Source organism: Shewanella sp. WXL01 (assembly GCF_012263345.1).
In the GTDB taxonomy this organism is placed as follows: Bacteria; Pseudomonadota; Gammaproteobacteria; order Enterobacterales; family Shewanellaceae; genus Shewanella; species Shewanella maritima.
Window position 1 is genome coordinate 541,623 of sequence record NZ_JAAIKQ010000002.1, and the last position, 49,684, is coordinate 591,306.

The following is a 49,684-nucleotide window of genomic DNA, read 5'->3' on the forward strand; positions in this document are numbered from 1 at the left end:
TTAAATGAAATGTTACGTTGCAGTGCTTAACATTTGAGCAAAAATAGTATCAAGTTGTGATTTGGTGGTTTTTTTATAATGAATTCAGTTGATTGGGTTACACCTATTTAACAGTATCGATCTCAAGCGGTTAACTATCGGTTAACAGCTAAAACAATAAAAAACATTGCGTTATTTGATTTAACGTATTGAGGGAGATAAAAATGAGTTCTGAATCATTAACGGCCAAAGCGATTCGTCGCAGCCTTCTAGCAGCTGCTGCTACATCAGTTGCATTTACAGGTTCTGCTTTTGCAGAAGAAGAAAAAGTTGAGCGTATTGAAGTAACAGGTTCACGTATCAAGCAAGTTGATATGGAAACTTCTTCGCCTGTTACGGTTTTAAGTGCAGCGGATATTGCTCTTACTGGTGAAAAAACAGTCGCAGACGTACTTAACAACTCATCTATCAACGCATTTGGTTCATGGCGTGGTATGTCTGGCTATGGTGCTGGCGCAAGTGCGACTAGCTCTATCAACATGCGTGGTTTAGGTTCTCAAGCAACCTTAGTTCTTTTAGATGGCCGTCGTATGCCTGGTACCAGCTCAAGCTCGGGTGCGACAGCTGATACATCACAAATTCCAGTTGCAATTGTAGAGCGTATCGAAATCTTACGTGATGGTGCTTCTGCTGTTTACGGTTCAGATGCGGTAGCTGGTGTAATTAACATTATCACCAAGAAAGAGTTTGACGGTTTCCAGTTAGACTACAGCACTGAAATGCCAGATGTTGAAGGTGGTGATGCAAATCGTTTTTCTGTTGCTACTGGTTTCAATACCGACAAAGGTAACATTACATTTACTTACGAGTACTATGATACTAAAGCGGTAATGGATCGCGATATTTGGCGCATGGATGATCCAACCTATGGTGATTACAGCTCATTCAGCTCAGTACCTAATGGTTACTATAACACAGGTAAAGTAGATGCAGACGGAGACCCAATTTATGCATTCTACTCAAACTCAGATATGTGTGAGCAAACTGAGAATGTAAGCGATGGTACTGATGGAAACAACAATGGCCGTTGTTTCTATAGCTATGGTGCAGTAACTAAGCTATTTGGTGACATGACTCGTAACTCATTCATGACCAACTTTACCTATGAGATCACTGATGACATCCAGTTCCGTGGTCGTGGTTCTGCATCTTTAAGTGAAACAGAGACTCGTTACGCTGGTACTCCTGTGTCAACCAACTATCCAGTTTTAGCTGCTGATAACCCGTATAACCCAACGGGTGCAGATATGACAGTATATATGCGCTCTGTACAAATTGGTGAGCGTGACACTTTAACTGAAACCAACAACTACGATTTCCTAGGTGGTTTTGTAGGTTACTCTGATGTTGGTAATGGTATCGATTGGGAAATTAATGCCCAATTCTCAGGGTCTACCACTAACTCGTTTAACTACAACCTAATTAACGACAACATCATCCAAAGTGAACTAGATACTGGTAAATACGATATCTTTAATACTTCAGGTATGTCTTATGATGAGTGGGATCAGCAAATGACTGCGCTTTATGGTGCAGCTGCTCATACTGGTGTTTACCAAGGTAAGTTCGATAGCACTCAAATTGATGGTTTGGCTTCTACTTTACTTGTTGAGAATGACACTCTGTCACTAGCTATGCTAGTCGGTGCTGAGTATGAAATGATCAACTTCAAGCAAACTTCTGACCCAGAATCAGCTGCTGGTATTATTTCAGGTGGTTCAGGTGGTGATGACGTAAACGCTGAGCGTGACCGTACTGCTGCTTATACTGAACTTCAGTTAGGTCTACCTGGTAACGTAGACGTATCTGCTGCTATTCGTTATGAGAAATATGAGCAGTCAGGTTCACTTACGGGTGCTACCGGTGAGATTGTTAACTCTTCTACATTTGATGCTGTTGTACCTAAGCTAGGTGTGAGCTGGCGTCCGATTGATGAGTTACTTATCCGCGCGAGTTATGGTGACTCATTCCGTGCACCAAACATGGGTGAGATGTTCTCTTCACAATCACTAAGTTTCGAAACTGCAACTGACGTTGTTTGGTGTACTCCTGAGAACGCAGCAAAAGATCCTGACTATTGTGATGCAAGTAATCAGCACAAAACTTGGTTTGGCGGTAACCCTAATCTAGAAGCTGAAGAAGGCAACTCGCTAACTTTAGGCGCTGTGTGGAATGTTACAGATGCGTGGAGCGTCGAGCTTTCGTACTATGACATCACATATGACAACAAGATTGAGTCGGTAAGTGCGACAGATGTTATCCGCGATGAAAAGCTTAATGGTGGCTCAGACTTAGTTACACGTCGTGCAGACGGTAAGATTGAATACATCGAAAGTGGTTATATCAACATGGCATCTGTTGAGACAAGTGGTTTCGACTTTGCTTCAGCATATAACTTTGAAACAAACTTTGGTGACTTCAACCTTAAGCTTGATATGACTTATGTTAAAGAGTTTGTTGAGCAAGCTGATTCTGAATCTGTAGCGATTGACAATGCCGGTATTCAAGATTATCCGCAATGGCGTGGTAACTTTGCAGCAGCTTGGTACTACAATGACTTCAGTGCGGCTTGGACAACTGTATACATTGGTAGCCAGTCTGGTCAGTACTGGCGTGATCTTGGCTACGATTACATCATCGACACGCCAAACTACTTCAAGCACAACTTACAAGTCGGTTACACCCATGACTGGAACGGTACTATTACTGTTGGTGTGAACAACTTGTTTGATGAAGAAGCGCCTACTTGGTACGACTACGCGGGTTACCGTGACGTGAATACAGGTCTTTATGACGTATTAGGTCGCACGTTCTACCTACGTATTAACCAAAAGTTCTAATTAGTTCATCTCTCCCTAGATGACCCAAAGCCTCCGTTCGCGGAGGCTTTTTTTGTTTTCAGCCCTAAACCACCTACTTCAGTAGGTGGTTATCATCGAGTAGGCTTTGCCTGTATTTCTGTTTACATGACATGTTAGGTTGAGCCTGCTATGTAATGATATTTAAAGCACGCAGCAAGCACATCCATGTGTGTTCAAAAACATCCATGTTTTCAGGGCTTTAAATATCATCACTTATAGATGCTGCTGAGAATACAAAACTACTGAAAGCCCCCTTCTTTAGAAGGTGGATATTTACTTTCAGTCCTAAATTACCGACTTAAGTAAGGGCTGCTAACTGGTGTTTATAAACCGTATTCGTAACATTTAGTCTAAGGCTTTGCTTACTAATATTAAGTGGGCTTGTGCAGACACAGTGAGTTAGGCCAGATGAACAGCTTGGTTAATGGATAAACAATCAACACTTGTGAACATTACTCAAGCTTTACCTATTAGGCAGGCTTTGATAATCTCTACTCGCGCATAAAATATAAATAAAGCAGGGTGTTAGAACAATTTGAAATGCTTTATTTTCCACCATTCGGTATGTAGCGCAGCCCGGTAGCGCACTGTCATGGGGTGTCAGGGGTCGGAGGTTCGAATCCTCTCATACCGACCAAATAAAAAATGCCCGTTAATTTAGCGATTAACGGGCATTTTGTCTTTTGTTCATCTGTAAGCTATTGCTTAACAACTTGCATTCCACGTAGGTTAATTCGCAGATATTTAGGTTCTTTACAGTAATTAGCGTGCGTGACAAAGTGAGGGGCCATAGCTCAACCAAGTAAGTGTGTAAGCTCACAAATGTCGGTCGGTTACTATTACACTGCTACTCGCTACTTGTTATTTTCCACAACTTTGTTTAGTCCCATCTGCCTTAATAAATTGATGGCAGAATCAAACCGCTCGTAAATAAAAAGCCCTTGGCTGATAAGCAAAGGGCTTTCTAAATCTGTTAAGTAGTTAAAATACAGCGACATTTAGTTGTTGTACAAACGCCTACCTTCGCGCATCACCTGAATAAGCTCAGGTGCACTCATTTTCTTTTCTAATTGTTTGGTAAAGTCGAGGTTATAGATTTGGTAGTTGCCATGCCTGTCTAACACAGTTGCTTCTTTAGCTTGGTATATAGCAAAGACCCGGCTGTTACCTATGTAGACCCATTCATCGTGACCAGGTTGGAATAGGGTGCGGCCACTGCTGTAATCTGTTACTGGGTTAGTGCAGTTAAACATGTGGCTCATTAGCGTAGGTGCTAGACCGTAGTGGCTGGTGCGATAATTGATCTCTTTTGCTGTTCTGCCAGCTTCATGCACGATTAATGGTACCTTCACATTAGCTGGTGAAAAGTCGCGGCGGATCTCACGGCTGTTACTGGTAAATACCTGCCCATGGGTGCCGGTGATGATTACGGTTGTTTGTGGGTCGACATTTTTTAATAGCTGCTCTAGCTGCTGATCAATAAAGAAAAGTGATTGACGGTATTGGTTAAACAATACCTTTTCAGCGCTTTTAAGTGGCATAGGCGGCGCGATAGTTTCAATGCCTAAAAAGCCTGCAGGTGTATCGTAGTCTCTTGGTGAGGAGTAGTTCACTAGCGCAAACCAAGGCTGAGCTTGACTCGCCTGCCATTGATTAAAATCTTCTGTGATTGAGGCGTCGACTTGAGCGCTGCCACGCTTATCTGAGTGCGATGATACGGCAAACTGGCTTGCAATCGCACTTTGACTCAATAGCTGCAGGTTTTCGTCAGAGGTAAATAATTGACGTTGATAATTCTGTTGAGCAAGCACTTGAGTGAGTACAGGTTCTGTTAGCCTAAATTCAATACGGTCTATATAACTTGTTTGGATGCCGTATAGCAGTGAGAACATACCCGTTAAGTACTGATTACCGCCCGTGTAGTGCTGGGTAAATAAGGTATTTTTCTGCTGATACTGAGTGAGGAATGGCATAGTTTTGTCAGTGATCATATCAGCGCGAAGGCTATCAACCACTACCATCAATACATTGTTCGCATCACTTGGTGCAGAGCATTGCATAGGGGTAATTGGATACGTTAATTGACTGTTGGCATGAAGCCTAGGCTGGCTATTATCGTCTTCGTTTTGAATACCACTTTTGGCCATAAATGATTTCGCTGTGGCTGGGTATGACAGCGGGTACACATCATCATAGCGGGTGATTTTATCGACTTGCGTCGCATCGGCCCAAATGTGGATAAGGTGGCTGGCAAAAAAGCAAACACCAACAAAGATAACAACTTTATTCCCCCACTGTTTTTTCTGGATTTTGTCGATGCGCTTCCATATATAGTTTGCCGCGGTGAGCTCTAACACTAAGATCGCTAAAGGGACGGAGATATAAGAAGTGCTATGAAGTAGTGAGCTTAAGTCTTGCCAAGCTAAATCGAATGCAAACGGGCTTAAATGAATACCGTAGTCGTCATAAATCAAGGTATCAAATAACAATGCATATAAACCAAGTGATGCCACAAACGCAGTAAACCCACGCAAAATCTTGGAATAGGGTAAAACAAGGGTAACCGGGAAAATAAATACCAAATACACTAAAAACGCTAAAAAGGTAAAGTGGCCTATGGTGCTAATTGTGAGGTATCCCCACTCAAGCGTGGAGTCAGGCCAACCGACACTGCGGATGTATCTGCTGCCAATCAGCATGGCTAAAAAACCGTTAAAGAAGGCAAACCAGTGCCCCCAATTCACTAAGCGTGAAATTTTGTCGCGGCTCATTTGTTTTTTGCGCTCAGCCATGCTTTGTTGTAACCCTATTTTTTAAACCGATCGTTGATAATTGGTTATGTGTAACTAATCAGTTTTGTAACTGTTCATTTGTAACTGGTCTTTTGAAACAGATCATTGGCTTACTGATTGTGACAACGCTTTAGCAAATTGTTCTGCCACGGCTTTACGCGACTCAGCAGGAACCTTGTTTTCAAGTAAATGAGTCACAGTGTTACCTAGTGCCATTAAGCGAAGATCTGTAGGGGCTTGATGCTTGTCTAGCACAGCTAAAATCTCAGCGATTAATGCTTCTACTTGAGTATTGGTGTATTTAGATTGAATTGCCATAATCAAAAAACTTCAAAATGAATGAATTAGCTGCATATGATAACGGATTTACCAGCCTGTCGCCTATGGATTTATTGCACAATCCCCATCTCAGCAGCGAACAAGTTACAAATATTGGTAAATTTGGTCAGGCTTGTATGATAACTAGCCGAATAACCAGTAAATAACGCTGCATTTCGATGACAAGTTCTCGTAGATGATTCGACTTAGGCAATCTGTTTGATATGATTGGCATCATTTGCGAAAACTGCTTAGGACGCTGCTTAATGACTATTTCTACTGAACACGCCATTATCCATGAAATCTCTCAAGATGCTCAGGGGCAAATGCGTTGTCGCCTTCGACCTCAACCCTTGCTTAATAGTCATGCCGTTGATGCAATACTCGATGAGCTCCACCACAGCTATAGTGGCAAAGGAGGTAAAGGGTTTGGTTTTTTCGGTACTCATGGTGAAGATGGCGAAGCTAACGAAGCCTTTGCAAAAGCGCTTACTGACTACCGAAATGGCGATTTAGGCTTCGTTGAGTTTACCTCTAGTGCGAGCCAATTGCTGCAAGAAGAGCTGTCTAAGTATGATTTTAGTCAGGGCGGTTTTTTGTTGATGTCTTGCTATAGCGTGATGGCCAGTGACTATTTGTTTGTTGCATTGCTAAATGCTAAGTCCTCGATGACCGTACTTGATGACATGGAGCTAAGCGAGAATAACCATTTAGACTTAAGCAATATTCAACTAGCAGCTCGTATCGACCTAACTGAATGGCAAGCTGACAAAGAGTCTCGCAAGTACATTTCGTTTATTCGTGGCCGTGCTGGGCGTAAAGTAGCCGATTTCTTTTTAGATTTCATGGGGTGCGTTGAGGGCGTAAATACTAAAGCACAGAACAAAACTTTGATGAATGCGGTTGAAGATTTTGTCGCCAGCAGCGAGCTTACTAAAGACGAGCGTCAAGAAGCACGCAACAAGGTGTTTGATTATTGCACTGAGCGTGCAGAGACAGGTAACGATATTGAAGTAAAAGATCTTGCCGATGAACTTGCTGACCAAGGTATGGATTCGTTCTATGATTTTGCTTGTGGCGGTAACTATGAGCTAGATGAAGAGTTTCCCGCTGACAAAGCAAGTTTGCGTCAACTTAAAAAGTTTTCTGGCACGGGCGGTGGGGTAACTTTGAGTTTTGATGGTGGGCATTTAGGAGAGCGAGTGATTTACGACCCTATTTCGGACACCATTTTGATCAAAGGTGTACCAGCCAACCTCAAGGATCAGCTAGACCGTCGCTTAAAAGGTGAATAAAGCAGCAAGCTTAAGTTAAAGCGCCAAATATGGCGCTTTTTTTATAACTTTAGTTGGTTATTTGCAGGTTTGGCAATCAATATGAAATAACATCGGCATTATTTCATTTTTTCATTTTATTTTTTATCAAATTTAGTACACTAGCGCCCAATTCAATCTACTGTTCAAGTTACCTAGCGTGACGCTATTAGGGGGACACATGATCACAGCCTATGTTTATCAAAATCGAAAGCTAACCGTTCACGAACTTACTATTCACGACAGCTTGCCCGATAGCACCTTGTGGTTGGACATGAAGAAACCCAATGAAGACGAACGATTGTGGTTGAGGCGATTTTCAGCTGAAGATGTGCCAGATGAAGAAGATATCAATGAGATTGAGGCATCTGCGCGTTTTTTCCAAAGTAAGGATGGCTTGCATATTAACTCGTTATTCCCACAGCGCTTTGGCACCGAAGTGCGCGGTATTAACGTGTCATTTAACTTACGGACTGACTTTTTACTGACCATTCGTGAAGATGATGTAGGCCTTATCCGCCTGCTGAGAAATTATCTGCGTTTGGGGCGCCTTGATATCACGACACCTCAAGGGCTAATGCTTGAACTGTTCAACCTCAAAGTAGACTATTTGTCAGATTTAATTGAAGACGTGTACTCGGTACTTGAAAGTGTTGGTGAAGACGTGTTTGAAAATGAAGAGCTTGATGATGTGTTTAAACTCATTACGCTACAAGAAGACTCAAACGGTAAAATTCGCCTAAGTTTGCTTGATACGCAGCGCTCGCTTCGTTATATGCAGCGCTACTATCGTGAGCATTTATCTGAAGAAAACGTCAAAGATTTACGAGAGATGTTATCAGATATTGAGTCTTTGATGCCTCATAGCCAGTTCATCTTCGATAAGCTTAACTTTTTACTTGATGCAGCTATGGGCTTTAGCGGCTTACAGCAAAACAAGATCATTAAGATCTTCTCAGTTGCCGCAGTGGTATTCCTGCCTCCTACAGTTATCGCCAGTAGTTATGGGATGAACTTTGCGAATATGCCTGAGCTTGATTGGCAATTTGGTTATCCAATGGCGATAGGTATGATGTTGGCGAGTGCTGCTGGCACTTACTTGTTCTTCAAGCGTAAAGGTTGGTTGTAAATTATTTTTGCACTGAAAAATTGAAAAGCCAATGCTAATGCATTGGTTTTTTTGTATGGGCATTCGGGTTTAATTACTCTTACATAATAGATACTTATTGGCTATTTACCAAATGCGTAAGTTACGTTGGTACGCGGGTTGAGGTACTTCATTACCTTCTCTGGTAAGCCCGATGGTGGCAGACTACGTACGACCTTTAAACCGTGATCTTGCAGCGAGATAATAGGCGCTTGCTCTTTAGGTACCAAAGGATCGTAAGCGATAACATCGGGTAGTAATATTTGTTGAAGGTTTACCGTTATCACTAAGGCAAATTGCCCATTGGATAACTCAACTACGCTACCTGGTGGATACACGCCAAGCTTTTTAATAAATTTGCCCACATATTCATTGTTAAGCTTTGTTTTATAGTTTTTATATAGTTGTCCCAAGGCTGTACTTGGGGTTTTCGCTTTAATGTGGTGAGTACCGTTACATAGAGCATCGAACTCATTCACCACAGTCAATAGCTGCGAGGGTTCATCTAATGCTTCTTGCTTTAGTCCTTGCGGGTAACCACTTCCGTCCAGAAACTCATGGTGATTAGCTATCATAGGTTTTGCTTCATCTGGGAAACTGTCGGCAAGCTTTAAAAAATTGATGCTCATGAGTGGGTGTTGTTTAAGCAAGTTTTGTTCAGCATCAGTTAACGACGCTTTTTTACGCAAAATATTCGAAGGAATTTTGAACTTTCCTATGTCATGAAATAGGGCGCCAAGGCCTATCAGTTCAATCTTTTCCCGTGGCCAGTCAAGCTCTTTAGCCATTAACATACTGAGCATAGACACGTTTAATGCGTGATGATAAATCACGTCACCCGGTTTGGCGTCTGCCATAAGGTGCAGTGCGAGGTCTTCACCGCTTACAAGTATATCGGTGAGGTTGTTAATTAGTTCTTTAGCTTCGTTAACTGCATTAAGCGGCCGACTACTTATTTTAGAGGTCATGGAACGCATCATTGATAATGAGCGGTCAAACTTTTGCTCGGTTTTCTTAAAGCGGCGTTTAAGTTGCTGTTGCTTTTCGATAAGCTCGTTTTTCTGTTTATCCATTTCAGACTTTAAGTCGCTTAAAGCTTGACGGTCGATTTGTTCGTCGCCATTTGCTTGCGCGGGTTTTGCATCGCTTTTTTCTCTAACGTAAAAAACTTCTTTTATTCCAAGTCTCTTAATAAGTTGGATTTGTGCAGTGTCTTTTATCTTAAAGCTATTGAATAAAAAAGGGTGGTCTTTCCATGAAGCGGGCAGTCTAATAAACATGCCGACTTGAAGTAATTGGACTGAGACTTTCTCGCTTTGACTCATTGATTATTATTCCTGAAACACATCTTCGCAGGCCGCCTTAGCTGTTGAATGTATCTACTGCAGCCAAAGAGATATTCGTCTAAGCATCAATCGCAAGTTTGAAGCTCATTTATACGGGACTGCGCGGTACTAAATTTAGCAGCGGCTTTACATAAGCTTAACAAGCATGGCAGCATATTTGTATGCTTATCCACTGAAAGTTTGATATGGATTTTATAGAAGTTTATCCAAATGCTTTACCTGAAACTCTGTGCAATAGCTTAATTCAAGTGCTAGATACCCATCCTGCGGTTACTCAAGGGAAAACGGGGAATGGTGTCGACTTAGAAAAGAAGCATAGCCGAGATTTAACTATGGACTCAGTTGCCGAGCTTACGCAACTGAAAAATGAGATACTGCAAGTCACCTTTAAATATGCTGTTGAGTATTTTAAGCGCTATCCGTTGGCGTTGATGGGCGCTGTTGCGGTTAATGTTAACGATGAGCAGGGCAATCCGACCACCTTAACGCCGGACAATTTCGAACGGCTCGGGCTGCCTCGAATAGAGGCTATTGTAAAATACTTGTTCCGCAGTGGAGCAGTAAATTTGCAGCATTATCAACAAGGTGTTGGAGGTTACCCTCATTGGCATTCGGAGCAATTTCCACAGCTGCCCCATAATGAACCTTTACATCGTGTCGCGCTGTTTATGTTTTATTTGAATGATGTTAAGCAAGGTGGTGAAACCGAGTTCTTTTATCAAAATAAGCAAATAAAACCGCAAAAGGGCACTATGGTAATAGCGCCTGCTAGCTTTACTCATAGCCACAGAGGTAACACGCCATTAAGTAATGACAAATATATTGTGACGTCATGGCTGATGTTTAATCGTGCAGAGCAGCTATATGCTCGTAATGATTGATTATGTATTTGTTCGCCTGTTGACTTACTGCATTGTTGATTCGTTATTGAGCGGGCAGTGTTAGAGCGAATTGCGCCCCGAGTAGATCACTTTGCTCGATACTCATGGTGCCACCATAGCTATCAATAATCTCTTGGCAAACCGCAAGACCAATACCTTGTCCTGGTGATTGGGTATCGGCGCGCACACCCCTCAAAATAATTTTTTGTTTAATGCTGTCTTCTACACCAGGCCCATCATCTTCGATGAACAACTGGATATTTCCATTTGATGTAATTGCGGTTACACGCACTTTGCTGATACACAAGCGGTAGGCGTTTTCAAGAATGTTTCCCACAAGCTCCATTACGTCGCCTTTTTCCATTGGCAATAGTAGTTGAGGAGCAACTTTAAGTTCCAACTGCACCGCTTTTGACTGATACAATTTATCAAGCATGTCGGTAATTTGCTTGATGACAGGCTCAAGTGGAGTAAGCTCACTGATTAGCCCTTTTCGACCCAACATCGCTCGCTTAAGTTGGTATTTTACAAGTTGGTCCATGTCATTGACCTGAGTTAGCGCGTGCTGACGTTGCTGTTCTTGTGTAAGGCTTTTATCGTCTATGATGGCAAGTGTTGCAGCTAGGCGCGTCTTTAGGCTGTGTGCTAAGTCATTCATGGCATTTTGATAACGGCTTTGGCGTTGCTCACTTTGGCTCACTAGCTGGTTAAGGGAATTCGTTATCCCAGTCAGCTCAACAGGGTAGTCGTTCTCCAGTGATTGCTTTTGACCATCTTTTAATTGTTGCAATTCTAACTTTAAGCGCCTAAGCGGCAGCAAACTCCAATAAGCCGCACTAGTGAGTAGTAAATAAGCGATACCTAATACAATTGCTAATCTAAATAAGGTTAAACGGTCAAACTTGTCTAACTCTTGTTTTAATTTACTGGCGTCTTTCAAAATGACTAGGTGGTAATCCTGAGCTTCTATTTGCACGCTAAGTGCGTAAACAAAATAATTTTGATCTGTACCGTTATTAATGTATTTGACGCCAAAACTGTCCTTAACGTTTTTATAGCGTTCACATATTTGTAAAACGCCCGCGTCTATTGCCGCACTGGACTCCCACATAGTGTGGTAGCGAGAGTCACAGGTTGCCATTAGATACTTGGTGTAAATGTTATCGTTGTCGATAGCCTGTGTAATCGGTACAAGGTTGTTTTCTTGAAACTCCGCCGCAATGACTGGTAGCTCGGCAATAAGTTTGGTGGTGGTGTCATTGTATTTGCTTTGGGCAAACACCAGAGTGAGTAGCCAGGCAAGTGCGAAGCCCACTAATGTAATAATGGTGAAAGAGGTGACCAGCACCCGAGTTAATAGGCGTTTTTCTGGGTGCAGGTTTAGTCGCATGGAAGGTTGAACTTGTAGCCTTGACCTCTAATGGTCAAAATAGGGTTTTCTAGTCCGCCCTGGGTTAACTTTTTGCGTAGCCTACTCACCATAACTTCAATGGTATTTGGATCGCCTTCCTTGTCAGCATAAATAACGTCTAAGATACGTTGCTTGGCAACGACTTCACTATTGTGGCGCATTAGATATTCGAGAATTTGATATTCAAATGCGGTAACTGACATTAACTCACCATTCAGGGTTATTTGTTTTGCTGCTAAGTCGACAGTGAGTGGCCCTGAGCTTATTTGTGGTTTAACGAAGCCCGCACTGCGTCGAACTAGCGCATCAAGTCGTGCAAAAAGCTCTTCTTTCTGGAATGGTTTTACTAGGTAATCATCTGCACCAGCATTAAGACCTTCGACTTTATCTTGCCAATTAACCCTGGCAGTTAAAATAAGAATAGGGAACTTGATGCCTTGTTCTCGGATAGATTTAATCAGGCTCATACCATCTTGATCAGGTAGCCCTAAGTCGACAATTGCAACGTCAATAGGATAGTTGCATGCTTGATAGAAGCCTTCTTTAGCCGTGTCTGCTACTTGCACATGGTTGTCTAGCTCTGACAGCTGAGTCGCAAGGTGGTGAGACAATATTGGATCGTCTTCAATAACTAGCACGCGCATGAACTACCTCTGGAATATCGGACCGTTAGTTTGAGTTTACTTAATCAATTAGTGAATTAAAACTCTGATTAATTACCCTATTTGGAATGTTTAAATTCTGTACTTTTTGGGCTTTGAGTAGTTTACTTAACACTGCCTGAATAATGACTGAACGTTGTTCATGTTACATTACCGCTAAATTAGCTGACTGATAGCAATTGTTGCCGAAACGCCAATGAATATTACGCCAACACCAAGATCGATATAGCAAGCAATAGCCTTGAAATAGCCTTGAACTTTTTGTTGCGACAAGACAATTGCTACAAATGCAAACCAGAGCAGTGCCAATCCAAATAATACAATGGTAGCGCCAGCCTTCGTTAGCGTATTGGTTTCGACTGGAACCATGACAGTAAACAAGGTTATGAAAAAGATCAGTGCTTTGGGGTTGAGCATATTGGTGAGTAAACCAATTCTAAACCCTTGAAAGTTTGAAAGCGGTGCGGTTTGCGGCTCGTCATCTATTTCGCCTGAACTATCAAGCGTGTTTTGGCGTAGCTGTTTTTGCACTTTATTTGCTTTTATTTGGCTAATGGCAGCTTTGAGTGCGCCAAGACCCATCCATGCGAGGTAACTTATCCCCACAAACTGTACGATTGAATAGGCGATTTCTGACTGGCGGATCATTAAACTGATCCCCATTAAAGAAAGAAGTGTGTGAGCCAGAATTGCCAACGCGATACCAAAAGCGCAGCTTAATGCAACGCTTCTTTGTTGCTGGGTAGCGAGTTTAACAATAATTGCGAAGTCTGGCCCGGGGCTCATTAGCGCGATGAAATGAACGATTGCTAAGCTGATCAGTAAAGTTGAGTCCATAAAGTACGGGGTTTATTTGGCTGATTATTATAAAAATATGTCAGGTCATCATGACACGAACTTGAGTGCCCAACAAATTTTGTTGGTTTGACGATAAGTTACGCTAGCCATGTACATGAATGACTATATTACAGCGACAAAAAAAGGTGCTATTCGCACCTTTTTTAGTTTAGCTCATAGCTTATTTCTATCGTTGCTCAGGGTGAAGTACTTGCTCTTCAAAGTTGTGAGCGACTTTACCGGCTTGTGAGTTTTCAAACACTTGTTGGTCGAACTCGCCTTCAGATTTTGCAATGACTACGGTCGCAACTGTATCACCGGTTACGTTAACCGCTGTGCGCACCATATCAAGTAAACGGTCAACACCAATAATCAGGGCAATACCTTCAACAGGCAGGCCTACTTGGTTCAGTACCATAGCAAGCATGATTAAGCCTACGCCCGGAACGCCGGCAGTACCGATAGATGCCAAGGTTGCGGTAACCACGACGGTTAGGTAATCCACAAAGCTAAGCTCAATACCAAACACTTGGGCAATAAATACCGTTGCGACACCTTGCATAATCGCAGTACCGTCCATGTTAATGGTGGCGCCAAGTGGTAAGGTGAAAGAAGCAATCTTGTTGTCTACACCCATACGGTGCTCTGCGGTTTCAATGGTAACCGGTAGCGTTGCATTTGAACTTGCTGTTGAAAAAGCGAACAGTTGTACGTCGCGGATTTTACGCAAGAACATCAGTGGGCTTAGGCCTGAGAATACTTTTAGTAAGGTAGGATATACAACTAATGCGTGGACAATTAATACCAGTAGAACTAAAAAGAAGTACTTCAGTACTGAACCAAATGTTTCTAGTCCAAGCGTTAGGCTTAATTTAGCCATTAGTGCAAACACACCATACGGTGCTAATTGCATGATTAGCGTGACCACTCGCATGATAACTTCGTTCAAGTCATTGAATAAGGCCGCGACACGTTTACCGCGTTCGCCAATATGCGAAATCGCAAAGCCGAAAATAACTGCAAACAGAATAATTTGCAGCATATTACCTTCAGTCATCGCTTGAATAGGGTTAGTCGGGACTATGTTGATGATGACTTCAGCAAGACTTGGTGCCTCTTTAGCATTAAATTCCATTGCGCTAGTGGCTAAGGAGGCCGCACCTGGATGAACTATGATTGCTGCCGTAATAGCTACGGTTAGGGCGATAGCGGTAGTAAACAGGTAGAAAGCGATGGTTTTACCACCGAGTCTGCCTAATTTAGACGGATCGCTTAACGAGCAGGTACCGCATACCAAAGATATAAATACCAAAGGCACGACGAGCATTTTTAAACTGGAGATGAAGATGGTACCAATTACCGCGAGTACGCCTTCAGTGATGTAATCCTTAATAAAGGCACTTTCAGGGAATAAGTTTCGCAGTAATAGGCCGAGGATAATACCGGTCAGCATACCGATAAGGATTTTACTCGTTAAACCGAGCTTTTTAGATTCTGTCACAGGATCTTCCTTCTATTTTACTTCTTTTTATCTGTTTTATTTAACCGCTCAAGCCTAGCAGGATTATTACGGTTATGAAACGGTGTGCTTTGAAAGTTTGCGGTCATAGGTGTACAAAAAAATACTAGAGTTATAGTATAGTTATGTTTAATTTATGTAATGTTTGCCGATAAGTAACTATAGTAAGCAGTAAGTTTTATTTTTTGTAACAGGGAGCCTGACAATGAGGTCAGCATACAAAGTATTTTTTGCGCTTTTGTGTTCGTTTATATTAGTCGCCTGTGGCGGCGGAGGGAGTATCAGTAGTGGTGGTGAAACACCCGACCCAACAACTATTTCAATAAGTCTTTCTATTTCTAATTCAGATATTTCTGCAGCTGAGCCTGCAACTGTTACCGCAAAAGTCACTGACTCTAGTGGTAACCCTGTCAGTACGCTAGTGAGCTTTGAACTTAATAATGAAGAATATGGCTCGTTTGATCCTGGTACTGGTGAGGTATCAACTAATTCAAACGGTGAAGCGCAAGTTACTGTAAAAACAGCTGCAATTAAAACCGGCGCTACAGTTATTGCAACGACATCAACGGGGGAGTCAGCATCTATCAACGTCAATATGGCCGGCGATGGTGAGTCTGGTGGCGATACTGAAATCTCTGTAAAGATAGAGACGACAGTGACGCAAGTTTCTGCTGCTGAGCCTGCAATTGTCACTGCAACTGTCACCGACCCTTCAGGCAACCCTGTTAGCACTCTAGTTACCTTTACATTAAACAATGCGACTTACGGTACTTTCACTCCATCTACTGGTCAGGTAGCAACGAATGATAACGGTGTAGCTAGTGTTATTTTAAATACAGCTGATTTAAATACAGGTGCGACGGTAACAGCAACAACAGCGTCTGGAGAATCAAACTCACTTAACGTAACCATGGCCGGTGACGGTGGTGAAGCTGGTGGCGGCGCGCAAGTTTCTCTTGCGCTAACAGATACTGATGGTAATTCAATTCAGAACATTACAACCCTAAAGCCTGGTCGTTTAACCGCAACAGTTACGGGCATCACAAAACCGACTATTGTAACGTTTGCGGCTGATATTGGTGATCTACCAATTAAAACGGCGGTGACTGATGCTGAAGGTAAAGCTGTCGTTGATATATATGCTGGTAGCGAGTTAGGTGCTGGTGAAGTGACCGCGACGCTGCCAACAAATGAGTCTGGTACTACGATTGTCGTCGTAGGTGCGACTAACGTTGAAATGGGTAGCGGTGATCCTTTTGTTGAAGGTGTAGCTCAAGTGAGTACAGCAGACCTTTCTGCTGGCGGCACAGCGACAGTTACCGTACTTATTCAGGATGATGAAGGTAATCCTTTTACTCAGCCTGTAGATGTCAATTTCTCTTCGACTTGTGCAACTAAGAATCCAGCTCAAGCGGTTATTTCTAGCCCTGTATCGTCAAGCAATGGTGTTGCAACGTCAACTTATCTAGCACAAGGCTGTGTGGGTGAAGACCAAATTAACGTAACGGCTAATGCTGGTGGTATCAGCTTATCGGCGGTAGGCACGATTAATGTGCTAGCTGCAGATGTGGGTAGCATAGTGTTTGTTTCTGCAGAACCTGAAAATATCAGTATTTTAGGTACAGGTGGTGATGAATCTTCAACCGTTAAATTCAAAGTATTAGACGAAAATGGTAACCCGGTTGCTAACCAATCAGTGTCGTTCGAGCTAAATACCAACGTTGGTGGTGTAGGTATTACGCCCTTAGTCGCTACGACTAACAACGAAGGTGTGGTGCAAACAGTTGTTACGTCAGGTTCTGTTGCTACCTCGCTGCGTGTGACGGCAACAGTTGAAAATGGTGTAGTTCCTGCTATTTCGAGTCAATCGAAGCAGTTGATTGTCTCTACCGGTATCCCAGATCAAGACAGTTTCTCACTTTCAGCTGAAGTACTAAACGCTGAGGGGTGGGATATAGATGGCACGGAAGTGGTTATCACTGCACGTATGGCTGATGCATTTAACAACCCTGTGCCAGATGGAACAACGGTATCGTTTACCACAGAAGGTGGTTCTATTGAAGATGCATGTCAAACCGTCAAAGGTGTATGTTCAGTTATGTGGACATCGCAACTGCCACGTCCTGATGGTCAATCAATTATTGGTGGCGACGGCTCTCAAGTACGGGTACCAAACTCAAGCTTAATTTATTACCCAACCTTGGATATCTACGGTAACGTATACGGTCAAAAGTACGGCGGCCGTGCAACGATTACCGCGACAGCTATTGGTGAAGAATCGTTCCCTGATCACAATGGTAATGGTCGCTTTGATGCTGATGAAATGGACGCATTTTTGAATCAAACTGACGTTACCGGTCAGAGTTTTGATCTTGATGATGCGTACAATGATTACAACGAGGACACTGTATTTAACCCTCAACCAGCTAACCAATTGCCTGGACAGGCTGGTGGTGAGTTAGAAGAGTTAATCGACTTCAATAGCAATGGGCAGTTTGATCAAGCTGATGGCTTGTACAATGGTGTGCTTTGTTCAACCCCTGCGCATGCAGGGTGTGCAGATGGCGTAACTAACTCTAAGTCGTTATTTGTGCGTCGCAGCCTAGTTATGGTGATGTCTGGTTCAGCAGCTTTCGCTACTCCAGCGAATGAAATTTGGATTGACGACCGTGATGGCTTAAATCAAGGTGGCTCAATTGATATCGTAGGTAAAGGTGCTGCAAGCGTGAAGTTTACTATTTCAGATAGACACAATCAGCAGATGCCTGCAGGTACTATCGTGAAGTTCACCGCAAGTGCTGGCTCGGTTGTGAGCGCTGGCGAGTATGTATGGCCTAGTAGTAATCATAACGGTGGTCGTGACTTTGTGGTGACATTAAAAGGTGAAGATGAACCAAATACCGGTATCTTCCTCGTTGAAGTGATTACCCCTGGTGAAATCGCTTCGCAAGTGGTATCACTGAATATCAATATCTTCTAATTTATTTTGAAGAGTAAACAAAAAGCCAGTCTTGATGACTGGCTTTTTCATTATAAGTGCTAAACATTGAGCATGTACTGACACCTTGGTTTTTATGCATTGAGAATCAAGCATTAAGTGCTAAGCACAAAGATTGGTTACCTTGATAGCTAAGCCGCCTTGACTTGTCTCTCGGTATTTCACATGCATGTCTTTACCGGTTTCATACATGGTGGCAATCACCTTATCCAAGCTGACTCGTGGCGATGAGTTACGGCGAAGTGCCATGCGTGATGAGTTAATCGCTTTAACCGACGCGATGGCGTTACGCTCGATACAAGGTACTTGCACTTGACCTGCAACCGGATCGCAGGTTAGACCTAGGTTATGCTCCATACCAATTTCTGCCGCCATACACACTTGTGCCGGTGAGCCACCCATTAGCTCAGCAAGTCCAGCAGCTGCCATAGAGCAAGCAACGCCAACTTCGCCCTGGCAGCCAACTTCTGCACCAGAAATAGAAGCATTGCGCTTGTACAGAGAGCCTACTGCTGCAGCAGCTAAGAAGTAACGGGTACATTCTTCTTGTCCAACTTGCTGAATAAACTTGTCATAGTAGGCGAGCACCGCTGGGATGATACCGGCCGCGCCATTGGTAGGAGAAGTCACAACACGCCCACCTGCAGCATTTTCTTCACTTACAGCTAATGCAAATACGTTTACCCAATCAATGATTTCCATCGGGTCGTTACTTAAACGCTCGCCTCGTAGTAGTTCACGATAAAGCGCTGGTGCTCGGCGTGATACTTTTAGTGGACCTGCCAGTACGCCTTCGGTTTTACAACCACGCTCAATTGCGTTTTGCATCGTTTTCCAGACTTGACTAAAACCACCTAGGATTTGTTCTTGGGTGTTAAAGCACAATTCATTTTGCATCATAACGCCGCTAATTCCGAGGCCTGATGCATGACAGTGTTGTACAAGTTCTTCTGCATTGTCATAGTGGTAAGGAACGCTCACGTCGCTTGTCTGAGTTTTATCGAATTCACTTTCTTCAACAATAAAGCCGCCGCCGATAGAGTAATATGTTTTACTCAGTACACACTTATCTCCATTCCAAGCATGTAACTTCATGCCATTTTCGTGCAGAGGTAAAGTGTAAGTATGGAAAATTAATGCACCTTTTGGGAACTGAACCACATGCTCTGCGTTGCCAACAGTGATGCTTTCACTGGCTTCAACGTTGGCAATGAATGGCGCAATACTATCGATATCTACAGTTTGAGGTTCGTTACCTGCTAAACCCATGATGATAGCAATATCAGTATGGTGGCCTTTACCAGTCAATGACAGCGAGCCGTATACATCAACGGTAAACTTGGTCACTTGTTTCAGCTTTTCGAGCTCACGTAGATCGTTTACAAACTCGTTTGCAGCCTTCATTGGGCCAACTGTATGAGAGCTAGAAGGGCCAATGCCAATCTTAAAAATGTCGAATGCGCTAAACATATGCTTACCTAAAAGCGGCTTAATGCCGCAAAATATGAAGAGGAGCGTTAAGGCTCCTCTTAAAAACAACCAAAGAGCTAATCGTTAAGCTATTAAGTCATAAATGATGGCGGTCATTGCCAGTACACCCGCAAGAATCACGAAGATATTGCTGACGCGACCACGATAGGCTTTTAGTGCAGGAACTTTGTAAACCGCATACATTGGCATCAGATATAAGATTGACGCGATAATAGGACCACCCAATGCTTCTATCATGCCTAGAATGCTAGGGTTAATAACAGCGACGCCCCAGATGGTGAAGAACATAAAGCCCAGAATAAACTTATTGATGCTTGCATCTGATATGGTTTTGTTGCTATTGCGAAGCTGCTTAGCAATCATGCCCTTTAGACCCTCAGTAGCACCTAAGTAGTGACCAAAGAATGACGAAATAATCGCAATGAAGGCAATGATAGGACCGAAATAGCTCACAAAACCGCTATCATGTACGTTGGCCAGGTAGGACAAAATTGGCAGATTTTGCGCTTTTGCATCAGCCAATTGAGCTGGGCTAAGTGATAGTACGCAAGAGAATACGAACAGCATAACAAAGCCTACTAGCATCATAGCGGTGTTACGCAGAATAACATCAGCTTTTTTTGCTGCATCTTTGCCATGATCTCGCTTCAACGAAACCGAGAATTGCGAAATAGCTGGAGAGTGGTTAAAAGCAAAAACCAATACTGGAATCGTTAACCAAACGGTACCTAAGAAATCCGTTGTTGCTGGAACCACTTGCAGTGCATCCATTTTCCAATCGGGTACAAGGTATAGCGACATAAAGGCTAAAATAGCTACAAGCGGATAAACCAGTAGTTGTGTTACTTTAAGCATGAATTTCTCACCCGCAACCATGACTGACATCATTGCGATGATCAACACGCCAGATAGAATCGCACGTGGAGGTGAGTCAAAACCTAGTTGATTGACAATGAAACTGTCGACAGTATTAGTAATACCTACGCCGTAAATTAATACAATCGGGTAGATTGCGAAGAAGTACAGTACTGTGATGGCTTTACCAGCTCCCACACCAAAGTGCTCTTCAACGACCTGAGTAATGTCGCTGCCTTGGATATTTGATGAGCACACAAAACGAGATAAGCCACGATGAGCAAGGTATGTCATCGGCCCAATAATTAATGCCATTAATACCAGTGGCCAAAAACCACCCATGCCAGCGTTGATTGGTAAGAATAAGATACCGGCGCCAACCGCGGTTCCAAATAGGCTTAACATCCAGGTAGTATCTTTGCGGGTCCAAGCGAGTTGGCTAGAACCAGATTGCTCCTCAACTGGAGCTGAAGTCATGGTGTCGTTTTGCATAAGGCAAACCTTAAATAGGTAGAAATTACGGTTGGAGAATATAGAGTTCTGATTTTAGGAAAGTGATCTAAATCATTGTTTGTGGTGGTCAGATTTATAAGTCATACAAAATGCGAGCTAGATCAGAACTATTAGGTATTGCTGAATTAATTGTATAACACGGCGTGCGGCTAATTGTTACTTAGCTAACAAGAGAGGATGTATTGTTACATTTGCGTAACCGTAACTTGGCGTTCAAAGCCGAGCTTTGGGAATTGAAGAAAAGGGTAGTAACGCTGTGCAAGTCGCTGGTGGCGAGGTTTGCAGCTGGCTAACGTTAGTTATCACTTGCATAATTAACTGAACACGCAACCTGTCGTTTAATAGAATATAATCATCGGATTAAGCAAGGCTTAATCATGAGTTAGAACTCACTTAAGAAATAACAGATGGAACCTTTACTTCAGCAAATTCGCCAATGCAACGCCTGCGCTATCAAGCTTAAACATGAGTGCAAACCAATAATACAAGCCAGTGAAAATTCTAAGGTATTGATTGCAGGTCAAGCCCCAGGGCGAATAGCTCATGAAACCGGGATTGCTTTTAATGATGCTAGTGGCCAAAGGTTAAGGGATTGGCTCGGTGTATCAGAATCCGAATTTTATGATAGTAATAATTTTGCGATTTTACCTATGTCATTTTGCTATCCTGGTTCAGGAAAGTCCGGCGATCTGGCGCCACTTAAAGAGTGTTCCCTCAAGTGGCGAGAGCAGTTAATGCAAAGCCTAACTCAGGTACAGCTAACCATTATTATCGGTCGGTATGCTAAACAATATCATCTAGGTAATAATCGACAATCTCTAACAGAGGTCGTGTTTATGGGGTTTGATTTTGAACACCGCCGTATTGTCCTGCCACACCCAAGCCCAAGAAATAATATATGGTTATCAAAACATCCATGGTTTGAGTCGGAGGTGTTGCCGCAACTTAAAGTTCAAGTATCAAAGGTTTTATCGCAGTGAGCTTTAGGCACATTGAACCCTTGTTGGACATTGTTTTTGCTTATTGAACTGCTTGAGAATGGAGCATTAAAAAGGCCAACTGAAAGATTGAGTACCATACAGTTAGCCTAAGTAGTGATACGTATCGATAAATTAGTGCGCTATTCACACTTTGCTAAAGCCGTTAGGGTTAGCTGATTGCCAGCGCCAAGTATCTATCATCATGTCTGAAATATCACGCTTAGTGTGCCATCCAAGTACTTGATTAGCTTTACTCGCATCCGCCCAAAACTCTGGTAAGTCTCCGGCGCGTCTTGGTGCAATTGTGTATGGAATGCTTACGCCGCTTGCCTTTTCAAATGCACTTACAATTTCAAAAACGGATGTTCCGGTACCTGTACCTAAATTAAAGGCCTCGACGCCGGTAAAGCCTGGATTATTGTTTAGCCAATCAAGCGCGGCTACATGGCCCTCAGCGAGATCCATCACGTGAAGATAGTCGCGTAAACAGGTGCCATCAGGCGTCGAGTAGTCATCACCAAAAACCGTCAATTGTTCTCTTTTACCCACTGCGACTTGGGCAACATAAGGCAACAAATTGTTTGGGATACCTTTTGGGTCTTCACCAATTTCACCACTCTCATGGGCACCGACCGGATTAAAATAACGCAACATCACGCCTTTAAAGTCAGCATTGGCGATAGCGAGATCATTGACTACTCGCTCTATCATTACTTTGGTCGCCCCGTATGGGTTGCTTGAATTGCCTATTTTCAATGTTTCCACATATGGTGGTTTATTCTCTTCACCATAGACGGTAGCTGAAGAGCTAAAAATGAACTGATTAACCTGATGCTTAGTCATAACATCTAGCAGGCATAGTGAGCCAAATACATTGTTTTGATAGTAATCCAGTGGTATCTCGCTTGACTCGCCGACTGCTTTTAGGGCTGCAAAGTGAATAACACCGCTTATATCATGTTGAGTAAATACTTGTTCTAAAGCTGCTTTGTCACAAACATCACCTTCGAAAAAATCTATGCTGCGGGATGTTAATTTTTCTACGCGCTTGATAGATTCAAGACTAGAGTTACACAAGTTATCGTAAACAACGACCTCATAGCCTTTATTCAGTAAGCAAAGAGCAGTGTGTGAACCAATATAACCTGCACCGCCAGTCACTAGCACTTTCATAGGAACCCTTTATTTCTTAACACAAAACTCTGCTAAGTATATGTTGCTCGCAGGAAATAACAATTAAGTCAAACACTAAACTTGACCCCTTGGGGGTTTAAACCTATCTTTGGTTAAATATTGCTCACCACGTGGGGCAATTTTAAAAATAGTGAGCTTCACCCTAATAAGTGAAGCACTGCTTAAGCCATAGCCAAAAAGCAATAATACAGCGCTGCATAAACAGCGCGACAAAACAAAAATTCTGCGCTGGTTCGGTTTTCTATGCGAGGCTGAATTCAAGGAGGGGGAAGTGCAAAAGCAAGGAGTGCTGCGCTTAATATCAACTATCTGTTGTATTTTAGCTCTATGGTGTCTGAGCCCCTTATCAGCCGCAGAGCCTTCAAACACTGTGCTTAGTGAGCCTGAAAAAGAGTTTATCCTACATAACCCAGTAATTAAGCTAGGTACGGGTCAAGCCACAGCACCTTACTTATTTTTTAACGCACAAAATAATGCTCAGGGCTTTGATAGAGATTATGCCGATCTTATTGAACAGCAAACAGGGTTTACCATTGAGTTTGAAGTGGGCAGCTGGGGGCATGTACAAAATAAAGTTGCTAACGGTGAACTTCATGGTCTCTCAAACATAGCTCAAAGTCATATCAATCAATCTAGTTATCGCTACAGTGAACCCTACCTATCATTACCATCTGTGGTAGTGGTTAATCGCATGAACCATCATGGGATTTTTACTATTGATGAAATTCAATATAAAAGAGTTGGCGTTCAGCAATTACATCAGGACGCTGAGTTGTTAACGGCTGAGCTAGGTGATGTCGACATCGTTTACTTTCCAGACGCTTACAAGATGCTACATGCGCTAGTGGAGAATGATATTGATGCAGCGGTTATCGACGAGTCGCTATATTACCTCAGTGATGAAATGGAGATACGTGACTTTATCAGTACTGCGTTTGTGTTAAAAAATCACCAGCAGTTGCATTTTGCTTTCAAGCCAAACCATCAGATCCTGGCTGATATATTCAGTAAAGCCATCGCTGCAATAGGCCCATATAAAACTAATGATCTCAAACGGCACTGGTTTCGTTCATTTGACGAGCATAACATTGAGTTTACTCATGCTGAGAAAACTTACCTATATTCAAAAAAGCGCTTTAAGTACTGTATTGACCCAAATTGGTTCCCCTATGAAGCCAACGACAATGGCAAGCACATAGGGATGACCGCTGATATTTTGGCGTTGTTTCAACAAAAGCTACAAATCTCCTTTGAATATCTACCCACCAAATCTTGGGTTGAAACCATGGACAGGATGAAAAATGGTGAGTGTGACTGGATTACCTTGGCAATGGCGACACCTCAGCGCGAGACCTTTCTTGATTTCACTGAGCCTTATATCAACGTCCCACTTGTGATTGCAACTTCTCATGATACTGATTTCATTGCTGACATCGGCATTCTCGATGGTAAATCAATCGGCTTTATTAAAGGTTATGCGTTTATAGAGCTGATTAGCCGTCAGTATCCTGAGATTGATATTGTTGCGGTTGATGATATTCATCAAGGCTTATACATGGTTGAGCAAGGTGAGTTGTTTGGGTTTGCAGACTCTCATTCAAATATTAGTTTGCATCTGCAGCAGCATGGGATCGGGAAAGTAAAAGTCTCTGGGCGATTTGATGAGAAGTTTGAATTATCTATGGCGGTTCCTCACGGTGATACTGTACTACTCAGTATCCTTGATAAGTTGGTCGATAGTTTAAGTTCGCAGCAACATCAAGCTATTTTAAATAAGTATATGTCAGTGAGCTACCAGCAAGTAATTGATTATAGCGTCGCCTACCAAGTGATTGTCATCTTTAGCATTGTGACCTTACTTATTTTACTGTGGAACCGCAGAATACATTCGGAGAAACAAAAATATAGGGCGCTAGTAGCTGAGCTAAAGGAAAAGGATCACAAGTTACAAATTGCTTATAAAAAGCTTGAACAGGTCTCTACTATAGATAAGCTCACAGGAATTTATAACCGTAGAAAAATTGATGAGGCATTAAAAGAAGAATTGAGCCGCAGTCAGCGTAGTGACAGTGTTTTCTCAATAATGTTACTTGATATCGATTACTTTAAAGCTGTGAATGATAACTATGGCCATCATGCTGGTGATAAATTTCTAGTTGAGTTTGCACACCTTGTCAGTACTAACAAACGAGAGACTGACTTCTTTGGCCGCTGGGGCGGGGAGGAGTTTATTCTTATCCTACCAAATACCTTGCTGCAGCAAGCCATGCATAAGGCTGAGCGATTAAGACAAATTATTGAGCGCAACCGCTTTACTAAAGTGGGTTACCAGTCTGTCAGCATAGGTGTCAGTACTTATCAATACGGTGATGATACCGAACCCCTTATGCAGCGTGCAGACCGCAGTTTGTACCATGCTAAAGCAGAAGGGCGCAATACGGTTATGGGGCAAGCTGAATTTGATTTTGAGGTTAACAAGTAGCGTACAGGAATGATTTTGAATAAAAGGGCACCGTTGCAAACTTGGGGTTATCAACCTTGAGTATGAGCTTTATTCGTATGCTTGCCATGCGCAATTTGTACTATTAGCTTATGGTTTGATAGGCCTCAATGAGGTTACATGGATACTGGGTGCTCACCTGTAAGTGATGCTAAGGGATGGGGGGTTAGATGATGAAGCACTGCAGAATAGCTGTTTTTTATGTCGGCTGCTTAGTGACGACATTACTTTTTACAAATGTCTTTGCTAATGACAAACCAAATACAATACCTGACCGTCAGTTGATTGAAAGAGCCGTTCTGGACTATATAGAATCTCAGCATCAGGGTGATGGAGACATGATGGCCCGCAGTCTAGATGAAACGCTTGCAAAACGTACATACTGGCTAGGGAAAGATCATGAAGAGTTCGTATTAGAAACTGACTTTGACACCATGATCAAAGTTGCAAATACCTATAACAAAAGTGGTGACAAGTTCCCTACTAACCCTAGGGTAGAGATACGCATTTTAGATATCGACAATCGAGTCGCATCTGTAAAACTGACGGTTGATGACTGGATTGATTACATGCATTTGTATAAAACACGTGATGGACGCTGGTTGACGGTAAATGTACTTTGGCAATTTCATGACGAGTCTAAACATGCTTTAACTAACTGATTGAAAGTAGTTATACAAACTTAAGGTTTTATGCATGAGTGAATTAACTTAATTAAACAAGTTACTATCGTGATGTTGCGCTTGCAGTTGATTTATTGACCACAGATTGATAGCGTTGTCAATGCAACACGCTATTAATTCATTCAGGAAAATAAGGATATTGATTCTGAATTTCATGCACATCATCACGATTAGTCGCACGCTTCAACTTGGGTTTCAGCAGTTGCTGGTGCCTTGTGTGTTAGCCGTTGCCGTTATCCTAACCGGGTGCTCAGATAATCACAAAGTATCCACTCACTCAGCAGATTACGATACTGTTATCGATCAAGATGCTCAGTTTATTTATAAAGATATCAAAGTAGCCAAAGCACCTAGACAATGGGACTGGATGCTTCCAGACTTGAATTCTCTCGCTCAGGCCTCTAGTCAACAATATCGCTATCCTTCACTCACGGGCATTGCTGAGTACAAGCAGTCCTTTCAATTAGATAATGTCATAGGGTTTGTTTGGGGTTGGCAATCTCGTACTGATAAATATGATATTGAAGTATTTTTGCTTTACATGTTTATAGGTGAAGATAAATACCTGATGCGTACTTTTCATAACTCTCATCACCTTACTGTTGATGAGGCTATATTGATTACCTTTTATGATTATTTTCGTTATGAAAGACCGTTTATGGCGCAAAAATGGCAGATTAGTGAGCCCTACGATAACTACAAAATGGAACCCTTACTAACTCTGGGCAGTGAGCTTTTTGAACAAGGGCATGAATATCCAGTGTTTGATGGTCGAATCGTCACTCTAAAAGACGTGTATTTACGCCAAGCCCAAACAAAGCGTGTTAAAGATAACAATGGTTTAACCCATTATGTGTGTAAATGGCTTGTACCAGAAGGGGGAGGGAAGCTCGTTAAAGGCGAAGAGGTATGTCTTATCTTGCCAAGCCAATTTGAGCAACAATTAGCAAGGGTTGGTCAGTCAGCCAACCGATTAGTCACTACCTCAAATTTAATGACACTCAAAGTAGAGTTGAGCCATCAAGGTACTATAACCAATATTGTGTCTGGCGTAATTACTTCACAGCATATGGATGATTTAGGTGGTAGGCAAGATGAACTATCAGGTGAAAGTACTAAAAAACGGGTTGCTGGTTGGCCCATCGCCTCAGGTTATGTAGCTGAAGGCGTAGAGCCTGATTTTGAATTTCTATTAAAGATGGATCTTCAAACTCAAACAGCTCATTGAGTTAGAGTCTGTTACGTATAGTATATCAAACTGAACAATCTGAAAGTGAAGTGATTACAAGTGTTGAGTACGATGCGTTACTTTAGTTTTTCTCTAAGCTCACATGTCCTTATGCACGTTAGCTAACCCTACTTACCAAGAATACTTCACCGGATTAGAGGCCCCTTTTTTTCGGTACTTATCATCGATACGTTTGCCAAGATAAAGTTTCACTATCTCTTCAGGGGCCTGCTTGCCAACAAAGCCTTTACGTCCTTTCACAGTGGTTTTGTCAGGGAAGTTTTCACTTGTCGCTTCCAGCCAGTTATCTGCAATAAACACCCCGACAATGAGACCTTGAACCACAGCAACAACATAGTCTGCCTGATTGGCTTTATTTAGGCTTATGCGCCATGCATAGCGAGTTGCTTCATACACTGAGTTATCTAGGGCTGAGCGATTAATGTTGATCATCAGTACCTTATGCTCAAACTCGGCAACGGCTGCACTGTACTTATTAATGATCTCAACAGCGTGCATGGCACCAAATTCATTATTACCATGGCCATCCATAATATTGGTGATGCCCGGATAAGCATCGATCAAAGCTGCTTCTACCTCAAATGCCGTTTTTTCATCTAGCCCATGGCGGTGAATCACGTGTGCAACATCAAAACCTGCAAGTTTAATGGCTCGTATGCGGCTCATTTTCTCAGATAGCTCATCGGACTCTATATCTCCCTGGGCATGAGCGAATACGCGGTTTGCTTTACCCTTGCCAATATAAAAGGTTTCGCCATTTCGAGGGTCGATTAAGCGATAAACGTAGTACTTAAGCCTACTAATGACTTCAGTTGAGAATTGTTCAGGTTTATTTGGTTTCATAGAGGTCGCATATGATTTATAACAGCATTGAATTGTCAGCATTGAATTGTCAGCATCGAGTTAGTGTTCGAGTGTTTTCGAGAATAAGTTTATCACTAGCACGCCAGCTAAGATCAAGCTAATCCCAATAATAGCGGCTAGATCGGGTACTTGCTTGTAGACAACGGCGCTTATCGAAGCTATCAGTACCATACCCATGCCTGCCCAGATGGCGTAAGCGATCCCCACAGGTACGGTTTTTAGCACTAAAGACAGGAAGTAAAATGCACCGAGATAACCCATTACGCTGATGCTGGTGGCGGTAGCGTTACTAAAACCATTTGATGCTTTAAGTGCCAGTGTTGCTATCACTTCAAAACCGATAGCAATGGCCAAATACCAATAACCCATGATGCTCCTTAGCTCGTTGATTTTTATGTTAACCATGATGAACTAAGTTATTGTGTTAAGCGAGTAACAATTAACGACTGATTTTCAATATTTTATTGATTACTTCAATATGACCAGCATCAAGCAAGGAGAGCAGATGAACAATCAACCTATAGCTGTGTTTAGTCATTACTTACGACAGTTACGTCAGCTTTTAAACAAGTGTGCAGATCATTGCGAAGATGAAACATTTCTTGAGGCTAGACTGACAGCCGATATGTTCAATCTGTATACCCAGGTGCAAATTACTGCCGGCTTTAGTTTACGAGCCTGTTGCCCTATGGCGGGGAGAGAAGTGCCTGACTTAAGTTGCCATGGGATAGACAACAATCAGCAAACCCTAGCGCAGCTTGATCGCCAGTTAGTACAAACTCTGGATTATTTAACTGAGTTAGATGACAAGGTTTATGATTTAATGACCGAGCAGATCACCGATAAAGCTGGCCCGGTTGCGGTTAACTTACCGACAAATGAGTTTATTTTTCAGTTTGCGCTGCCTAACTTCATGTTTCACTTATCTATGGTGTATGCCATTGCCAAAACGCTCGGTATTCCAGTCACCAAAGGTGATTTTGATGGATTTCATCAATATCCCGTGGGATTCTCTTTTGAATAAAAAGCGCGTAATGATTGAACAGTCTGATTTAAAAACGCGCTCTAGCATTAATTAACACGTCTTTGTGCATATTAATGTTAGATTTCGCTACATAAATTGACCTAAACCTGCAAGTTCAGTGCGCAATGTAAACAAAGTGCCTTTTGCAGAGGTGACAAGTAACGTTTTGCCATCTTTGCCGCCAAATGCGAGGTTAGTAACGCTTTCACCAAAATGGATGGTACGCAAATGTTGGTGAGCTGCGTTAAAGATTTGCACTTCGCCAGGCCCATGGCTAGTCACATATAAATTGCCGGCACAATCGACTGCCATACCGTCAGGCGATGCGACATCCAAGCGCGTTTTTATATTGCCAATACTGCCATCAGCGTTTAACTCGTACAGTGTCACCTTATTGCTGTAATCGCCAACATACAGTGTTGATTCGTCTGGTGATAGCGCTATCCCGTTAGGTTTATTATGTAGGTTGCTTACAAGCGTGAGTTCGCCATTTGGGGCGCGCCAATAAACGCCAGTAAATGGTGTATGCTGTTGTCTTGGACCGAGTTGCCAATCAGGATCGGTAAAGTAGATATGTCCTTTTGAGTGGCGGACGAGATCATTTGGAGAGTTAAATGCTTTGTTTTTATAGTTGGTGACCAGTGGTGTCAGTTGAAGGCTCGAAATTGAGGGATTGTTCAACTCGGTCAAATTTACTGTAGATAATGCACGCTGACCGTGATCCATTACATACAGTTTGTCGTTGTCTGCCAGCAGCCCATTTGTACCTAGTTCTTGTGCGACTAACTTAACTCCTGAGTCTTGATGCCACTGATAGATATTCGATTTAGGGCCGTTTGATTGGTCGCTGTCAAAGTTCATTTCTGAAAAATAAAAGCGTTGAGTGTTGACTGACCAAGTTGGCCCCTCTAAGAAGCGCATGCCAGTAGCAATGACCTTGGGCTTGCTACTTTCGGCTAGAGGGAGCTGAGTGCTATCACATTGTGAGAATAAATTAGGCTCGCTAATTTTCTGCGCGTTAGCTTGACCAAACATCATCAAACTTACACTTGCTAGCGTGAGCAGTTTTTTTATCATCACAAACTCCCTTGTCTTGAATAACCTTGTCTTGAGTAACTTTGGCACGAATATCTTGGTTAACTTTGGCGCTTAGTCATCATTGTGCGTAATTGCTGGGTAGGACGCAATATTAGTGACAGGTTATTTATCCGCAGCTCGCTTTACAAGCATTTGCACGTATGTGGACACTAGTAAACTGCAAAGGCCATACTCACAGTGAGTATGGCCTTTGTTTGTTATTCTTGCTTGTTACTCTTGTTTCGAGCAAGCGAACTTTAGCTTATAAGCCTTAAGCCGTAAAAAGCTGCGCGATGATAACCAGGATTAATAGCGGACAAATATATTTCACATATATCGGCCAAATTTTCCAAAACAAACTTGAGGTATCGACACCGTCTTGGGCAGAGATGGCTTCAATTAAGCTGTTACGACGCCACACCCATCCTAAAAATATCGCAATTCCCAACGCGATTAGCGGCTGAGCGCGCTCTGTCGTTAAAGTGATGATTGCACCGAAAAGACTACTAAAGTTAAACACAATTAAGCTGGCGACGAGTGCGATGAATAAGCCAACATACAAAGTCGCTTGGTTACGATTGAGCTTGGTTTTCTCAACTAAATAGCTAGTTGGCACTTCAACTATAGACATGGCAGAGGTGAGTCCTGCGATAGTCATTAAAATGAAAAATACGATGGCAAGGATGTACTGGGTTATGCCGCCTAGTGATTCAAACAGTGCTGGGAGTACAGTAAATACCAGAGTGTCTGAGTTTAGTAGACTGCCATCATCGGCGAATATTTGTACGCCTTGATGCTGGGCGACATACATCGCAGGAATGATCATCAGCGCTGCCAAAAATGCCACCAATGTGTCGGTTAAGGTGACATAACCGGTCAACTTCGCCAAGTTATCCTTTTTGTTGAGATAAGCGCCGTAAACCATCATCGCACCTGTACCTACGGTTAGTGAGAAGAAGGTTTGGCCTAGCGCACTTACCAGTACATCAGTGTCTAATACGCGGCTGAAATCGGGGATCAGTAATTGCTTTAACCCTGTCATGGCGCCAGGCTGGAACAAGATGTAAATACTGCCAAGAACTAGCATTAATAGTAGTAGTGGCATCAAACGCTTAGACCAACGCTCAATACCTTGTTGTACGCCTTGACGGATCACCATGATAACCAATGCAGTGAATATCAGAGTAAACACCAAGTTGCGTGATACAGAAAACTCCATGAGCCAATTGGCTACTTCAGGCTGCTCAGCCATTTGTGCTACTGGCGCTATGGCATGGCTGATAAACCAGCCTGATAGAATGCAGTAAAAGGTACAGATCAATGTTGCAGTAATAATTGAGCCGAAACCAATCGCTCCGCCGAGTTTACTGAGTAATTTATTGCTTGAAAGCTTAGCCATTGCGTCCGCAGGGTTGGTTTGCCCGTGGCGCCCAACCATTAGCTCGGCCATTAGCATTGGGTAACCGAGTAGCAAGATAAGCACTATGTACATTAATAAGAATGCGCCACCACCATGAGTAGCAGCCTGAGTTGGGAATCCCCAAATATTCCCTACGCCAACGGCAGAGCCTGCCGCCGCCATAATAAAGCCGATTTTTGAGCTAAATTGGGCTTGAGAGTTTGTAGCCATAATGCACCTGTTTATTCGATTAGGTCGCGCATACTAAGGCTAGTGGAGATAATTGCAATAGCGAATTTATCCAATATTTTTTAATTGAATAAAATCTTATATCTTTATTTTAGTTAATGTTGAGTATAAACGTCTCATACCTACGTAATGGCGAGAATATCTTGTTTTGGATTGGGCGAAACACAGCTGTAACGCAATTTATCCTTGCTAAGAAAAATTATTGGAATCTGACTGAGCGCACAAAACCCAGTCAAAGTTTTAACGGTTAAAACTATAGTGGGAGTAAAAATTGCAACAGTTTGAATAGCAATGGCATGGACAAGGGCCTGGCTCGGGTTTTAATAAGGGTAACTGAGACTAGAGGTATATAGTTGTTTAAGCTCGCAAGCTAGTCGCTTTTACATTGAATTGATAGCAGTTCGAGCCAAGCATATCGAGCTTAAACACTTAAACCTTATCTCACTACAAACCTAGAGTGCAGGTAGTGGGATACTGGTATGATTTTTAACTTTCTTTAGGACGAAGCTAGAGTGAATTCCAGCAACGTGCACGCTGCTAGTCAGTTTGTCTAATAAGAATTGCTTGTAATGCTGCATGTCTGCAACCAGTACTTTTAATAGGTAATCAGCTTCATTACCTGTGATTAAGCTACACTCCTGAACTTCATCCATCGCGCTAATGTCTTGCTCGAATGACTCTAGTACTTCGATATTGTGCTTTTCTAAACTAACCTGAATATACACGGTGAGATTAAGGCCAAATCGCTCTGGATTTAATTGGGTAGAGTAACTTGCAATGTAGCCAGCATCTTCTAGTGCTTTAACACGTCTAGAGCAGGGTGATGGAGATAAGCCGACCTTTGAAGCTAACTCCTGGTTAGATAGCTTCCCAGGTAACTGTAGGTGTTTCAGGATAGCGAGATCAATCTTGTCGAGTTGCATAACTACTTCTTCTCTCGATACTTATTATTTGAATTTAGGTTGTCTAGCCTAAATTTTAGCACTTAGGGTGGTAGGACTCCAGATAAACTCAAGTAGTCGCAATGTTATTTATTAGAATGTTAGACCGTATAACCTAGTTTAAGTTTTAATCATGTGACTTTGAGATGGAAAAGTAATCTCGCTTTTTATATCGCTGCCTAACTCAAGATGCTGCCTAAATTATTAGTTGAATTAGGTGAATGAATACGCACTTATTTATTAACCAAAATTTTACATTATTGAATTTCTTTTTCTGAAAGCAATTAGATGCAGTTTATTGTTGTATTCACCGCAACTAGCTATTTTGATTGTTTTGTATAATGCAAACTAAAATGGCTTTCCGCCAAATTTTGAATCTTATCTATTCGAAAACTTAGAGCCGGTATGGCATTCAGCTAGCATTTATTATTGTTTAATCTAAAAGATCTTCTGGGTTAACTGTAGTTAATGAATCGCAGGAATTAACTGCGCCATTAATCAAGTTCATGATTTTATTAAAGTTAGTTGAGGATTGTTTTGATATATCCAACTTGGTGATGTGTATGGGACTTGTTTTAGGCAGAGACAGAAAAGTTCCACGCCTTAATGTGATCCGTGTCACACTTTCACTCAAATTAAAGTCGCTGACATGTTAAATTCTCGCTGGTTTAAATCTCTATTTTTGCCTGGTTGTGGTAGTGAATCATTCTGCGGTTGCATAAATATTTAAGTGCGCAGCCAAAAAGTACTCATTAAATTTAACGTTGTTTCTGTCTTTTTATTAACATTTTAAACCTTATTTGTTAATGATTTTTGGTTTGACGAAACAACTCGGGTTATTCAGTATCAACTCCGTAGCAGATGTGGGTATTTATTTAGATTGCTTGATTAAGTCGGCGTTTAAATAACAACAAATAAAAATGAACCACTGCACAAGATAATAAGATAAATGCTAGGGAGCTTAATCTGTATGAACCAAAAAACATTAATTGCAACAAGCATTAAAACTGCATTAGTTGCTTCAATCGCCGCCGCTTCAACAGCATCGGTTTCAGCTTATGCTGAAGAAACTGCAAATGTTGAGCGTATCGAAGTCACAGGCTCTCGTATTCAACGCCAAGACATGGAAACAGCATCGCCTGTTACTGTCATTGACGAGTCTGCTATTCGTGCTGAGGGTTACACTTCTGTTGATGACCTACTTCAAGCACAAACTTCTATGGCTGGTGCTGCAGTAGGCTCAAGCACTAACAATGGCGCGAACGGTGTAGCTCAAGTTGACCTACGTGGTATGGGTGCACAACGTACGCTTGTTCTTTTGAACGGTCGTCGCATGGTTAACTCAGGTAGCGGTGCAGACAGCTCTGTGGATTTAAACTCTATCCCAGTTGCTATGATCGCTCGTGTTGAAATTCTTAAAGATGGTGCATCTGCAGTTTATGGCTCTGACGCGATTGCTGGTGTAGTAAACATTATCACCAAAAAAGACTTTGAAGGTTTTCAATTCGACGTTCAAGGCAGTACCACAGATAAAAATGATGGTGAAACAGGTGAAATCAGTGCGCTTTATGGTTTCAACACTGACACAGGTAATTATACATTTGGTGCAGCATACTCTCGCCGTGAAGGCGTAGTTCAATCAGACCGTGATTGGACACCATCTGCAGGTAGCTCTTACACACCTGGTGGTACTTTAGGTGGCAAATACCAAGATGAGAACGGTGAGTGGAAGGACCTAGAAACAGGTTATGATTTCACGCAAGACTCATACTATCAAACGCCAAATGAGCGCTACAGTTTGTTTGCCAATATGACCCAAGAATTGGGTGACGACATCGTATTGACTGGTGACCTACTATACACCAAGCGTAAGTCTAACCAGCAATTAGCCGCGCAACCAGCAAGCACCAAATTAAACGTGTGTGGCGCAGATGGTGTAGCGCCAGGTGAACCATGTGTAGATTTAACACCTGAGATGATTGCCGCTGGCATCGCACCAGATAGCACTGGCCGTGTTGAGTACCGTCGCCGTACGACCGATGTTGGCCCACGTATTTACTCACAAGATACTGATACTTTGCGCGCTTCAGCTGGTTTAGCTGGTTCACTTGATATCAATACTGGTATGGACTGGGACTTCTCATACACATACGGTAAGAACAGTGCAAAAACTTCTGTTGCTAACTCTATCAACCAGAAGAAGTTTGACGAGTCTGTATACAATAACTTTGATGACTGGATGAACGGCACAGTTAGCCAAGAGCAATTAGATGAAATCAGCTACTTAGAAGAGTCGGACGGTGGTAACGAGCAGCACACAGTATCTGCTGGTTTAACTGGTGAACTATTTGACCTAGAAGCTGGTGCAGTTGCGTTTGCACTTGGTGCTGAATACCGTCACGAAAGCGGTTACTTCAACCCTGATGAAGTGATTGTTGCTGGTGAAGGTACTGCTGCACAACAAGATCCAACTAAGGGTAGCTACGATGTATTCTCTATCTTCCAGGAAGTGAGTGTACCATTTACTGATAAGCTGACAGGTGAGTTCGCATTACGTTTTGATGACTACTCAACGTTTGGTAAAGCAACAACCTGGAAAGTCGGTCTAACGTACGAAGCGACTGATGATTTAATGCTTCGTGGTGTGGCTGCAACAGGTTTCCGTGCACCAAGCATTACCGAGCTATACGGCGGTAACTCTGGCTCATACGACTACCTAACTGATCCTGCTGGCGTAGCTAAAGATTCACAGATCTTAGTGAATTACACCTCAGATGAAAACTTAAAGCCTGAAGAGTCTGAGTCTTACACTTTTGGTATCGTGTACTCACCTAGCTATGTTGATGGTATGTCGTTAACCCTAGATTACTGGCGCTTCAAAGTAGATAACGCAATTTCTCGTCGTGATACTCAGGCATTAATGAACTCATGTTACGCTGGCGATTCAAGCGCATGTGAAATGATTAATGTTACTCACGAGAATGCACAAATCGGTAATTGGGATGGTCTAACAAGCGAGTTAACTAACGTTGGTTATCAAGATACTTCAGGTATCGACTTTAACTTAAACTACAAGTTTGAAGGCGCTGGACTAGACTGGACTATCAATAATGACACCACGTACCTATTAAACTTTGAACAAGATAACAAAGATTACACAGGTACTATCGATGGTAACTTCGGTGCTTACGCTAAAGTACGTAACAACTTCAGCATTCAAGCATCGCAAGGTGACTGGAGCGTGATGTACTTTAACCGCTACATTAGTGAAATGGAGAACCTAACTTCTCCAGAAGATAAAGCTGAAGCTGTGCTTTACCACAACGTTTCTGGCTCTTACCACATCAATGATGAGATGCTGTTAACTTTAGGTATCAAAAACCTAACTGATGAAGAACCTTCTCGCGTTAACAATGGTTCAGACGGTGGAACAGTACCAGAAGTTTACGACACCATTGGTCGTCAATACTACGCTGGTTTCTCAATGAAGTTCTAATTTGAACTTTAGTTAAAAACCTAAAAAAGCCCGCATGTTGCGGGCTTTTTGATGTGTGGATTTTACCTGTGAGGTAAATGACTTAAACTTGCCTAAGGTTTAAAGCGACTACCCGAGTGCTGCTGTGGCAGACGCTTGCTGAATGAGTTCAATTTTGTAGCCGTCTGGATCTTCAACAAACGCTATTTCGGTTTTTCCGCCTGCTACAGGGCCTGGTGCACGAGTCACTTTGCCGCCTGCAGCTTCAATTGCTTTACAGCGCGCATAAATGTCTTCTTCACCAATAGCAATATGACCAAATGCGCTGCCTAAGTCGTACTCTTCAACGCCCCAATTATAGGTCAGTTCGATTACTGCTTGACCACTTGATTCGTCGCCAAAGCCGACAAATGCCAAAGTATATTTATACTCGGTATTTTCTGACTGACGTAAAAGGGACATGCCCATAACCTTAGTGTAGAATTCGATGCTTTTTTCTAAGTTGCCCACACGCAACATGGTATGAAGTAGTTGTGCCATATTTTTGGTTTCTTTTATTGTGAAATCTACCGCCTAGATTAACACTGTTTGCTTAAGGCTCAATCAATTAATGATCAGGATCAATATTAACGGTCACAGTTCACAATTATGAACCAACAAAGTAGGAAATTTGGCAACAGTCGCTATCATTAAGCTATTGAAACTTGGAGGCAAGAATGACTACAGAACTAAAAATGGCCCTTGGCACAACCCTTGTGATTGCAATTTGTTTCAGCGCATTTTTCGTAGCAATGTTTTAAAAATTGTTTGCAATTATTGACTTAAAAAGCCGCATTTAGCGGCTTTTTTGATCTTTTGCGTTTGCCTCAAGATAGCGTTACTTATTTCCCTTATTTCCCTTATTTCCTTATTTCGTTTTAACCGTCACTAAGCATAAAGCTGCACCGCTTATGGGTGTGTCCCTTTGTTGCTTGCCGCACTTTCTATCTGATTTAGTACTCATACATATCAGAAATGCGCGTATAGTTTGTTCTATCTCGTTTAAACATAAGCAGTTTCATTAGGCTTTAACGTCATATTTCTCAGACCATAACCTTAGATTTTCGAGTATATCCAAGGCGCTGCGGCCGAGTTCTGTTAACTCGTAAGTCACTGCAATAGGGCGTTCTTGCACCACAGTTCGAATAACCATCTTTCGAGACTCAAGTTCTTTTAGTCGCTGGTCGATCATCTTTTTACTCGCGCCGCCCAACATGCGACATAAGTCGTTAAATCTAACCGGTTCATCTTTAAGATGATAAATAATAGAGCCGGTCCATTTTCCGCCGATTATCCTCATACCTCGCTCGATAGCACAAGGCTCAGCGCATGGTTCAATTACTTGCTTTTTGCCTGTTGGCAAGGTTTCTACTTTACTTTTCATAGGAGCTACGTATTTAGTGCTAGGGACTTAAGTTTTGCTAGCAATGCTATTTAAGAACAAGGTATCTGTTTATCTATTTTAGGTTACCAAAAGTTAACTGGTTGAATAATGTATCAAGGTTACTAAAATATACCTTAAGTTTTAATTCTGGTCTAGTTAAGGACAAAATCATGAGTAACGTACTAATCATCAATGCCCACCAAAAATATCCATTTTCAGAAGGTAAGTTGAATCAAACACTGGTTGATAAAGCATCTAAATGGCTGGGCGAAAATGGCCATCAGGTTCGAGTCGTGACCATGAGTGACTCGTTTGATGTTGAACAAGAGATTGCCAATCACCAGTGGGCAGATACGATTATTTTACAGTCGCCTGTTAATTGGATGGGGGTTCCTTGGCTATTTAAAAAATACATGGATGAAGTATATACCGCAGGTATGGCGGGGCAGTTATGTGCAGGGGACGGCCGTACTTCGGCTGAGCCAACTGCAAACTATGGCACTGGAGGTACGTTAACGGGTAAAAACTACATGCTATCGTTAACTTTTAACGCACCAGCTCAAGCATTTGAAGACCCTGCAGAATACCTGTTTGAAGGTAAATCTGTTGATGACTTATTTTTTCCTATGCATATGAATTTCCGCTTCTTTGGGATGCAAGCTTTAACTACCTTTGCTAGCTTTGATGTGATGAAAAACCCGCAAATTGAGCAAGACCTAGCGCGTTTTGAAGCTCACTTAGCTGCGCAGTTTAAATAGACTCACTGCAGGATACTCTTTGAATTGTGTAGACAGACAAAGGAGAGGTTATGACTGATAAACACCATGTTCATTGTGATTGTGGCAAGGTGCAACTTGCTTTGACTGGCTTACCTAAAGTTCATGGTTTTTGCCATTGTGAGGATTGCCGTGAATTACTGCAAGTACCTTATCACTCAGTACTTGCGTGGGAGCCGGAATTTGTTGAATTTACCCAAGGTGAGCAAGAAATAAGAGTATTTCAACACCCTACGAAGCGAATGACACGGGTGTTTTGTGGTCATTGCGGCGATGTTCTATATAACACCAATGCTATGGGCTGGAAGTTAGTATCGCAGCTGATGTTTACAAAGTGTAATGGCAACAAGTTACCCCAAGGTTTCGAGTCTAGCTCGCATTTCTTCTACGACAGACGCATTGTTGATATTGATGATGAGCTGCCAAAGCGGGGCTAAATACTAATAAATGGCGATGACTATTTTCATCGCCATTTTTGTTTGAATAGGGCGTACAGGGTTTAATTTAGATTACTGCTTACTCATCTGTTTTATCTTTAAACTCACATAAGTCTTCAATGATACAGCTACCGCAGCGAGGCTTACGAGCAAGACAAGTGTAACGGCCATGCAGAATAAACCAGTGGTGTACGTCAACTTTGAATTCAGCAGGCGTCACTTTAAGCATCTTTTGTTCAACCTGATCGACATTCTTACCCATGGCAAATTTTGTGCGATTCGCCATACGGAAAATATGGGTGTCGACAGCTATCGTTGGCCAGCCAAAAGCAGTATTTAACACAACATTTGCAGTTTTGCGACCAACGCCAGGCAATGCTTCCAATGCTTCACGGTTTTCAGGCACTTCACCATCATGCAGTTTAAGAAGCATTTCACAGGCTTTAATGACATTAATTGCTTTGTTGTTATATAAGCCGATGGTTTTAATGTATTCCTTTAAGCCTTCAACACCCAAGTCGAATATGGCTTGCGGTGTATTCGCAACAGGGAATAGCTTGTCAGTTGCCTTATTAACACTGACATCAGTCGCTTGCGCTGAAAGTGTCACAGCCACCAATAGCTCAAACGGGCTAGAAAAATTAAGCTCTGTTTCTGGTTTTGGGTTGTTATCACGTAAGCGTGTAAGGATTTCGCGGCGTTTTTGATTATTCATATTGGCTCTACACACAAAAAACACAGGTCTCGCCTGTGCTTAGGGTTTGTTGATCTTTGCTGATTAGAATTTGTTCGAATTAAAAGCACTTTAATCAAGACGCGAGCTATGCTGTTTAGTCGACTAAACAAGTGGCTTGCAACGCAGAGAAAAGTGCTTTTAAACGAACCTTTCAGGCAGCGCTTGTTGTCATTTCTACTGCGTTAACGACTTATCATGTGGAACAACCACACATCAAAGTCGTTGTCTTGTATAAATTTCCAACAAGCAGCTGCAAAAATAATCTTGAAAGGTCAACAGACCCTAATCATTGTTATTATTTGTCTTGAGGTTCACTTAGTGCGCTAACTGACTTTGGTGATCCTCGCGCGCTCGACTGCAGGCGCCGATACTTTAGGTTGCCTTGCTTTAATTTGTTGATCAATCACATTTTTAAGTGCAATGATTAATCCCATGCCGATGAATGCTCCTGGAGGCAGCATCGCCAGTAGAAATGCATTATCAACTTGCCACACTTGGATGGTTAGTACACTTGCCCATTCACCTAACAGCAAATCTGCACCGTCAAATAGTGTGCCTTGACCTAGGACTTCGCGCCCGGCGCCTAGCACTACTAATACCGCAGCAAAGCCAAGACCCATCATTAGACCATCAAACGCTGAGTGGGCGAGGGAGTTGCGCGATGCAAAGGCTTCGGCGCGGCCAATGATCAAACAGTTAGTCACAATCAGTGGTAAGAAAATGCCCAGCGACATATATAAGCCGTAGGCATAGGCGTTGATCAGTAATTGCACGCAAGTTACTAGCGCGGCAATGATCATTACAAATACCGGAATGCGGATTTCTTTTGGTACATAGTCTTGCACCAGCGACACGAGAATATTTGAGCCAACAAGTACCACTAATGTCGCCAGACCTAAACCAAGGGCGTTGGTGACAGTTGCAGTTACTGCAAGCAGCGGACACAAACCTAAAAGCTGTACGATACCAGGGTTGTTATGCCACAGACCTTGCTTGGCAATTTCTGAATACTTACTCATCATGAGCCTCACAATTAATTGGTGCGCGGTATAACTGGGTACGATTTTGCTCAACAAAACGCATAGCGTTGTTAATTGCTCCTAGATACGCTCTTGGGGTAATGGTCGCGCCAGAGAACTGGTCAATATCGCCGCCATCTTTTTTAACTTTTAATGCTGGCTTAGTATTGTCGTAAATCCAACCGCTAAACTGTAATACCCAATCCGATTTACGCAGTTCAATCTTGTCGCCTAAACCAGGTGTTTCCTGATGAGCTAGGGTGCGCACGCCTAGTAAAGTGTTATTGCTGTCAACGCCAATGAGTATCTTAATATCGCCATTGTAACCAGCAGGTGCAATCACCTCTAGCGCCAGAGCGGTCGGCTCTCCATCTATAGTTGCCACATAAGCTGGCATTGGTTGCTCGTTACCCAGTAACTCAGGGTCATGCACCAAAATACAATGCTCGGTTAATGGGTTGTCGTGCATGTTTTCCGGCACCACTTCAGCCAATAACTTGGTAAGTTGCAGTTTTTGTTGTTGCTCAATGGTGTCTTCTGTCATTGCGCTAATAACGGCAACCAAACCAGTACATAGCAGCGCGAAGATGGCTAAAATGGTGCCATTCTTGACCATAGATTTTTTTGCCATCGATTTGTTGGCAGCAGATTGATTATCTTCAGAACTATTATCTTTAGAACTAGTAGCCACAGTTTTCTCGGTCATAGTGAATTTCCTGTGCGGTGGCCGTATGCTCGTGGGCGAATATAATGGTCAATAAATGGAGCACACATATTGGCAAGCAAAACTGCAAATGCTACGGCGTCAGGGTAGCCGCCAAAGGTGCGGATAACATAGATCAATACACCGATCATAGCGCCAAACACTAAGCGACCACGAGGGCTAGTCGCTGCGCTGACAGGGTCGGTTGCAATAAAGAATGCTGCCAACATAGTGCCGCCAGAAAATAACTGTAACCAAGGGCTAGCGTGAGTATCTGGGTACAATACAAAGCCAACACCCACGCATAGCATTAGGCTAGATAGTAGTGCTGTTGGAATTTGCCAGCGGATAACTTTTAGCTTTAGTAGCATCAAGCCGCCGAGCAAGTACATTAAATTAACCCAAAACCAACCTTGTCCGACACCAGCATCAAATATGGGTCTTTGTAGGCTTTCATCTGTTGTGAGCCCCATCGCTAGATCGTTTTTTAGGGTATCTAGGGGAGTCGCCATAGCAACCGCATCAACATTTAGCTGGAAGTAATTACCGGCAAACTCTGCTGATTCATAAAAAATAGCCTGCAAACTTGTGAGCATGTCTGCTTGATTAAGCGCAATTGTTTGTGGTGCAACCCATGATGTCATTTGCACTGGGAATGAAATAAGCAGTAAAACATAAGCTGCCATTGCCGGGTTAAACAAGTTATGACCTAAGCCACCATACATGTGTTTAACCATGACTATCGCAAATAAAGTGCCGATAACCACAATCCACCAAGGGGCAAGAGGCGGAATTGCGATTGCCAATAGGCTTGCGGTCACCAATGCGCTGTTATCTTTTAGTACTGGCAATACGGCGCGGCTGCGCAACTTAACCATTAGCGACTCAGCAATGTAAGCCGTGCTGATTGCCAGCATAAGCTGGATTAAGGTGCCAAAGCCAAAAAAGTAGCTTTGCGCCACTATCCCTGGAATAAGGCATAGTGCAACTTTTAGCATCACCGATGAGGTTAAACTATTGGTGCTGACATGCGGTGATGATGCAATTTTAAATGCCATGATTATTCCTCTTGCTGCTTAGCTAACTTTTTGGCCTTTGCCTTGGCAACGGCAGCAGCAATTCGTGCTTTCTTTTGTTCTTCAGCTGTTAGTGGGGCAGATGTTGGCGTCACAGCTTGAGCTTGTGTATCGCTGCGCTGCGCCTCGTCATCATGTTGATTCTGCTTTGATGCTTCGCTTGTTGCCGGAACATCTGATTGCTCTGCCTCTTTAGCTGCTTTTTTCGCTTTGGCTTTAGCTACTGCGGCGGCAATTCGCGCTTGCTTTTGCTCTGCTGCACTCTCAACAGGGCCTGATGAAGGTGCATCAGCAACAGTATCTTGCTTAGCTTGAGTATCAGCTTCACTAGCACTATCTTCGGCCTGAGAGTCATCGAGCTCGCTGGCTGAGGGTGCTTGTTGAGCCATTTTCTTTGCTTTGGCTTTAGCTACTGCTGCAGCGATACGCGCTTTTTTGTCATCTTGGCCGTCGTTATTGGCGGCTAATTCAGCATCAGTGCTCGTCTTCTCTGTTATCGTCTCTGTAGCTTGTTTGCTGTCTGTCGATTCTGCCGAGTTTTGTGCTGCCTTCTTGGCTTTTGCTTTGGCAACTGCAGCTGCAATACGTGCTTTCTTACTGTCTTGCGCACTTTGGTTATCAGTGGCGTTGCTATCAGTTACGCTTGTATCTGTGCTTTGCTCATCAGACGGCGCGTCAGCGTGAGCCGTTGGTGCACTATTCGCTTGAGATTGGCCCGCTTGAGCTTGACCTGAATTAGCTTTAGCTGCTTGTTGGGCGGCTTTTTTCGCTTTCGCACGGGCGATAGCTGCGGCAACTCTGGCTTTTTGAGGATCAAGCTCCCCTGAAACCGACGGACTTGCAGCTTCAGTTTGTTGATCACTTGCTTTATCAGCTTCTTTGGCTTGCTGCGCTTTCTTGGCTTTGGCGCGAGCAACGGCTGCGGCAACCCGATCTTGCTTTGACTCTGCAGTTGGATCCGTTTGTGCGTTGGACTCTGCGTTTTGAGATGTTTCGCTGGTGCCACTTGCTTGCTGAGCCTGTTTAGCTTTTTTCGCCTTTGCTCTGGCGATAGCAGCACTTACCGCTGCTGACTTATTGTTGTTGGCAGAAGTGTTAGTCTCAGGTGTACCAGTCTCTGACGCAGACTGCGCTGATTGCTCTGCGGCTTTCTTTTTAGCTGCAATGCGCGCCATCGCTTCGGCTACAGCGTCTTTATCTGAGCCTGACATGGCTTTCTTGCGTTTGTCAGCTGCAGCTTTCGCCTTGGCCTCACGGGCCAGTTTTTCATCTTCTAAGCGTTTCAGTCTGGCTTCGAATCTGTGCTTAGCCGCCTCAGCTTGGCGTTTTTCTTCTGCAGCATTGCGTAGCGCTGATTTAGCAATGCGGTAATATTCGACCAGCGGAATATCGCTTGGGCATACGTAGCTACAACAGCCACACTCGATACAATCTTGTAAGTTAAAGCTGGCGGCTTTGTCGTATTCTTCAGCTTTTGAATGCCAAAATAGTTGCTGAGGTAGTAGCAGCGCAGGGCAGGCTACAGCGCATTCACCGCAGCGAATACAAGCTTGCTCTGGACTGTCTTCTGCAATTTGATTATTGCTTGGCGCGAGTACGCAGTTTGTCCCTTTAAGTACCGGCACCTGCAATTCGCTGATGGCATACCCCATCATAGGGCCGCCAATGATTAACTTTTGCTGAGTCTGAGCGCTAAATTGACATTGCTGCAAGGCATGCTTAATTGGCGTGCCGATAGGAAGCCAGTAGTTGCCTTGATGCGCGACTTGATCGCCAGTTAGTGTCACAACACGCTCAATAAGGGGTTTGCCGTTAAGCACTGCGTCTTGAATGGCAAAAGCAGTACCGACGTTATGTACCACGATGCCTAATTGTGCTGGGATTGCACCACTTGGCACTTCTTGGCCAGTGATGATTTGAATGAGCTGTTTTTCACCGCCAGATGGGTATTTAGTTGGAATAACGGTGACGCGCATCAAACCTTTAGCAATAGGGCATTGAGCAACGGCTTGCTCCATTGCTTGAATCGCTTCGGGCTTATTGTCTTCAATGGCGATAACAATGCGCTTTGGCGTTAGCAATTTATTGATGACTTCAACGCCAGAGATAATCTCTGTAGCGTGCTCGCGCATAAGGCGATCATCTGAGGTAATAAACGGCTCACATTCCACGCCATTGATGATAACCAAATCAATTTCACTGGCTGGGTTGAGCTTAATATGGCTCGGGAACGCCGCGCCGCCCATACCGGCAATACCCGCGTCTTTAATCTTGTCGATAATCGCTTGGTTCGATAGCTCATCAAGCTTGGCAGGTGTTAGCTTCGCCCAGGTATCTTCACCATCAGGCTCAATTACTAGGCTTAATACAGGTAGGCCAGAGGCATGATTGCTTACTCGTGGTTCAATTGCCTTAACTACACCTGAGGTAGGTGCATGAACTGGCAGGTAACTGAATCCTTTGCCTTGGGTGAGCATTTGACCTTTTAATACATGGTCACCTTTTTGTGCGGTCAAGACCGCTAAATCACCAACTTGAGGAATTGGGACTATGTACTCTGGTGCGAGCGATAGGCGCGCGATAGGCGCAGTATTTGACGACTGTTTTAACTCAGGCGGGTGAATGCCACCAGGTGAGTGCCACAGTGTTCCTTTATCTAATTGTTCTAATAAAGTTAGCACCGCTTTTCCTCATACTTCTCGGCCGAAATAACTTCAATGGTTTGCTGATTTAACTTCCAATCCCAGTTTTGTAGATTAGTTTTTACTGGGATCATGTCGATACAATCAACCGGGCAGGGCTCAACACATAAATCACAACCTGTGCAATCTTTGGTGATGACAGTGTGCATCAACTTGCCTGAACCTAAAATGGCATCGACAGGACATGCCTGAATACACTTGGTACAGCCAATACACTCGTCTTCACGAATGTAGGCGACTTTTTTGACATTGTCGGCAACCACCTCATCCATTGGTTGTGGGTCGACACCCATTAACTCAGCGAGTTTCTCCATGGTGGCTGTGCCGCCTGGAGGACATTTGTTAATCGCATCGCCGTTGGCTATGGCTTCTGCATAAGGGCGACACCCAGGGTAACCACATTGACCACATTGTGTTTGTGGCAGCAGTGCTTCGGCTTGGTCGATAACAGGGTTGCCCTCAACTTTGAACTTTTCGGCAGCAAAACCGAGCATGATGCCAAACACCAGTGCGACAGCGGTTAATACACCAATGGCAATTAAAATACTTGAAAGCATTACTTCACTAGCCCCGCAAAGCCCATAAAGGCAAGTGACATTAGGCCTGCTGTGATCATCGCAATTGCGCCGCCTTTAAATGGCAGTGGCACATCTGCAGCAGCAAGGCGCTCACGCATGGCTGAAAATAGAATAAGCACTAATGAGAAGCCAGCTGCTGCGCCAAAGCCGTAAACAGCAGATTGCAAGAAGTTATGGTCTTCATTAACGTTAAGTAGTGCTACACCTAACACTGCGCAGTTTGTGGTAATAAGCGGTAAGTAGATACCTAAGGTACGGTGCAGTGATGCACTGGTTTTTTGTACCATCATTTCGGTAAATTGCACCACTACCGCAATGACCAAAATAAAGCTCATGGTTCTTAGGTATTGCAGGTCAAACGGCTGTAATAAGAATTTATTGGTTAAGTAGCTTAAAATTGAGGCGAGGGTAAGCACAAAGGTGGTTGCCATCGACATACCAATCGCGGAGGCAAGCTTGCTTGAAACGCCCATAAACGGGCAAAGTCCGAGAAACTTAACTAATACAAAGTTATTAACCAGTACAGTACCGATTAATAATAAGAGGTATTCGGTCATTATGTTGTGAGATAGCCAAAATCAATCCAGCTATTATCTTAGTTTTAGCGTTAAGAAACAACGGATAAAAAACAAGGTTAAAGCAATATATACCCAAACAACCTCAAGATGCATGTTCAGCGAGAATTGATTGGCTTTCAGGCGCGGCGCTGATTTGATACATAGTTGTTCTACGTTGAAAATCTGCAACAAAGCATGACAGCCAATCAAACTCGCCCTTTGGGAGCCACTCATTAGGTCCATTTCTTTGTTGCAAAGCCTAGAAAGGGAATGCCATTACGTCGACTTTTCGCCTCGAACTGAACCTAATGAGAGGCTCTGAACCCTGTATATTGAAGCTGCTTGGGTATAACTTAACCTTGTTCGAAAATTTACTCTGTAAGGGAAATATCCAGCTGAATCAGCCTTTTTTGACCTTTTCTGGCTGAGCGATGTAGTAGCCTTGCAGACCATCAACAAGTAGCTTTTCAAGAGTGAGTTTCTCATCTTGGCGTTCAACACCACACGCAATTACTTGAATGCTCAATCGTTTAGCAATATCAACAATCATGCGTACGAAAAACTTATTGTTATTGTCTTGCTCAATGGCGTTACTGTAACTGCTATCAAGCTTGATAAAGTCTGGACGAACTTCTCTAAAGAACTTAAATGAAGTAAACCCAAGACCAAAGCGCTCAATGGCGACTTTAGAGCCAACTTTATGCACCTCGTTGACGAAGTTGTGACTGGCTTGCAGATTTGACTGCATGCCAGATTCGTTAATTTCAAATACCAAACGCGATGCTATATTACGCTGGCGACCAAGTACGTCTTTCAGCCATAAGCAGAACTGATCTTGCATAGCGGTACTCGCACTAATATTAACGCCGAAAATACCAGACAAACTTGGGTTCTCACTCAGCAGTCTAATGGCATTGGTTACAATCATCTTGTCCAGTTCGAGATTACATGTATGACGCTCAGACATGGCGATAACGGTAGAGGTTGGCAAGTGATCGCCTTCTGCGTTGTAAAAGCGCGCGAGTAGTTCACGATAGATTTCACTGTCGTTATGACAAGGCTGAATCGGCTGTTGGAAAAAGCTCATGCTTTGATTTTGGATAAGCTGAGCAATGGTGGTTTTCCAATGGTCAGTACCTTGCTGTTCATTACCAGTAAACTTCTCTAGTTGATGGTAACGGTTCGGGCCTAATGTTTGCGCAATACTCACAGCTGCATCTGCTAGTGACACTAATTTCGATGGGTCGCATTGGTTCTCATAAGGCACCATACCGGTATGAGCAACAGAGTCCATCGCGGCAGAGCTTGCATATTCATCAAGCTGACCACGCAGATTATCGAGGTATTTCTCACCTTCTTTTAGGGTTAAGCCCTCAAAGAAGATAGCAAAGTCACCACTTGATAAGCGATAGCATTCACTTTTACCGACATTAGCGGCAGCTTTACGCATACAAGTCGCAATTTTTGCAAGGTAATCATCACCGGCAGCGCGGCCATGTAATTGGTTAATATTGGCCAGCTCGGCAGCTTTAGTGATTGCCATGATACCGATTTGTTTATCTTTTGCCTTTTGCACTTTATCTAAATATTTAATAAAGCGGCTACGCGTTGAAAAACCGGTAATTGGGTCTTGGTAGGCAGCTTTTGTTAGCTTGTCGTTTTCAGCATGAACTTTACTCAAGCTGTCTTTCAATTGTGAGCGGCAGCTATCTAACGCATTACCTATAGGGCGAAGTACACCAGGAAAGCGCGAGCGTTCCACAGCCTGGAATGACAGGTTAGGGATGTTACTGATGTATTCTGCAGCGTACTTAATACGGCGCATGTGCACGCGAATCAAAATGGCGAACACCAACATCAAGATGAGGTAACTTAGAATAATAATATGGGCAGCTTGCTCTAGATCGGCAAAACTTGGCGAAATAACACTTGAGGTACTTAAACGCACTTGAATGCGACCATCACCTAGCTCCTCTGCATGACCGAGCTGGATGTCGAACACCTTGCTAGCAAAATCGTCATCAGGACGAGCAAGAGAGCCGAAAGTATAGTTGTAGTCGCTGTCAGTTTTGTGAACATACTGGAAAAACTGAAACGAATATTGCTCAGACAGTTTTTTATACAAGTCTTCGCCATCACCAACCCAAGGCTTGTATTGCTTAATGTCAGTTTGAAATTGAGCACGCGCGACCTGACCTTGATTTTGTACTTCCATGTTTTCGGTGTGATATATGATGTACAGCATCAAACCAAAAGTGATCAGCAAGGTTAGCTGAAATGATTTTGATATGCCCATAAAGCGTTCGGTTCCTGAAGCATTGGTTAATCGTCAATTATTCGATGAGCTAATGTCATTGTGACTTTTAACTACTATTCACGAGACATCATTGAAAAATATCAGAAATATTAAACTATATTAGCAGACTTATAGGAAGAATTTCACTAGCACTTATGGTTATAGCAGCTAAAAACAAAACACCGTGTTGCAAACAATTAACTTAGACTATGAATCGTTTTTTTAAGACAATATGCCTATGGCTCATAACGTAATTTTCTATAAAAATTAGTTAGTTAGAGCGCCGATTTAGCATTGCCGTGGGTTGAATAAACTCATCGATAGACTAAATGGCAGATGGATTTAGCTTACTGCTAGAAGAAAATAAGGAAAATAAACACAGGAAAAGAGTGGCTCCCCAGACTGGACTCGAACCAGTGACATACGGATTAACAGTCCGCCGTTCTACCAACTGAACTACAGGGGAATCGAAGAAATTGAGATTTGATTGGCTCCCCAGACTGGACTCGAACCAGTGACATACGGATTAACAGTCCGCCGTTCTACCAACTGAACTACAGGGGAATTGAATCAAATTGAGATTTAAGTGGCTCCCCAGACTGGACTTGAACCAGTGACATACGGATTAACAGTCCGCCGTTCTACCAACTGAACTACAGGGGAATACTTAAATATCGGATTATGTTGGCTCCCCAGACTGGACTCGAACCAGTGACATACGGATTAACAGTCCGCCGTTCTACCAACTGAACTACAGGGGAAT

38 protein-coding genes and 5 tRNA genes are annotated in these 49,684 nt (G+C 42.9%); 14 read left to right on the forward strand and 29 right to left on the reverse strand.

Translation table 11 applies throughout. The annotated features are described in order from the left end of the window. Positions 1 to 203 precede the first annotated feature (203 nt). Both G3R49_RS07475 and G3R49_RS07480 read left to right on the forward strand, forming a co-directional pair. The gene (locus G3R49_RS07475) at positions 204 to 2,879 is read left to right on the forward strand and encodes a TonB-dependent receptor (protein WP_167869205.1); all 2,676 of its coding nucleotides are present in this window, start codon (positions 204 to 206) and stop codon (positions 2,877 to 2,879) included. A gap of 581 nt (positions 2,880 to 3,460) precedes the next feature. Next, a tRNA-Pro gene (locus tag G3R49_RS07480) sits at positions 3,461 to 3,537 on the forward strand. A 361-nt stretch (positions 3,538 to 3,898) separates the two neighbouring features. On the opposite strand, the gene G3R49_RS07485 is transcribed toward G3R49_RS07480, so the two are convergent. Together G3R49_RS07485 and G3R49_RS07490 are read right to left on the reverse strand one after the other, a co-directional pair. After that, positions 3,899 to 5,692: a DUF3413 domain-containing protein gene (locus G3R49_RS07485; protein WP_167869206.1), complete on the reverse strand. Its 1,794-nt coding sequence runs from the start codon at positions 5,690 to 5,692 to the stop codon at positions 3,899 to 3,901. A 102-nt stretch (positions 5,693 to 5,794) separates the two neighbouring features. Next, on the reverse strand, positions 5,795 to 6,010 hold the full coding sequence (locus G3R49_RS07490; protein ID WP_130597554.1) for a YejL family protein: 216 nt from the start codon (positions 6,008 to 6,010) through the stop codon (positions 5,795 to 5,797). A gap of 266 nt (positions 6,011 to 6,276) precedes the next feature. Between G3R49_RS07490 and yejK the strand changes: the two genes are divergently transcribed. Both yejK and corA read left to right on the forward strand, forming a co-directional pair. Further along, on the forward strand, positions 6,277 to 7,305 hold the full coding sequence (gene yejK, locus G3R49_RS07495; protein ID WP_167869207.1) for a nucleoid-associated protein YejK: 1,029 nt from the start codon (positions 6,277 to 6,279) through the stop codon (positions 7,303 to 7,305). A 199-nt stretch (positions 7,306 to 7,504) separates the two neighbouring features. After that, positions 7,505 to 8,452 carry a magnesium/cobalt transporter CorA gene (corA, locus tag G3R49_RS07500; protein WP_130597553.1) on the forward strand — a complete coding sequence of 316 codons (948 nt, stop codon included), beginning with the start codon at positions 7,505 to 7,507 and terminating at the stop codon, positions 8,450 to 8,452. A 101-nt stretch (positions 8,453 to 8,553) separates the two neighbouring features. Here corA and G3R49_RS07505 read toward each other — a convergent pair whose 3' ends face one another. Next, positions 8,554 to 9,795 (reverse strand): HD-GYP domain-containing protein, encoded by a 1,242-nt coding sequence (locus G3R49_RS07505; protein ID WP_167869208.1) that lies wholly within the window; start codon positions 9,793 to 9,795, stop codon positions 8,554 to 8,556. A 206-nt stretch (positions 9,796 to 10,001) separates the two neighbouring features. On the opposite strand from G3R49_RS07505, the gene G3R49_RS07510 reads away from it, so the two are divergent. Further along, complete coding sequence (locus G3R49_RS07510; RefSeq protein ID WP_130597551.1) at positions 10,002 to 10,697, forward strand: 2OG-Fe(II) oxygenase; 696 nt, start codon at positions 10,002 to 10,004, stop codon at positions 10,695 to 10,697. Positions 10,698 to 10,740: 43 nt separating this feature from the next. Here the strand turns inward: G3R49_RS07510 and G3R49_RS07515 are convergent, their stop codons facing one another. The 4 genes from G3R49_RS07515 to G3R49_RS07530 form a co-directional block, all read right to left on the reverse strand. Next, positions 10,741 to 12,087, reverse strand: coding sequence for an ATP-binding protein (locus G3R49_RS07515; protein ID WP_167869209.1), 1,347 nt, complete (start codon positions 12,085 to 12,087; stop codon positions 10,741 to 10,743). After that, positions 12,078 to 12,752 (reverse strand): response regulator, encoded by a 675-nt coding sequence (locus G3R49_RS07520; RefSeq protein ID WP_130597549.1) that lies wholly within the window; start codon positions 12,750 to 12,752, stop codon positions 12,078 to 12,080. Before G3R49_RS07520 ends, G3R49_RS07515 begins: the two co-directional genes overlap by 10 nt. A gap of 174 nt (positions 12,753 to 12,926) precedes the next feature. Next, the gene (locus G3R49_RS07525; protein ID WP_167869210.1) at positions 12,927 to 13,607 is read right to left on the reverse strand and encodes a LysE family translocator; all 681 of its coding nucleotides are present in this window, start codon (positions 13,605 to 13,607) and stop codon (positions 12,927 to 12,929) included. Positions 13,608 to 13,794: 187 nt separating this feature from the next. After that, positions 13,795 to 15,108 carry a dicarboxylate/amino acid:cation symporter gene (locus G3R49_RS07530; protein ID WP_130597547.1) on the reverse strand — a complete coding sequence of 438 codons (1,314 nt, stop codon included), beginning with the start codon at positions 15,106 to 15,108 and terminating at the stop codon, positions 13,795 to 13,797. A gap of 223 nt (positions 15,109 to 15,331) precedes the next feature. On the opposite strand from G3R49_RS07530, the gene G3R49_RS07535 reads away from it, so the two are divergent. After that, complete coding sequence (locus G3R49_RS07535; RefSeq protein ID WP_245335284.1) at positions 15,332 to 18,106, forward strand: invasin domain 3-containing protein; 2,775 nt, start codon at positions 15,332 to 15,334, stop codon at positions 18,104 to 18,106. Positions 18,107 to 18,226: 120 nt separating this feature from the next. Here G3R49_RS07535 and G3R49_RS07540 read toward each other — a convergent pair whose 3' ends face one another. Both G3R49_RS07540 and G3R49_RS07545 read right to left on the reverse strand, forming a co-directional pair. Then, positions 18,227 to 19,594 (reverse strand): L-serine ammonia-lyase, encoded by a 1,368-nt coding sequence (locus tag G3R49_RS07540; RefSeq protein WP_167869211.1) that lies wholly within the window; start codon positions 19,592 to 19,594, stop codon positions 18,227 to 18,229. 84 nt (positions 19,595 to 19,678) lie between these two features. Further along, positions 19,679 to 20,962, reverse strand: a complete 1,284-nt coding sequence (locus G3R49_RS07545) for an aromatic amino acid transport family protein (protein ID WP_167869212.1) — start codon at positions 20,960 to 20,962, stop codon at positions 19,679 to 19,681. 428 nt (positions 20,963 to 21,390) lie between these two features. Between G3R49_RS07545 and G3R49_RS07550 the strand changes: the two genes are divergently transcribed. Beyond that, positions 21,391 to 21,963, forward strand: a complete 573-nt coding sequence (locus G3R49_RS07550; RefSeq protein WP_167869213.1) for a uracil-DNA glycosylase family protein — start codon at positions 21,391 to 21,393, stop codon at positions 21,961 to 21,963. A 144-nt stretch (positions 21,964 to 22,107) separates the two neighbouring features. Here G3R49_RS07550 and galE read toward each other — a convergent pair whose 3' ends face one another. Further along, on the reverse strand, positions 22,108 to 23,136 hold the full coding sequence (gene galE, locus G3R49_RS07555) for a UDP-glucose 4-epimerase GalE (protein WP_167869214.1): 1,029 nt from the start codon (positions 23,134 to 23,136) through the stop codon (positions 22,108 to 22,110). A 292-nt stretch (positions 23,137 to 23,428) separates the two neighbouring features. On the opposite strand from galE, the gene G3R49_RS07560 reads away from it, so the two are divergent. The 3 genes from G3R49_RS07560 (at position 23,429) to G3R49_RS07570 (ending at position 27,568) form a co-directional block, all read left to right on the forward strand. Then, entirely contained in the window at positions 23,429 to 25,639 is a 2,211-nt protein-coding gene (locus G3R49_RS07560) for a transporter substrate-binding domain-containing protein (protein WP_167869215.1), read from the forward strand. A gap of 191 nt (positions 25,640 to 25,830) precedes the next feature. Next, positions 25,831 to 26,319 carry a nuclear transport factor 2 family protein gene (locus G3R49_RS07565; protein ID WP_167869412.1) on the forward strand — a complete coding sequence of 163 codons (489 nt, stop codon included), beginning with the start codon at positions 25,831 to 25,833 and terminating at the stop codon, positions 26,317 to 26,319. 121 nt (positions 26,320 to 26,440) lie between these two features. Further along, the gene (locus G3R49_RS07570) at positions 26,441 to 27,568 is read left to right on the forward strand and encodes a hypothetical protein (RefSeq protein WP_167869216.1); all 1,128 of its coding nucleotides are present in this window, start codon (positions 26,441 to 26,443) and stop codon (positions 27,566 to 27,568) included. Between the two features lie 132 nt (positions 27,569 to 27,700). Here G3R49_RS07570 and G3R49_RS07575 read toward each other — a convergent pair whose 3' ends face one another. Continuing rightward, positions 27,701 to 28,432 carry a hypothetical protein gene (locus G3R49_RS07575; RefSeq protein ID WP_167869217.1) on the reverse strand — a complete coding sequence of 244 codons (732 nt, stop codon included), beginning with the start codon at positions 28,430 to 28,432 and terminating at the stop codon, positions 27,701 to 27,703. A 60-nt stretch (positions 28,433 to 28,492) separates the two neighbouring features. Next, the gene (locus G3R49_RS07580) at positions 28,493 to 28,822 is read right to left on the reverse strand and encodes a multidrug efflux SMR transporter (protein ID WP_167869218.1); all 330 of its coding nucleotides are present in this window, start codon (positions 28,820 to 28,822) and stop codon (positions 28,493 to 28,495) included. A gap of 136 nt (positions 28,823 to 28,958) precedes the next feature. On the opposite strand from G3R49_RS07580, the gene G3R49_RS07585 reads away from it, so the two are divergent. Further along, positions 28,959 to 29,477 (forward strand): DUF1993 family protein, encoded by a 519-nt coding sequence (locus G3R49_RS07585; protein ID WP_167869219.1) that lies wholly within the window; start codon positions 28,959 to 28,961, stop codon positions 29,475 to 29,477. Positions 29,478 to 29,564: 87 nt separating this feature from the next. On the opposite strand, the gene G3R49_RS07590 is transcribed toward G3R49_RS07585, so the two are convergent. The 3 genes from G3R49_RS07590 to G3R49_RS07600 all read right to left on the reverse strand — a co-directional run bounded on the left by G3R49_RS07590 (position 29,565) and on the right by G3R49_RS07600 (position 33,125). Beyond that, positions 29,565 to 30,554: an SMP-30/gluconolactonase/LRE family protein gene (locus G3R49_RS07590; protein ID WP_167869220.1), complete on the reverse strand. Its 990-nt coding sequence runs from the start codon at positions 30,552 to 30,554 to the stop codon at positions 29,565 to 29,567. Between the two features lie 271 nt (positions 30,555 to 30,825). After that, entirely contained in the window at positions 30,826 to 32,184 is a 1,359-nt protein-coding gene (locus tag G3R49_RS07595; protein ID WP_167869221.1) for a sodium-dependent transporter, read from the reverse strand. 470 nt (positions 32,185 to 32,654) lie between these two features. Then, complete coding sequence (locus G3R49_RS07600) at positions 32,655 to 33,125, reverse strand: Lrp/AsnC family transcriptional regulator (protein ID WP_130597534.1); 471 nt, start codon at positions 33,123 to 33,125, stop codon at positions 32,655 to 32,657. A 988-nt stretch (positions 33,126 to 34,113) separates the two neighbouring features. On the opposite strand from G3R49_RS07600, the gene G3R49_RS07605 reads away from it, so the two are divergent. After that, a complete protein-coding gene (locus tag G3R49_RS07605) occupies positions 34,114 to 36,639 on the forward strand; it encodes a TonB-dependent receptor (protein ID WP_130597533.1) in 2,526 nt (841 codons plus the stop codon). A 108-nt stretch (positions 36,640 to 36,747) separates the two neighbouring features. On the opposite strand, the gene gloA is transcribed toward G3R49_RS07605, so the two are convergent. Both gloA and G3R49_RS07615 read right to left on the reverse strand, forming a co-directional pair. Further along, the gene (gene gloA / locus G3R49_RS07610) at positions 36,748 to 37,158 is read right to left on the reverse strand and encodes a lactoylglutathione lyase (protein WP_130597532.1); all 411 of its coding nucleotides are present in this window, start codon (positions 37,156 to 37,158) and stop codon (positions 36,748 to 36,750) included. 520 nt (positions 37,159 to 37,678) lie between these two features. Continuing rightward, complete coding sequence (locus tag G3R49_RS07615; RefSeq protein WP_130597531.1) at positions 37,679 to 38,041, reverse strand: helix-turn-helix domain-containing protein; 363 nt, start codon at positions 38,039 to 38,041, stop codon at positions 37,679 to 37,681. A 170-nt stretch (positions 38,042 to 38,211) separates the two neighbouring features. Here G3R49_RS07615 and G3R49_RS07620 point away from each other — a divergent pair, with 170 nt between their 5' ends. Together G3R49_RS07620 and G3R49_RS07625 are read left to right on the forward strand one after the other, a co-directional pair. Beyond that, a complete protein-coding gene (locus G3R49_RS07620) occupies positions 38,212 to 38,799 on the forward strand; it encodes an NAD(P)H-dependent oxidoreductase (protein ID WP_167869222.1) in 588 nt (195 codons plus the stop codon). Between the two features lie 50 nt (positions 38,800 to 38,849). After that, on the forward strand, positions 38,850 to 39,254 hold the full coding sequence (locus G3R49_RS07625; protein ID WP_130597529.1) for a GFA family protein: 405 nt from the start codon (positions 38,850 to 38,852) through the stop codon (positions 39,252 to 39,254). A 79-nt stretch (positions 39,255 to 39,333) separates the two neighbouring features. Here G3R49_RS07625 and nth read toward each other — a convergent pair whose 3' ends face one another. The 12 genes from nth to G3R49_RS07685 form a co-directional block, all read right to left on the reverse strand. After that, entirely contained in the window at positions 39,334 to 39,969 is a 636-nt protein-coding gene (gene nth, locus G3R49_RS07630) for an endonuclease III (RefSeq protein ID WP_130597528.1), read from the reverse strand. Positions 39,970 to 40,313: 344 nt separating this feature from the next. Continuing rightward, complete coding sequence (locus G3R49_RS07635) at positions 40,314 to 41,009, reverse strand: electron transport complex subunit E (RefSeq protein WP_167869223.1); 696 nt, start codon at positions 41,007 to 41,009, stop codon at positions 40,314 to 40,316. Further along, a complete protein-coding gene (rsxG, locus tag G3R49_RS07640) occupies positions 41,002 to 41,625 on the reverse strand; it encodes an electron transport complex subunit RsxG (RefSeq protein ID WP_167869413.1) in 624 nt (207 codons plus the stop codon). Before rsxG ends, G3R49_RS07635 begins: the two co-directional genes overlap by 8 nt. An 86-nt stretch (positions 41,626 to 41,711) precedes the next feature. After that, positions 41,712 to 42,770: an electron transport complex subunit RsxD gene (gene rsxD, locus G3R49_RS07645; protein ID WP_167869224.1), complete on the reverse strand. Its 1,059-nt coding sequence runs from the start codon at positions 42,768 to 42,770 to the stop codon at positions 41,712 to 41,714. A gap of 2 nt (positions 42,771 to 42,772) precedes the next feature. After that, positions 42,773 to 45,469, reverse strand: coding sequence for an electron transport complex subunit RsxC (rsxC, locus tag G3R49_RS07650; protein WP_167869225.1), 2,697 nt, complete (start codon positions 45,467 to 45,469; stop codon positions 42,773 to 42,775). Further along, on the reverse strand, positions 45,463 to 46,047 hold the full coding sequence (gene rsxB / locus G3R49_RS07655; RefSeq protein ID WP_130597525.1) for an electron transport complex subunit RsxB: 585 nt from the start codon (positions 46,045 to 46,047) through the stop codon (positions 45,463 to 45,465). Before rsxB ends, rsxC begins: the two co-directional genes overlap by 7 nt. Further along, positions 46,047 to 46,625 (reverse strand): electron transport complex subunit RsxA, encoded by a 579-nt coding sequence (gene rsxA / locus G3R49_RS07660; protein ID WP_130597524.1) that lies wholly within the window; start codon positions 46,623 to 46,625, stop codon positions 46,047 to 46,049. Before rsxA ends, rsxB begins: the two co-directional genes overlap by 1 nt. 400 nt (positions 46,626 to 47,025) lie before the next feature. Next, on the reverse strand, positions 47,026 to 48,921 hold the full coding sequence (locus tag G3R49_RS07665; protein WP_130597523.1) for an EAL domain-containing protein: 1,896 nt from the start codon (positions 48,919 to 48,921) through the stop codon (positions 47,026 to 47,028). Between the two features lie 390 nt (positions 48,922 to 49,311). Beyond that, positions 49,312 to 49,387, reverse strand: a tRNA-Asn gene (locus G3R49_RS07670). Positions 49,388 to 49,409: 22 nt separating this feature from the next. Beyond that, positions 49,410 to 49,485, reverse strand: a tRNA-Asn gene (locus G3R49_RS07675). A gap of 23 nt (positions 49,486 to 49,508) precedes the next feature. Beyond that, a tRNA-Asn gene (locus G3R49_RS07680) sits at positions 49,509 to 49,584 on the reverse strand. 22 nt (positions 49,585 to 49,606) lie between these two features. Continuing rightward, positions 49,607 to 49,682: transfer RNA gene (locus G3R49_RS07685), tRNA-Asn, on the reverse strand. Between the last annotated feature and the right edge of the window lie 2 nt (positions 49,683 to 49,684).

Bases quoted from the DNA above. Each gene is read 5' to 3' on its own strand.
- G3R49_RS07475 (WP_167869205.1), top strand. From the start codon at position 204: ATGAGTTCTGAATCATTAACGGCCAAAGCGATTCGTCGCAGCCTTCTA.
- G3R49_RS07485 (WP_167869206.1), bottom strand. From the start codon at position 5,692: ATGGCTGAGCGCAAAAAACAAATGAGCCGCGACAAAATTTCACGCTTA.
- G3R49_RS07490 (WP_130597554.1), bottom strand. From the start codon at position 6,010: ATGGCAATTCAATCTAAATACACCAATACTCAAGTAGAAGCATTAATC.
- yejK (WP_167869207.1), top strand. From the start codon at position 6,277: ATGACTATTTCTACTGAACACGCCATTATCCATGAAATCTCTCAAGAT.
- corA (WP_130597553.1), top strand. From the start codon at position 7,505: ATGATCACAGCCTATGTTTATCAAAATCGAAAGCTAACCGTTCACGAA.
- G3R49_RS07505 (WP_167869208.1), bottom strand. From the start codon at position 9,795: ATGAGTCAAAGCGAGAAAGTCTCAGTCCAATTACTTCAAGTCGGCATG.
- G3R49_RS07510 (WP_130597551.1), top strand. From the start codon at position 10,002: ATGGATTTTATAGAAGTTTATCCAAATGCTTTACCTGAAACTCTGTGC.
- G3R49_RS07515 (WP_167869209.1), bottom strand. From the start codon at position 12,087: ATGCGACTAAACCTGCACCCAGAAAAACGCCTATTAACTCGGGTGCTG.
- G3R49_RS07520 (WP_130597549.1), bottom strand. From the start codon at position 12,752: ATGCGCGTGCTAGTTATTGAAGACGATCCAATATTGTCTCACCACCTT.
- G3R49_RS07525 (WP_167869210.1), bottom strand. From the start codon at position 13,607: ATGGACTCAACTTTACTGATCAGCTTAGCAATCGTTCATTTCATCGCG.
- G3R49_RS07535 (WP_245335284.1), top strand. From the start codon at position 15,332: ATGAGGTCAGCATACAAAGTATTTTTTGCGCTTTTGTGTTCGTTTATA.
- G3R49_RS07540 (WP_167869211.1), bottom strand. From the start codon at position 19,594: ATGTTTAGCGCATTCGACATTTTTAAGATTGGCATTGGCCCTTCTAGC.
- G3R49_RS07545 (WP_167869212.1), bottom strand. From the start codon at position 20,962: ATGCAAAACGACACCATGACTTCAGCTCCAGTTGAGGAGCAATCTGGT.
- G3R49_RS07550 (WP_167869213.1), top strand. From the start codon at position 21,391: ATGGAACCTTTACTTCAGCAAATTCGCCAATGCAACGCCTGCGCTATC.
- galE (WP_167869214.1), bottom strand. From the start codon at position 23,136: ATGAAAGTGCTAGTGACTGGCGGTGCAGGTTATATTGGTTCACACACT.
- G3R49_RS07565 (WP_167869412.1), top strand. From the start codon at position 25,831: ATGAAGCACTGCAGAATAGCTGTTTTTTATGTCGGCTGCTTAGTGACG.
- G3R49_RS07570 (WP_167869216.1), top strand. From the start codon at position 26,441: ATGCAACACGCTATTAATTCATTCAGGAAAATAAGGATATTGATTCTG.
- G3R49_RS07575 (WP_167869217.1), bottom strand. From the start codon at position 28,432: ATGAAACCAAATAAACCTGAACAATTCTCAACTGAAGTCATTAGTAGG.
- G3R49_RS07580 (WP_167869218.1), bottom strand. From the start codon at position 28,822: ATGGGTTATTGGTATTTGGCCATTGCTATCGGTTTTGAAGTGATAGCA.
- G3R49_RS07585 (WP_167869219.1), top strand. From the start codon at position 28,959: ATGAACAATCAACCTATAGCTGTGTTTAGTCATTACTTACGACAGTTA.
- G3R49_RS07590 (WP_167869220.1), bottom strand. From the start codon at position 30,554: ATGATAAAAAAACTGCTCACGCTAGCAAGTGTAAGTTTGATGATGTTT.
- G3R49_RS07595 (WP_167869221.1), bottom strand. From the start codon at position 32,184: ATGGCTACAAACTCTCAAGCCCAATTTAGCTCAAAAATCGGCTTTATT.
- G3R49_RS07600 (WP_130597534.1), bottom strand. From the start codon at position 33,125: ATGCAACTCGACAAGATTGATCTCGCTATCCTGAAACACCTACAGTTA.
- G3R49_RS07605 (WP_130597533.1), top strand. From the start codon at position 34,114: ATGAACCAAAAAACATTAATTGCAACAAGCATTAAAACTGCATTAGTT.
- gloA (WP_130597532.1), bottom strand. From the start codon at position 37,158: ATGGCACAACTACTTCATACCATGTTGCGTGTGGGCAACTTAGAAAAA.
- G3R49_RS07615 (WP_130597531.1), bottom strand. From the start codon at position 38,041: ATGAAAAGTAAAGTAGAAACCTTGCCAACAGGCAAAAAGCAAGTAATT.
- G3R49_RS07620 (WP_167869222.1), top strand. From the start codon at position 38,212: ATGAGTAACGTACTAATCATCAATGCCCACCAAAAATATCCATTTTCA.
- G3R49_RS07625 (WP_130597529.1), top strand. From the start codon at position 38,850: ATGACTGATAAACACCATGTTCATTGTGATTGTGGCAAGGTGCAACTT.
- nth (WP_130597528.1), bottom strand. From the start codon at position 39,969: ATGAATAATCAAAAACGCCGCGAAATCCTTACACGCTTACGTGATAAC.
- G3R49_RS07635 (WP_167869223.1), bottom strand. From the start codon at position 41,009: ATGAGTAAGTATTCAGAAATTGCCAAGCAAGGTCTGTGGCATAACAAC.
- rsxG (WP_167869413.1), bottom strand. From the start codon at position 41,625: ATGGTCAAGAATGGCACCATTTTAGCCATCTTCGCGCTGCTATGTACT.
- rsxD (WP_167869224.1), bottom strand. From the start codon at position 42,770: ATGGCATTTAAAATTGCATCATCACCGCATGTCAGCACCAATAGTTTA.
- rsxB (WP_130597525.1), bottom strand. From the start codon at position 46,047: ATGCTTTCAAGTATTTTAATTGCCATTGGTGTATTAACCGCTGTCGCA.
- rsxA (WP_130597524.1), bottom strand. From the start codon at position 46,625: ATGACCGAATACCTCTTATTATTAATCGGTACTGTACTGGTTAATAAC.
- G3R49_RS07665 (WP_130597523.1), bottom strand. From the start codon at position 48,921: ATGGGCATATCAAAATCATTTCAGCTAACCTTGCTGATCACTTTTGGT.